This window comes from uncultured Pontibacter sp. (genome assembly GCF_947502515.1).
Taxonomy (GTDB): domain Bacteria; phylum Bacteroidota; class Bacteroidia; order Cytophagales; family Hymenobacteraceae; genus Pontibacter.
The window spans coordinates 459567-506926 of sequence record NZ_CANNAI010000003.1; the positions used below are offsets into that span (position 1 = coordinate 459567).

Annotated in this window: 31 protein-coding genes (1 of these 31 only partly in view); 24 read left to right on the forward strand and 7 right to left on the reverse strand. The window is 50.6% G+C overall.

Translation table 11 applies throughout. The features are described from left to right. A protein-coding gene (nusA, locus tag Q1A54_RS11125; RefSeq protein WP_076422926.1) for a transcription termination factor NusA crosses the window boundary here: on the forward strand, nt 1-292 show its final stretch. It extends 962 nt beyond the left edge of the window; only the last 292 of its 1254 coding nucleotides appear in the window; the start codon falls outside the window, past its left edge; the stop codon is at nt 290-292. Nucleotides 293-411: 119 nt separating this feature from the next. After that, a complete protein-coding gene (infB, locus tag Q1A54_RS11130) occupies nt 412-3489 on the forward strand; it encodes a translation initiation factor IF-2 (RefSeq protein ID WP_299987826.1) in 3078 nt (1025 codons plus the stop codon). 312 nt (nt 3490-3801) lie between these two features. Here the strand turns inward: infB and Q1A54_RS11135 are convergent, their stop codons facing one another. Continuing rightward, complete coding sequence (locus Q1A54_RS11135; RefSeq protein WP_299987828.1) at nt 3802-4086, reverse strand: hypothetical protein; 285 nt, start codon at nt 4084-4086, stop codon at nt 3802-3804. Between the two features lie 153 nt (nt 4087-4239). Beyond that, nucleotides 4240-5199 carry a DUF3078 domain-containing protein gene (locus Q1A54_RS11140; protein ID WP_299987831.1) on the reverse strand — a complete coding sequence of 320 codons (960 nt, stop codon included), beginning with the start codon at nt 5197-5199 and terminating at the stop codon, nt 4240-4242. 200 nt (nt 5200-5399) lie between these two features. Between Q1A54_RS11140 and Q1A54_RS11145 the strand changes: the two genes are divergently transcribed. The 17 genes from Q1A54_RS11145 (at nt 5400) to Q1A54_RS11225 (ending at nt 31377) form a co-directional block, all read left to right on the forward strand. Then, a complete protein-coding gene (locus Q1A54_RS11145; RefSeq protein ID WP_007656829.1) occupies nt 5400-6182 on the forward strand; it encodes an enoyl-CoA hydratase-related protein in 783 nt (260 codons plus the stop codon). Between the two features lie 102 nt (nt 6183-6284). Beyond that, nucleotides 6285-7778: an oligosaccharide flippase family protein gene (locus tag Q1A54_RS11150; RefSeq protein ID WP_299987837.1), complete on the forward strand. Its 1494-nt coding sequence runs from the start codon at nt 6285-6287 to the stop codon at nt 7776-7778. A 16-nt stretch (nt 7779-7794) separates the two neighbouring features. Beyond that, nucleotides 7795-8244, forward strand: coding sequence for a dUTP diphosphatase (gene dut, locus Q1A54_RS11155; RefSeq protein ID WP_299987840.1), 450 nt, complete (start codon nt 7795-7797; stop codon nt 8242-8244). A gap of 142 nt (nt 8245-8386) precedes the next feature. Beyond that, on the forward strand, nt 8387-9394 hold the full coding sequence (locus Q1A54_RS11160; protein WP_299987843.1) for a sugar phosphate nucleotidyltransferase: 1008 nt from the start codon (nt 8387-8389) through the stop codon (nt 9392-9394). 12 nt (nt 9395-9406) lie between these two features. Further along, nucleotides 9407-11176: a tetratricopeptide repeat protein gene (locus Q1A54_RS11165; RefSeq protein WP_299987846.1), complete on the forward strand. Its 1770-nt coding sequence runs from the start codon at nt 9407-9409 to the stop codon at nt 11174-11176. Continuing rightward, the gene (locus Q1A54_RS11170; protein ID WP_299987849.1) at nt 11169-11912 is read left to right on the forward strand and encodes a DUF4292 domain-containing protein; all 744 of its coding nucleotides are present in this window, start codon (nt 11169-11171) and stop codon (nt 11910-11912) included. Before Q1A54_RS11165 ends, Q1A54_RS11170 begins: the two co-directional genes overlap by 8 nt. Nucleotides 11913-11995: 83 nt before the next feature. Then, nucleotides 11996-13231 carry a peptidoglycan DD-metalloendopeptidase family protein gene (locus Q1A54_RS11175; protein ID WP_196117091.1) on the forward strand — a complete coding sequence of 412 codons (1236 nt, stop codon included), beginning with the start codon at nt 11996-11998 and terminating at the stop codon, nt 13229-13231. Between the two features lie 730 nt (nt 13232-13961). Then, complete coding sequence (locus Q1A54_RS11180) at nt 13962-14171, forward strand: twin-arginine translocase TatA/TatE family subunit (RefSeq protein WP_196117088.1); 210 nt, start codon at nt 13962-13964, stop codon at nt 14169-14171. An 18-nt stretch (nt 14172-14189) separates the two neighbouring features. Beyond that, nucleotides 14190-14402 (forward strand): twin-arginine translocase TatA/TatE family subunit, encoded by a 213-nt coding sequence (locus tag Q1A54_RS11185; RefSeq protein ID WP_007654420.1) that lies wholly within the window; start codon nt 14190-14192, stop codon nt 14400-14402. A 1-nt stretch (nt 14403) separates the two neighbouring features. Next, nucleotides 14404-15840: an Asp-tRNA(Asn)/Glu-tRNA(Gln) amidotransferase subunit GatA gene (gene gatA / locus Q1A54_RS11190; protein WP_299987856.1), complete on the forward strand. Its 1437-nt coding sequence runs from the start codon at nt 14404-14406 to the stop codon at nt 15838-15840. 6 nt (nt 15841-15846) lie between these two features. Beyond that, entirely contained in the window at nt 15847-17361 is a 1515-nt protein-coding gene (locus tag Q1A54_RS11195; protein WP_299987859.1) for a lytic transglycosylase domain-containing protein, read from the forward strand. Between the two features lie 295 nt (nt 17362-17656). Continuing rightward, nucleotides 17657-19930 carry an NADP-dependent malic enzyme gene (locus Q1A54_RS11200; RefSeq protein WP_299987861.1) on the forward strand — a complete coding sequence of 758 codons (2274 nt, stop codon included), beginning with the start codon at nt 17657-17659 and terminating at the stop codon, nt 19928-19930. Then, complete coding sequence (gene ruvA, locus Q1A54_RS11205) at nt 19931-20524, forward strand: Holliday junction branch migration protein RuvA (RefSeq protein ID WP_196117080.1); 594 nt, start codon at nt 19931-19933, stop codon at nt 20522-20524. Between the two features lie 72 nt (nt 20525-20596). After that, nucleotides 20597-27727, forward strand: a complete 7131-nt coding sequence (gene sprA / locus Q1A54_RS11210) for a cell surface protein SprA (RefSeq protein ID WP_299987866.1) — start codon at nt 20597-20599, stop codon at nt 27725-27727. A 58-nt stretch (nt 27728-27785) separates the two neighbouring features. Next, nucleotides 27786-28166 (forward strand): glycine cleavage system protein GcvH, encoded by a 381-nt coding sequence (gcvH, locus tag Q1A54_RS11215; RefSeq protein ID WP_299987868.1) that lies wholly within the window; start codon nt 27786-27788, stop codon nt 28164-28166. Between the two features lie 64 nt (nt 28167-28230). Further along, nucleotides 28231-28563, forward strand: a complete 333-nt coding sequence (locus tag Q1A54_RS11220) for a VanZ family protein (protein ID WP_366915803.1) — start codon at nt 28231-28233, stop codon at nt 28561-28563. A gap of 165 nt (nt 28564-28728) precedes the next feature. Next, a complete protein-coding gene (locus Q1A54_RS11225) occupies nt 28729-31377 on the forward strand; it encodes a S8 family serine peptidase (RefSeq protein ID WP_299987872.1) in 2649 nt (882 codons plus the stop codon). Between the two features lie 210 nt (nt 31378-31587). Here the strand turns inward: Q1A54_RS11225 and Q1A54_RS11230 are convergent, their stop codons facing one another. From Q1A54_RS11230 to Q1A54_RS11250, 5 genes are all read right to left on the reverse strand, one after another. Then, a complete protein-coding gene (locus tag Q1A54_RS11230) occupies nt 31588-32391 on the reverse strand; it encodes a M57 family metalloprotease (RefSeq protein WP_299987875.1) in 804 nt (267 codons plus the stop codon). A gap of 367 nt (nt 32392-32758) precedes the next feature. After that, nucleotides 32759-33640 carry a YicC/YloC family endoribonuclease gene (locus Q1A54_RS11235; protein WP_299987877.1) on the reverse strand — a complete coding sequence of 294 codons (882 nt, stop codon included), beginning with the start codon at nt 33638-33640 and terminating at the stop codon, nt 32759-32761. A gap of 156 nt (nt 33641-33796) precedes the next feature. Then, nucleotides 33797-34948, reverse strand: coding sequence for a serine hydrolase (locus Q1A54_RS11240; RefSeq protein ID WP_299987880.1), 1152 nt, complete (start codon nt 34946-34948; stop codon nt 33797-33799). Nucleotides 34949-34956: 8 nt separating this feature from the next. Then, nucleotides 34957-38163: a hypothetical protein gene (locus Q1A54_RS11245; protein WP_299987883.1), complete on the reverse strand. Its 3207-nt coding sequence runs from the start codon at nt 38161-38163 to the stop codon at nt 34957-34959. A gap of 4 nt (nt 38164-38167) precedes the next feature. Then, nucleotides 38168-39259, reverse strand: a complete 1092-nt coding sequence (locus tag Q1A54_RS11250; RefSeq protein ID WP_299987886.1) for an FAD-binding oxidoreductase — start codon at nt 39257-39259, stop codon at nt 38168-38170. 82 nt (nt 39260-39341) lie between these two features. Here Q1A54_RS11250 and Q1A54_RS11255 point away from each other — a divergent pair, with 82 nt between their 5' ends. The 5 genes from Q1A54_RS11255 (at nt 39342) to Q1A54_RS11275 (ending at nt 46953) form a co-directional block, all read left to right on the forward strand. Further along, complete coding sequence (locus Q1A54_RS11255) at nt 39342-39980, forward strand: MBL fold metallo-hydrolase (RefSeq protein ID WP_299987889.1); 639 nt, start codon at nt 39342-39344, stop codon at nt 39978-39980. A gap of 9 nt (nt 39981-39989) precedes the next feature. After that, nucleotides 39990-40694: a CDP-diacylglycerol--serine O-phosphatidyltransferase gene (gene pssA / locus Q1A54_RS11260; protein WP_299987892.1), complete on the forward strand. Its 705-nt coding sequence runs from the start codon at nt 39990-39992 to the stop codon at nt 40692-40694. Between the two features lie 234 nt (nt 40695-40928). Beyond that, nucleotides 40929-44483, forward strand: coding sequence for a type IX secretion system sortase PorU (gene porU / locus Q1A54_RS11265; protein WP_299987895.1), 3555 nt, complete (start codon nt 40929-40931; stop codon nt 44481-44483). Between the two features lie 49 nt (nt 44484-44532). Beyond that, complete coding sequence (gene porV, locus Q1A54_RS11270) at nt 44533-45657, forward strand: type IX secretion system outer membrane channel protein PorV (RefSeq protein ID WP_196117058.1); 1125 nt, start codon at nt 44533-44535, stop codon at nt 45655-45657. Between the two features lie 15 nt (nt 45658-45672). Continuing rightward, nucleotides 45673-46953: a pitrilysin family protein gene (locus Q1A54_RS11275; RefSeq protein ID WP_299987899.1), complete on the forward strand. Its 1281-nt coding sequence runs from the start codon at nt 45673-45675 to the stop codon at nt 46951-46953. Nucleotides 46954-47360 lie beyond the last annotated feature (407 nt).

Below are 47360 nucleotides of genomic sequence, written 5' to 3' on the forward strand. Positions count from 1 at the left end.
GATCGGTAAGGGCGGACAGAACATCAAACTGGCCAGCAAACTGGTAGACATGGAGATCGACGTATTCAGAGAGTCTGAGGTATACGAAGAAGACATCAGCCTGGAAGAGTTCACGGACGAGATCGAGGACTGGGTGATCGCAGAGTTGCGCCGCATCGGTCTGGACACTGCCAAGAGTGTACTGGCAGTTTCAAAAGAAGACCTGCTTCGCAGAACAGAACTGGAAGAGGAGACGATCGAAAGCGTACTCTCTATCCTGCGCGAAGAGTTGGAAGAAGAAGACAATCAATAGTTGTGAGTTGAGCTTCGTTCCTGTAATTTTGAAAGAAATTCGGAACGAAGCTCAGTTCTATACCTTGCAAGGCAGCTATAGCATATTAACAGAATAAATTAAAGACAGCATATCAGAACATGGCAGAAGACAAAATCAGGAGGCTCAAACAGGTTGCAACTACTTTAAACATTGGTACAGCTACCATTGTGGATTACCTCTCTGCTAAAGGCTTTGACGTGGAAAACAAACCCACTACCAAAATCACGGCAGAGCAGTTCAGTATGCTGGCTAAGGAGTTCGCTTCTTCAATGCAAGACAAGATTGAAGCGGAAGAACTCAACATCGGCAAGAAACCACAAAGCAACCAAGTAGTGGAATCGGAGCCGCACCATGAGCCTAAGAAAACGACAGAGCCTGAGCAGGAAATCCTGATCAAGAGCGTGCACCAGCCAAAAGCCGAAACCCCTGAGGCCAAGCCTAAAACAGAAGAGCCAAAAGCGCCTGAACAGCCAGCCGCGGCACCAGTTGAAGCAAAGCTGCCAGGTATAAAAGTGCTAGGCAAAATAGACCTGGACGCAAAAGGTCGCCCAGTGCCTAAGCCGGCTGCAAAACCGGAAGAGCCGAAGGCACCAGCTGCAGAGCAGCCAACTGCCCCTGCGCCGAAAGCGCCAGAGCAACCTGCCACACCAGCTCCAGCTCCAGCTCCTGCGCCGGTTGAGAAACCAGCTGCTGAGCAGAAGCCTGCAGCAGTCGAACAAACTCCTGCGACGCCAAAAGCAGAAGCTCCGAAACCGGAGACTCCTAAAACCGAAGAAAAACCACAGCAGCCGGCAACGCCTCCTGCCCCTGCTGCGGAACAAAAGACAATAGAAACAGAAAAAGCTCCTGCGCAAGCAGCGGCACCACAGGCTCCGGATCAACCGGCTGCAACGCCTGTCGAAAAAGGAACAGAACCAATAGAAACAATTACAGCAAAAGCCGACCAGTTGAAAGGCCTTACGGTACTGGGCAAGATTGAATTGCCAGACAGCACACGTAGAAAAGGTACTAAGCCGGTAGCGTCTTCCGATGACAGGAAGGCCGGTAAAAAGAAAAAGCGCAAGCGCATTATTGTGGCCGGTACAGAACAAGGCGGCACACAAGGACAACAACAAGGCACAGCCAACCCGCAGTCACGCCCGATCCAACATACTGGTGGATCAGGTAGTGGTTACCAGGGCAATCGTCCGGGACAGCGTCCTGGCGGCGGACCTGGAGGTCGTGGGCCACGCAATGCTCCGGCTCCTCGCGCTGAAAAAGCAGAGGTTACTGACAAGGAAATTCAGGAGCAGATCAAAGCTACGCTGGCGAAGCTAAGCGGCGGCAAAGGTGGTGGTGGTAACCGCGCCAAGTACCGTCGTGAGAAACGCTCCGCTATTGCCGATGCAACAGAAGAGCGCCGTCTGATGGAGCAGGCAGAGTCTAAGACACTGCGTGTGACAGAATTCGTGTCCGCCAATGACCTGGCAGCACTGATGAATGTGAGCGTGAACGAAGTCATCAAGGTTTGTATGCAGTTGGGTATGTTCGTATCCATCAACCAGCGCCTTGACGCCGAAGCGATCACTATCATTGCTGACGAATTTGGCTACTCAGTTGAGTTCATCACTTCCGAAGATGAGCAGGCACTGGAAGAGACCATTGAAGAAAACGAAGAGGACCTGGTAGATCGTGCTCCGATTGTGACCATCATGGGTCACGTTGACCACGGTAAAACTTCCCTCCTTGACTATATCCGAAACGCCAATGTAACAGCTGGCGAGGCCGGTGGTATCACGCAGCACATTGGTGCCTACAGCGTGAAAACTGAAGGCGGACGTACCGTTACCTTCCTCGATACTCCTGGTCACGAAGCCTTTACGGCCATGCGTGCCCGCGGTGCCAAGGTAACAGACGTTGTAATTATCGTGGTAGCAGCCGACGACTCGGTGATGCCACAGACAAAAGAAGCGATCAACCACGCACAAGCTGCTGGTTCGCCGATCATCATCGCTCTTAACAAAATTGACAAGCCAGGAGCTAATCCGGACAAGGTACGTGAGGAACTTGCCCAGATGAACATACTGGTAGAAGAGTGGGGTGGTAAGTATCAGTCACAGGAAGTGTCAGCCAAAACAGGAGTAGGTATACCTGATCTGTTGGAGAAAGTATTGCTTGAGGCTGAACTCCTTGAACTAAAGGCTAACCCAGACAGAAAAGCGGTAGGTACCGTAATCGAAGCCTCTCTTGACAAAGGCCGTGGTTATGTAGCCACTGTACTTGTTCAGACAGGTACGCTGAATATTGGAGATGTTGTGCTAGCCGGTTCTCACTACGGTAGAGTAAAGGCCATGACAGACCACCGCGGTCGCAAGATGAAAGAAGCAGGTCCTTCTACTCCGGTGCAGCTGCTCGGTCTTGACGGTGCACCACAGGCTGGTGACAAGTTCCAGGTAATGGAATCAGAGCGTGAAGCACGTGAGATCGCAAGCAACCGCGCTCAACTGCAGCGTGAGCAAAGCCTGCGCACACGCAAGCACATCACCCTGGATGAGATCGGACGTCGACTGGCGATCGGTACCTTCAAGGAGCTTAACGTGATCGTGAAAGGTGACGTGGACGGTTCCGTGGAAGCACTTTCTGACTCCCTGTTGAAGCTGTCAACTGCCGAAGTGCAGGTGAACATCATCAGCAAAGGCGTAGGCGCTATCTCCGAGTCTGACGTACTGCTTGCTTCGGCTTCTGATGCAATCATCATCGGTTTCCAGGTTCGCCCTTCTCAGAATGCACGCAGACTGGCAGAGCAGGAGCAGATCGACGTTCGTCTGTACTCTATCATCTACGATGCGATCAACGAAGTGAAAGATGCGATGGAAGGTATGCTTGCTCCTACCCTGAAGGAGGAGATTACAGGTAACGCTGAAGTGCGCGATGTATTCAAGATCACGAAGGTTGGTACGATTGCAGGCTGTATGATTACAGACGGCTCTATTCAGCGTAACTCTAAAGTACGCCTGGTACGTGATGGCATCGTGGTGCACGACGGCGAAATCCTGGCACTCAAGCGTTTCAAAGATGATGTGTCAGAAGTACGCCAGGGTTACGAGTGCGGTATCAGCCTCAGAGGATACAACGAGATCCAGGTTGGTGACGTGATCGAAGCTTACGTAGAAAAAGAAGTGAAGCGTACGTTGTAATACAGCTAACTTCATCTATCATAAGAAAGGCTCCTGCGAAAGTAGGAGCCTTTTGTTTTGCACCTAATATGTAGCGTGCATTTATACCTGTATGACAGGTGCTATACCTGATGTGGCATACCTCCAACTACCCATGTCGATTGATTGCGGAAGCTCCTATACCTTCTAAACTGAAAGCCTGTAAGATGTATAACCGTGCGACTATGTCAATAAATTCTTCATCACCTAAATAATTAGCTAGTTCAAGAGATACAAAAAAAGCCCTGCCTGGTTTATCCGGGCAGGGCTTTTTGTTGCTTTTTCAGCAACTGATTATAATGACATACGGGCTAAACGGCGCTTGTCGCGCTTATGCTTGCGATGCATTTCTTTCTCTTTTTTCAGAATGGCTTCCATTCGTTTGCTTCCTTTGATGCGGTCTTTAGTAAAGCGGGAACGGTTCGTGTTTTCATAGGCATTCCAGCGTGCATCCATGCCTGAAGCACGTGCTCCAACAGCATCAACAGTAGTGCCTTTTTCCTGTACTTTGGCAGTACCCCAAAACTCATCTTTACCCGAACTCAGGGAAGTACTCGACGAACTTGATGTCTGTGCCATCGCATCGGACACAAACAGGAAGAAAGCTAGAGAGAATAGTAACGATATGACTTTTTTCATAAATCCACTTTTGATAATGTATCTATACAACGTACATTATACGCTAAAGTATACATTTTTAGTGAATAACAAGAAGTGCAGCGCAAAAGTTTACTATTCAAATTTGTAAGAAAATCCTATTCCCATGGTTTCTTTGAGCTGTAATCGAGGACCTTTCCCATCCAATGTACCATCCCCACTTCGGTCTACATCGATCATGATATCATCGTCATAGATCATGTGCAGAAAGAGGCTGGCTGACAGGAACTTGTTCACCTTGAAGTTCACCAGGTTCTCCCAGTTCACATCAATATTCTTGGCATTGCGCAGATAATTGGAAAAAAAGTCAGCCTTTGACTGCAGCGTTACATTTTTAAATATTTCGTTGCGAAAGCGAACATTCACAAAACCACCGAACTCTTCGCGCAGACGCTCCCCTGTACCAGGTATAAGTCGCCCCTCCAAATCGCGCTGGGCAGGCTCTACGCCAAACGCGCCGTAGTCGGCCATGCGCTGGTTGAGCACCGCCGTGAACTTACCTGTAAAAGGTGAAATAAAAACTGAAAGCTTGGGATTAGGCTTGTAGTCCATACCTATGGAAGCCAGCACAAAAGCGGGTGCCATAAAGTTTGATATCACTGAGTCTCGCTCTGGGGTATACGTTGGGCTGATCTGTGTACGGGTATTGAGCTGAGCCGTGTAAAACCACTTGCTGGAGGCCTGCCGACCGTACTTCAGGTTAAGTTCGAGCCGATCATCACTTTTGCGGAGGCGCTGCTCCTGCAGCTTCACAGTGCCGTAAGTGAGGTCCAGTGTATTGTTCCAGGTATTCTTCCCATTCTTGTAGTTGCCGTAAAGGTTCAGGATACCCAGCGCCGACAGTGAGTTCTGTCCGCCGGCCGCCCAGTTGCTCAGGCTTACCTGACTGAAGTTGACTGTGCCGGTTCCTCCGAAGTCCCAGATATTACGAACAGCCACCGTATCGACGAGCGTATCCTGAGCAGTGGCGGGGATTATGGTGATGTAAAAAATGAAAAGCGGTAGTGATAGAGTGCGCAATAAAGCCTTAAGCATGAAAATAAGGTATAAAGTGAGCAGTAAGCTGATTAAACCGCACAAAGATAACAAAACGATGTTGGAGCACCGAAGTTAAAAGGAAAGTTTGCCGCAAGGAGAGTTGAACTGGGCCATTGCCAGATTGCATTTTAGGGATTTAAGCAAATCACTGCTATATTTGCTGCTGGTATCTATACATCTACTCAGAGATAAAAACTATGTCTATATACGAAAACCTGCTGCTCAATCTTGAGAACGGAATCCTGGTGATCACCATCAACCGTGCCGACAAGCTAAACGCGCTAAACATCGATACGATCAAGGAGATTAAGGCTGCCATCCAGCAAGTCTATGATGACCCGGCTGTGAAGGGAGCAATCTTTACAGGTGCTGGAGAGAAGGCTTTTGTAGCGGGTGCCGACATTTCGGAGATCTCTGAACTAAGCGAAGTGAACGCTCGTGGTTTTGCGGAGCGCGGTCAGGAAGTTTTCAGCATGATTGAGCGTTGCACAAAACCTGTTATAGCAGCCGTAAACGGCTTTGCGCTGGGCGGTGGCTGCGAACTGGCGATGGCCTGCCACATGCGTGTTGCCAGCGAAGGGGCCCGCTTTGGTCAGCCGGAAGTGAACCTGGGTCTTATACCTGGCTACGGTGGCACACAGCGCCTGACACAGCTGATCGGCAAAGGCAAAGCCATGGAACTGATGATGACCGCTGACATGATCGGTGCCGGAGAAGCCAAGGCGCTTGGTCTGGTAAACCATGTGGTGCCTGCCGTAGAGTTGATGCCAAAAGCAATGGAGATCATGAATAAGATCCTGTCGAAAGCACCACTTGCCATTGGCCTGGTAATCGACTGCGTGAACGCCGTGTACGATAAAGATGAAGACGGCTACCAAACGGAAGCAAACTCTTTTGCCCGCTGCTGCTCTTCACAGGACTTCATCGAAGGCACTAACGCATTCCTGGAGAAGCGCAAGCCTGTATTCAAAGGCGCATAAGCCTATACCTGCAGAACGCGCTATACCTATTATAAAAAGCAGGTATAGCGCGTTCTGTGTTTTTCAGCTGATACCCATACCTACCTGCCCCAAAACAAACACATGAGCATAGCCAAGAAACTGGTTGGGCAAACCGCTGCCTACGGACTGAGCAGTATTGTGGGCCGCGCACTGAACTACCTGCTCGTACCGGTCTATACCCGTGTGTTCCTGCCAGAAGAGTATGGGGTAGTATCGTACCTGTATGCTTTTGTGGCTTTCTTCAACATCGTGTATACTTACGGGATGGAGACGGCTTTTTTCCGCTTTGCCAATAAGCCTGAGCAAGACCCAAAGGCAGTATACAATAGGGTATTAAGTACTATTCTGGTCAGCAGCACGATCTTTACAGGTATACTGCTCCTCTTTTCGCAGCAAATCGCAAATTACATTGGCTACCCGGAGCAGCGTGAATACATCGTTTGGCTGGCGCTGGTACTGGCGATCGATGCGCTGGTAGCTATACCTTTCGCCTGGCTCCGACATCAGAACAAAGCCATTAAGTTTGCGTCCATCAAACTGGCCAACATCCTGCTCACGGTTGGCGCCAATCTGTTTTTTTTGGTTCTGCTGCGGCACATTTACGAAGGTCAGTACCTTACAAGTCTTCAGCCGCTGGCTATGTCCCTCTACAACCCTGACTTTGGAGTAGGCTATATCTTCCTGATCAACTTGGTGGCCAACGCATTGCTTATACCTATGCTGTGGAAAGAGCTACGCATATTCCGCTTCAAACTGGATGTGGAACAGCTCAAGCCAATGCTGCGCTATGCCTGGCCGCTCCTGTTCATGGGTCTGGCCGGTATGGTAAACGAAGTGATTGACCGTATTCTGCTAGAGCGCTACCTGCCCGAAGGCTTTTACCCGGGCACGAGCAACATGGCGGCCGTAGGTATATACAGTGCCTGCTATAAGCTCGCCATTTTCATGACACTTACCATACAGGCTTTCCGCTATGCCGCTGAGCCATTCTTCTTCTCACAGGCTAAAGAAAAAGAATCGCCACAAGCTTTCGCTTTGGTCATGAAGTGGTTTGTGATCGCCTGTGCCTTCATCTACTTGTTTATATCGACCAACCTGGAGGACTTTGCGCTGCTGATTGGTCCTGAATACCACGATGGCCTGATGGTCGTACCAGTGCTGCTGCTGGCCAACCTTTTCCTGGGCATTTATTACAACCTGACCGTTTGGTTTAAGCTAACAGACAAAACGTATTTCGGCACTTACATCAGCTTTGGTGGGGCGGCCATTACAATCGCTTTCAACCTGCTGCTTATACCTGTGCTGGGCTACATGGGCTCTGCTATTGCCACACTTATCTGCTATGTAGGTATGGCATGGGCCACTTACCTGCTCGGCAACGTGCACTACCCGATCCCCTACCCTGTCAAGACCATTCTAGGGTACATCCTATTTGCCACGGCACTTGTGCTAGCCGCCTTCTTGATACCTGTCGAAAATTTCTGGCTGCGCCACGCTTACCACCTGTCACTTTCGGGCGTATTCCTGGCGGTGGTTTGGCTGCGGGAGCGGGCCTACTTTCTATCTAAAAAATAATCTTTATCTTTAATAGATGAACACAACGAACTTACCGGTTAAAGTCATTAACCAATCCAAGCATGCACTCCCTTCTTACCAGACGGAGCACTCAGCAGGTATGGACCTGCGCGCTAACCTGGAAGCACCTGTTACGCTAAAGCCGCTGCAGCGTGCACTTATACCTACAGGCCTTTTTATTGAGCTGCCCGAAGGGCACGAGGCACAGATCAGACCCCGCAGCGGTCTGGCGTACAAACACGGCATTTCGATTGTAAACAGCCCGGGTACTATTGATGCGGACTATCGCGGCGAGATCAAGGTGCTGCTGGTCAACCTCTCGGATCAGGACTTTGTGGTAGAGGATGGTGAGCGTGTAGCGCAGATGATTGTAGCCCAATACGAACGTGTGGCATGGGCGGAGGCCGAGGTGCTGACAGACACCGAGCGTGGTGCCGGGGGTTATGGCAGCACAGGCACGAAGTAGCATTCCCACTACAGGTATAGCCTGCGTTTTTCTTCTTTTTAAAGCAGGCTAAAACCAAACATTCAAAATACAGTATTAATCAAAACCAATAGTGGCCAGGCAACACGTCTGGCTACATTTTTCAATCCATAAACTAATAGCTATGAGGATTATTGTACCTATGGCAGGTATGGGCAAGCGTATGCGCCCACACACACTTACTGTTCCTAAACCACTTATACCTATTGCAGGCAAACCGATTGTACATCGCCTGGTAGAAGACATCGCCAAAGTATGTCACGAGCCGATTGAGGAAGTGGCATTTATTATCGGTCGTTTCGGCGAAGAGGTAGAGCGCGACCTGAAAGCCATTGCGGAGTCAGTGGGTGCTAAGGGCAGTGTTTATTACCAGGATGAAGCACTGGGCACGGCACATGCCATCATGCGCGCGCAGGACTCGCTGGAGGGCAAGGTAGTAGTGGCTTTTGCCGACACCCTGTTCAAAGCTGACTTCCAACTTGACACGAATGCCGACGGCACCATCTGGGTGCAGCGCGTAGAGGACCCGCGTCCTTACGGTGTGATCAAACTAAACGAAAACAACGAGATCACCGACTTTGTAGAGAAGCCGCAGGAGTTTATTTCTGACATGGCCATCATCGGCATCTACTATTTCAAAGACGGTGCCTACCTGCGCAACGAGCTGCAGTACCTGCTTGATAACGACATCAAAGATAAGGGCGAGTACCAGCTGACCAATGCGCTGGAGAACATGAAAAACAAAGGCACGAAATTTATTCCTGCCGTTATCTCAGAATGGCTCGATTGTGGCAATAAAAATGCAACAGTTTTCACTAATCAACGCTATTTAGAATATATCAAGGATGAGAAGGGTTTGGTAGCCGCGTCGGCTGACATCCAAAATTCAGTGATCATCCCTCCCGTGTATATCGGAGAGAATGCCGTGATCCACAATTCAGTGGTAGGCCCGCACGTTTCTATTGGAAACAATACCAGCGTATTGGAGTCTATATTGAGCAATTCCATCGTTCAGAAGGAGTCAACCATCAAAAACGGGAACATAGCAAACTCAATGATAGGTAATTTTGTTTCCTATGAAGGACGCCAGTCAGACCTGAGCATTGGCGACTACAATACGCTTAAAGATTAGCATACCCATTTTATGACCCGATTCAGAAACATTGTGCTCGCTACTTGCTGCCTTGCACTGGTCGCGACCGGCGAAAGCCAGGCCCAGTCTAAGAAAAAAAAGAAGGGCAAGGAGAAGAGCGAAACAGCACAGGTAGCCATACCTGCGCCGCAGCCCGAACCCAGCGAGCAGGAAAAGCTGCTGAGCGAGGCATTGTTTCTGGAGGGCATGAAATATTTCATGCTGGAGGACTACAAGCAGGCACTTAGTCAGTTTCAGAAAGCATATGCCGTTACTCCCAGCAACGCTGCCTTAAACTATAAGCTGGCCGAAACCTATATGCTGATGGAAAATCCGAAAGCGGGCGTTTCATTTGCACAGGCTGCCATCGCCAGCGATAATCAAAACCCTTACTACTACCTGTTACTCGCTCAGCTGTATACCGAACAGAAGCAGTACACCGAGGCAGCTCAGGCTTACAACGACCTGCTTCGCAATGTGCCTGATCAGGAGCAGTATCTCTTCAGCTTGGCTGAGCTATACCTGGCCCAGTCTAAGTATGACGATGCGCTCAAGACCTATGACCGCATTGAGAAAAAGTACGGTGCGCTGGAGCAGCTTTCCATGAACCGGCAGCAGATATACCTGCGCCAGAAAAACATTGGAAAGGCCTTAGCCGAAGGTGAAAAACTGATTGCAGCCAACCCAACAGAAATACGCTACTTATTGGCTCAAGCTGAGCTCTACAATGCCAGCAAGAAACCCGATGTGGCAATAGAAACGCTCAACCGTGCCTTGCGCATCGAGCCGAACAACCCATTTGCGCACCTGATGCTCTCGGACCTGCACCGTCAGAAAGGAGATCTACAGGAGTCTGAGAACCAGGTGAAGATCGCATTCGCCAGCACTGACCTCGACATTGACACCAAAGTGCGCATCCTGGTGGACTTCATCAGGCAACTGCCCAATCCGGCTATTGAAGGTATAGCCCTGGAGTTGGCTGACCTTACCATAGAGTCGCACCCTGAGGAGGCGAAAGCTTACGCTGTGGCAGGTGACTTACAGACGATCATCGGCAAAAAAGAATCTGCCCGGGGCAATTACATCAAAGCTGTAAAGCTGGATGACTCCCACTTTAAGATTTGGCAACAGATCGTGCTGCTGGATGCTGAACTGGGTGAATCAGGAGAATTGGTGCAGCACTCCGAACAGGCACTGGAGTTGTTTCCGAACCAGGCTGTGTTCTGGTTCTATAACGGTACCGGTCACCTGATCGAGAAAAATTTTGACCGTGCTGCCAAATCCCTGGAGCATGGCAAGCGTCTTTCAGCAAGCGAACCCGAGTTGGTGGCGCAGTTCAATGCCCAGTTAGGGGATGCCTACAATTCGATGAAAGCTTATAAAAAGTCAGACGAGGCGTATGAGGCTGTTCTTACGCACGATCCTGACAACGAACATGTGCTCAATAACTACAGCTACTTTCTGTCGCTGCGCGGTGAGCAACTACCCAAAGCCAAAACCATGGCTGGCCGGCTGGTAGAGAAACATCCTGCCAACCCCACCTACCTGGATACCTATGCCTGGGTGCTGTACAAGATGGAAGACTATGAAGGCGCTCTGAAATACCTGGAGCAAGCCATCGCCTATTCCGAAGATGCTACAATTGTGGAGCACTACGGCGATGTGCTGTTTAAACTCGGCAAGCGTGACGAGGCTGTCAGGCAGTGGGAAAAAGCCAAGTTAAAGGGAGAAGCCTCCGCTTTCCTTGACAGAAAGATAAAAGAAAAGAAACTCTATGAATAAACAGCTCCTGCTGTGCCTGCTGAGCATAGTCCTGTTTTCCGCCTGCAAAAAAGCAACGATCCCTTCTGCCGCAACCGCCGCCACTGAAACAGTTGGCAACGTCACTGTCCAAAATCTGGAATTCACCTATCTGAATGCCCGTGGTCAGCTCAAATTTGATGACAAAGGCCAGAGCACTTCGTCAGGCTATGCCCTGCGTATGCAAAAAGACAGCGTAATTTGGATCTCGGTATTGCCAGGGCTAGGTATAGAAGCTGCCCGCATCAAGCTAACGCCAGACTCCGTGTACATGATGAACCGCATTCAGCGGGAGTACGCCGCCACCGACTATGCCTTCCTGAGCAAGCGCTTCAACGTAGCACTTGATTTTCAGGTAGTACAGGCTATCCTGCTGGGCAACTACCAAGCTAACGGCTCCGAAAAAGCCACCAATCAGGGACAGATGCAGCATGTGCAACAGCTGCGCCAGAACCTGCTCTTCGATTACTTCATCAGCTCCGAAAACCTGAAGCTGCAGCAGCTTAACGTCAAAGACCAGCTTTCCGGCAACAGCATTGTGGTGCAGTATGAGGGCTTTCAGCCTTTGGGTAAAGTCCCATTTGCGTACAACATGCTGGCCCAGATCCTGCAGTCAGGCCAGATATCTGATTTCAATTTAAATCACACAAAAGTCACCGTTTCGGAAGACGTACTGGAGTTCCCGTTCAGCGTTCCTTCTGGTTACAAGCGCCTTTAGCCGAATAAAATCTTCGGGGTTCTGGTTCGGGCCATTTAGTTTTGCCATATTTGTAAGCTAAGTGTAGTATACCCCTATTTCTGATGAAGGCCCTTTACAAATCAGCCTTTTTTCTGATCGTTTTGCTGTTGCCGCTGATTACCCAAGCCCAGAAACAAAAATCGAAGGCGCAGCTCGAGAAAGAGAAAAAGGAAAACCTAAACCGTATCAAAGAAGCAAACCGCATTCTGCAGCAAACCAAAGTGCAGAAAGAAGCTTCTATTGGCCAGCTCAATGCCATTCAGGAAAAAATTTCTGTTCAGAAAGGTGTTATCAGCACTATTTCACGCGAAATAAAGCTATTAGAGTCAGGCATGAAGGAAACCGAGGGCATTGTAGGTGAGCTGCAAGCCGACCTGGAAAGCCTGAAAGCTGAGTATGCCACCATGGTATACGCCGCCTCCAAAACCGCCAACAGCTACAATAAACTGATGTTCGTGTTCGCAGCCGATTCTTTTAATCAGATGGTGCGCCGTCTGCGTTATTTGCAGCAGTACTCTGAGGCCCGCAAGAAACAGGTAGAACAAATCAACAAGGTACAGGTTGCCCTGACAGGACAGTTGCGCACACTGGAATCACAGCGTGAAGAGAAACGCGGCCTGCTCGACAAGCAGATGGTAGAAAATAAGAATCTATTGTCGTTGCGAACGCAGCAGGATGGCATGATCCAAAAGCTGAGCAAGCAGGAAGAGCAGCTTAAGAGAGAGGTGGCCCAGCGCCAGCAGGCAGTTAAAAAGCTTGATAACCTGATCGCCGACATAGTAAAAGAGGAGATGGCCCGCGCCGCCCGTGCTGCCCGCGAAGAAGGCCGTGCCACCAGCGGAAGTGCCAGCAAGATCACCCTCACCCCAGAAGCGGCGCTTATCTCATCATCGTTCGCTGGCAACAAGGGACGTCTTGCATGGCCTGTCGACCGTGGCTTTATATCCCAGAAATTCGGTCGCCACAACCACCCTGTATTGAAAGGAGTGGTCACTCAAAACAATGGCATCGATATTCAGACCAGCCAGGGAGAACCTGCGCGCGCTATATTTGAAGGCAAGGTATTAACAGTAGCCAGCGTACCAGGCATGAACAACATTGTGATGGTGCAGCATGGAGAGTACTTTGTGGTATATGCCAAGCTGCGTACAGTCAGTGTTAAAGAGGGGCAGGATGTCAAGCCGAAAGATGTAATCGGCACGGTATACACGGATGCCAACGGCACTACTGAACTTCAATTCCAGCTTTGGAAAAACAACACCAATCTGAACCCCGAAAGCTGGATCAGACCAAAGTAGACCTCCTGTTATACCTGACATAAAAAAAGCGCAGCGGATTACCATTTAAGGTGCCCGCTGCGCTTTTTTGCTTCTAATTACTTTATAAGTTCACTTTCTATACCCCCTATAAAGAAAAAACACCCTACAAAGCAGGGTGCCTTTCCAAGCTATGAAAACAAACTTAAAATTATATTTAGACACTTTCTTCCAGTATGGAAGGACGGTGTTAAATTTCTAGGATTAATTTACAACCTTTAAATTACACTTGCAAACAGAAGATTAAAAAAACTTAATATTTGTTTTCTTCTTAGATTGCGGCTTCATTTCTACCCCGGTTGGGTGATTCAGTGCGATTCGGCTGCGTAAGGCATATTACAAGTAGCTTGCCAAAAATACCAAAAGGACCAACTAGTTGATTATCAGCCTTAAGATATGTATCGCACAACCTAATTTTTCCCTCCACAGGAAACCATTTTTCCATTTTGGGAAAAAGACATACCAAAATAGCTCAGGAACACTGCGCCTGCGGGAGAATCTGAAATTTATTTGCCAATCTATACGCCTCCTGCCGGCTGAAGTTGCAACCAACTTGCAAAGAGCCCGATAACATTATAATTGCCCCACGGGAATACACCTCCAGCGCGAATTTCAAGATATTGACATGCTGGTAAACTAATGTAGCCAAATGTGGGTTTAATTAAAATATAAGCTTTATTTTTGCAGCAATTCATCTTAAAATTTTAAGACTATGGTACTTACCAACACACTAGCATTTATCCAAAACATTGGGGGTGGTTCGTTAATCCTGATCCTTGTGGTGATTCTGCTTCTTTTTGGAGCAAAGCGCATTCCAGAGCTTGCAAGAGGTCTGGGCCGTGGTATCCGCGAGTTTAGAGATGCGACCAAAGAGATCAAAGACGATCTGGAAAACTCAACAAAGGATACTCCAACCAAGTAATTTCCGGCATAACGCTTTATGATACTTAGTGCAATTCTCCTCTTCCTGGCAGACCTGGGAGGAGGAGAAATTCTTGTTGTACTAACCGCAGTACTCCTGCTTTTTGGCGCCGATAAACTTCCAGGCATGGCACGTTCTGCCGGTCGCGGTCTCCGTAGCTTTAACGATGCCAAAAACGAAATCCAGAACGAGCTGGAACGCTCCATCAAGGACATAAAAAAGCCTGAATAGTTTGAAACCATACCATTCACTTCGTGACATTCGCAGCGATATTGCCAACGGGCAAATTTCGTGCAGACAACTGGTAGAGCACTACCTTCATAACATTAAGCAGAAACCTGAGCTAAACGCTTTCCTGGAGATATTCGAGGACGAAGCATTTGCCCAGGCTGACGCCGTAGACAAGAAAATCGCTTCAGGCAATGCCGGCAAACTGGCAGGTATGGTAATCGGCCTAAAGGACGTACTGGCTTACGAAGGTCACTCCCTGCAGGCATCCAGCCAGATTCTTGACGGCTTTAAGTCGCTTTACACAGCTACAGCCGTGCAGCGACTGCTTGCAGAAGACGCTATTATCATCGGTCGCCAGAACTGTGACGAGTTTGCAATGGGGGCTTCTAACGAGAACTCTTCATTCGGACCTGCCCTTAATGCCGACGACACGACCCGAGTACCGGGTGGCTCGTCTGGTGGTTCGGCCGTAGCCGTGCAGGCAGACCTTTGCCTCGCTTCTATCGGTTCTGACACTGGTGGCTCTGTTCGCCAGCCAGCTTCTTTCTGTGGTGTGGTGGGTCTTAAACCTACCTATTCGCGCATTTCCCGTTATGGCCTGATTGCTTACGCTTCTTCGTTCGACCAGATCGGCATCATTTCGAAGAGCGTAGAAGACGCAGCCCTATTACTGGAGGTAATGGCAGGTAGCGACGAGTATGACAGCACGGTAAGCCACCGCCCGGTGCCAGCTTACAGCCAGATGCTGGATTCAGATAAAAAGTACAAGATTGGTTATATCCGCGACTGCTTCGAGAGTGAAGGTCTGGACACTGAGGTGAAAGATAGCATTCTGGGTGTGAAAGACATGCTCCAAGCGGCGGGTCATCAGGTAGAGGCCGTGGAATTCCCATACCTGGACTACATGGTGCCGACTTATTATATTCTCACTACAGCAGAAGCCAGCTCTAACCTGGGCCGATTTGACGGGGTGAAGTATGGCTACCGCAGCGAGAACGCAACCGATCTTAACTCCCTTTACAAAAAAACGCGTGCCGAGGGCTTTGGTCCGGAGGTGCAGCGCCGCATCATGCTGGGCACCTTTGTGCTGAGCGCCGACTATTACGACGCCTACTATACCAAGGCACAGCGTGTGCGTCGTCTCATAAAAGAGAAGACGGACGAGTTGCTGCAAAATTATGATTTTCTTATATTGCCTACCGCTCCTACTACCGCCTTCAGGCTAGAGGAGAATACGGCGAATCCGTTGGCCATGTATTTGGCTGACATCTTTACGGTTCAGGCCTCGCTAGCTGGTGTTCCTGCCATTTCTATTCCGGTAAGTCGCGATGCCAATGGCCTTTCCATCGGGTTGCAGTTAATGACCCGCTCATTTGAGGAGCCGCAACTGCTGGCCTTCTCAAATTACATACTGGACAAGCTAACCGTTGAAGCATAAAATATAATGATGCAGTTTAGACTCTTTACAGTACTTGCAGCACTGGTTGGAAGTATATGGGCTTTCCATGCCCAGGCTTCTGGCTATACGATCAGGTTCGAAAGGCACACAGCAGAGGATTCTTTAAGAAAACTAAAAGCAGATACCACCTTCCTTTCTGATGAGGAAATGGCCCTGCTCGTGGAATACATCCCGTATGAGCCCGACGAAGTGATACAGGACAGGCTGAGCTGTATTGAGGCTGACATTCCGTTGGTGTTCAACAAATTTGTGCGCAACCACATCGACTACTTCACTGTCCGTAACAGAAAGTATACGCGCACCATGATTTCCCGCGAAAATGTGTATTTCCCGATCTACGAGAAGTACCTGAAGAAGTATAACATGCCGCAGGACATCAAGTACCTTTCCATTGTAGAGTCTGGCCTGAACCCGAAAGCGGCCTCCTGGGCGGGTGCGGTTGGTCCCTGGCAGTTTATCAAGTCAACTGGCAAAGAGTATGGCTTGGACCAGGATCAGTACATTGACGAGCGCATGGACATAGAGAAGTCCACGGATGCGGCGATGCGCTTTTTGAGTAGACTCTATCGTACGTATGGCGACTGGGAACTAGCTATGGCTGCTTACAACTGTGGCCAGGGTAATGTAAACAAAGCGATCAGAAGAGCAGGCGGTGGCAAAAAAACGTTTTGGGAGATTTTCCCATACCTGCCAAAGGAAACACGCAGCTACGTACCTTCCATGACAGCCGTGATCTACGCCATGAAGTATGCGCCAGAGCATAATATCTTCTCTGACTCCATTCTTTATGCATCTGAATATGCCTATCTGGAAGTGAATCAGGCGCTGGACCTGAAAAAGCTGGCTACTGAACTTCATGTAGACTCCATGGCTTTGGTAGCTCTAAACCCCGAGCTTAAGCAGACGACACTTCCCGCTACTATGCGCAATTACAAGCTGCGCATTCCGGCACAGGCTGCTAAGCTGCTGGCTGCTGAGCAAAGCTGTATTTTGCTAGCTTCGGCTCCAACGCCTCCACCTGCCAAACATACTGCACCGCCAGCCGAGTCACCAGTTATGCTAGCCTCTGCAACCACCCAGGAAGCGTCTAAAGATAGCCTGGTGCAGGCAACCTATGTTGTGCAGCGTGGTGACAACCTATATGCTATCGCCCGCAAATACGGTGTCACGATAGACGACCTGAAGGAGTGGAACCAACTGGATGGCACAGCAATCAGAGTGCAGGATAAGCTACTTGTATGGAAGCCTGCCCCAGCGGTAAGTACAAGCGCACTGGCTACGGTCACCGAAAAGCCCAAAGCAACTACTGCCAGCACAGCACAGAAGCATACATCTGCCAAGAGCCAGGCGCAGGACCGCTTCATTTACCATGTGCAGCCAGGCGATACACTCTGGACTATTTCCCAACGTCACGAAGGGGTGACAGTCGAAAAGATAAAGAAACTGAACAAACTCAAGAACAGCGCAATCAAACCTGGGCAACAGCTGATTCTAGGTTAAGCTGACAGGTATAAATCTAGCGAGACACTCTTCCAACTGAAGGGTGTTTCGTCGTTTATAGCCCGCTTGTATTATCAATTTATTGCAATACGCCACAGTTACCAGCATCAGATTCTCAGCTGTCTGATAAAAAACACAATATTCTGATAGATGAAGATTTTTCAGAACGTATCTTTGTCGATTACGGCTTTGATAAACCATAAAATCTTATCAAATTGGCTTTTAGCTTTCGCCTCATTGGGATAAGCTAAAAGTGCGAGGGAACATAACACGAGATAACACAACAACGCATACCATGATCAAAGTAAACAAAGAGGACGCACTTAACTACCACATGCAGGGCCAGCCCGGCAAAATAGAAGTAGTGCCGACTAAAATGCTGAGCACACAGCATGACCTGGCTCTGGCTTACTCTCCTGGAGTAGCTGAGCCCTGCAAAGAAATAGCCGCTGACAAAGAGAATGTTTATAAATATACCGCAAAAGGAAACCTGGTAGGGGTAATCTCAAACGGAACTGCAGTACTGGGCCTAGGTAACATTGGTCCTGACGCCTCTAAGCCAGTAATGGAAGGAAAAGGCGTATTGTTCAAAAAATTTGCAGGTATAGATGTATTCGACATCGAGATAGACTGCACCGACCCTGAGGAATTCATCCGCATCGTAAAGTCGCTGGAGCCAACCTTCGGCGGCATTAACCTGGAGGATATCAAAGCCCCTGAGAGCTTCAAAATAGAGAATGCCTTGAAGGAGCAGATGAATATTCCGCTCATGCACGACGACCAGCATGGTACGGCTATTATTTCTTCAGCGGCCCTGCTCAACGCACTGGAGCTGGCAGGCAAAAGAATTGAAGAAATCCAAATTGTAATTAATGGCGCTGGCGCTGCTGCCATTGCCTGCACGAAGCTCTATGTAGCATTGGGCGCCAAGCTTGATAACATCGTAATGTTCGACAAGGATGGCATTATTCGTCCAGAGCGAAACGACCTCGATATTTACCGCGCCCAGTTTGTGACGCTGCGTAAGATCAACACATTGGCTGAGGCCATGAAAGGGGCTGATGTGTTCATCGGTCTTTCAGCAGGTAACGTACTCGCACCTGAGCTCGTGAAGCTGATGGCGAGGGACCCAATCATATTCGCGTTGGCTAACCCGGATCCGGAGATTCCATACGCTGTGGCCATGGAAACCCGCGAGGATCTAATCATGGCAACTGGCCGTTCAGATCATCCGAACCAGGTAAACAACGTACTTGGCTTCCCATACATATTCAGAGGAGCTCTGGATGTACGTGCCACCGAGATCAACGAAGCTATGAAACTGGCTGCGGTGCGCGCCTTGGCGGACCTCGCGAAAGAACCTGTTCCGGAGATGGTGCACAAGGCCTATGGAGACAACACGATCTCTTTTGGTCGCACTTACCTTATACCGAAGCCGCTTGACCCACGCCTGATCACCACGGTATCGCCGGCGGTGGCAAAGGCCGCTATTGAAAGCGGTGTAGCCAAAAACCCGATCACCAATTGGGAGGCATACGAGACAGAACTACAGGAGCGCATCGGCATCGACCAGAAGCTGATGACCCGTATTACCAACCAGGCCAAGAAGAACCCGAAGACAGTGGTATTTGCCGAGGCAGACCATTACAAGATTCTGAAGGCGGCACAGATCGTAAAAGAGCAGCGCATTGCCAACCCAATCCTGCTGGGCAACAAAGCACGTATTGCCGCGATCATTGAAGAGACCAACCTGGACCTGCACGACTGCATGATCATTGACCCATACGAGGAAGAGCAAAAGCGCGAAGAGTTTGCCCAGCTCCTTTACACTAAGCGCCAGCGCAAAGGCCTTACGCTGTTTGACAGCCGCCGCCAGATGCGCGACCGCAATTACTTTGGTGCCATGATGCTCGAAACCGGCGAAGCAGATGCGCTTATCTCAGGTCTTACCCGTGACTATTCCAAAACCATTCTACCGTCCTTACAGATAATAGGGGTTGAAGAAGGTATAAACAAAGTAGCAGGTATGTATATCATCCTGAGCAAAAAAGAGCCTTATTTCTTTGCCGATACAACCGTAAACGTAAACCCGACTGCCGATGAACTGGTAGATATCATTGGCCTGACTGCCCGTGCTGTTCGTTTCTTCGACACAGAGCCGCGTATGGCCGTCCTGTCATACTCTAACTTCGGCTCGGTGCAGGGTGACATACCTAACAAAGGAGCTGAGGCAGTGCGCAAAGCAAAGCAGCGCTACCCGGACCTGATGATAGATGGCGAGATGCAGGCGAATACGGCCATGAACCGACACCTGCTGAAGGAGCACTATCCGTTCAGCGAGCTGGCCGAAAAAGGGGCAAATACACTTATTTTCCCGACGCTCACATCAGGTAACATTGCCTACAAACTACTACAGGAAATAGGTGGTGCTGAGGCAATTGGCCCTGTATTGATGGGTATGCGCAAGCCGGTGCACATTCTACAGCTGGGCAGCTCCATCCGTGAAATCGTTAACATGGTATCCATTGCTGTCGTAGATGCTCAAAACTATAATAATAAACATATATAAATGATTGCGTACATTGACGGTAAGCTTGCTGTGAAAGATCCGACCTATGTCATTGTAGATGTCAATGGCATAGGCTATCAGATCAAGATCTCCCTTAGCACGTACTCTTCACTGCCTGAAGGAGAACGTTGCAAGCTGCATACCTACCTGCACATCAAGGAGGATGCCCATACCTTGTATGGCTTCACGACGGCTGCCGAAAAGGATACTTTCCTGCACCTGATCTCGATTTCGGGTGTAGGGCCCAACACGGGATTGATGATACTGTCGTCGCTTTCGGTAGACGAAGTGCAGCAGGCTATTGTGCGGGAGGATGTGCGCACGATCCAGCATGTGAAGGGGATCGGAGCCAAAACTGCGCAGCGTATCATATTGGAATTAAAAGATAAAATAAAGAAAGAAACCATGCTGGCTGGTAGCTCAGCAGTTCCTGTTTCTGCACACAATACAGTACGTGCAGAAGCGTTATCAGCTTTAGTTACACTAGGCTTTGCCAAAAACGTGGCAGAGAAAACGCTCGATGCGATCATCAAGCGCGAAGACAGAAGCCTGAGCGTAGAGGAACTAATAAAATTTGCCTTAAAGTCTTCTTAATCGGTAGAGCCCAACTTGATCTGGAAAAGTAAAAAAAACAGCCTGCTGTTTGCTACGGTTGCTGCTATCACTATGCTGGCATGGTGGTCGCAGGCCGCAGCATTGCGCTCGAACAACAGGTATAGTACCTTAATTTTTTCAGATTTTTTCCTGCAGGATACCATTCCGCAAGACTCTGCCCGACTTCAACCTTACATCCCAAGCCGCCGCCCGACTTTTACCCCAAGCGACCGACTTGGTAGTCCTTTTGGCACCCGCCCCAGCTCTTCTCCCCTGCTACTGGGCCAGCCGTCCAATATTGAGCTCGAGATACAGCTCGACGACAGTCTGCAGCAGTATAACATAAATGAACGCATGGGTGAGTTGGACTACCGACTGCCCTCCACTATGTCATGGGAAGAGTACTCACGCTACCAGCGCCAGCAGGCCATACGCGATTATTGGCGTAGCAAATCGGCAGGTCTGGATGGGGAGAGCGTAGTTAGTGGCCGCCGTCTGGTACCCAAGATCTATATCAGCCCGGTATTTGACCGTGTGTTCGGAGGCAATTTTGTGGACATTCAGCCAAACGGTAACGTCAACCTTAAATTCGGCGCCCGCTTCAACCGCAACGAAAACCCTTCCATACCGCTCCGCCAGCAGCGTACCGGTGACTTCGATTTTGACCAAAACATCTCGCTTAACCTGGTGGGTAAGATCGGGGAGAAAATGCGTCTCAACTTCAACTGGGACAACAACGCCAACTTCGAGTTTGAGAACAACATGAAGCTGGACTACACCGGCTTTGAAGAGGAGATCATCCGCAAGATAGAGGCCGGTAACGTGAGTCTGCCACTCAATAACTCTCTGATCACCGGTGCTCAGAATCTCTTCGGATTAAAAACACAGCTGCAGTTCGGCAGATTGGGCGTAACCACCATCGCCGCCAACGTACGAGGGCGCAATGACGAAGTCGTAATCCAAAACGGAGCCCAGAATAAGCCGTTTGAGATCCGGGCCGACAACTATGACCGGGACCGGCACTTTTTCCTATCGCAGTTCTTCCGGGGCCGCTACGACCGTACGCTGCAGAACCTGCCATTGGTGAACTCCGGCATCGTGATCCGCCGCCTGGAGCTGTACGTGACCAACAACAACCGAGGCACCGAGAACCTGCGCAACATGGTCGCTTATATGGACTTGGGCGAGGCTGATCCCTTCCGAAATCAGTTTGAGCGCAACCCGCTGGCCCCTGCCGCAAACAACGCCAACGGACTTTATGGCCAGATCGCCAACAACCCCAGCGCCCGCAACAACGACCAGGTCGACTCGTACCTGAGAAGCCTGGGCCTGCAGAAAGCCATTGACTTTGAGCATGTGCGTGCCCGCAGACTGGACCCGCGTGAGTATAAGTTCAATCCGCAGCTAGGTTACATCTCACTTACCACCGCTCTATTGCCTGACCAGGTGCTGGGCGTAGCCTTTGAGTATACCTACAACGGCCAGACTTACAAGGTGGGTGAGTTAATGGAAGACTACCAGAACCTGCGCGATGACCAGGTAATCCACATGAAGTTGCTGAAGGCAACCAACCCGGCGCTGGAATATCCAACCTGGGACCTGATGATGAAAAACGTCTACAGTCTGGACGCGACACAGGTGAACCGCCAGAACTTCCAGCTGCAGATCGTTTACAAAGACGATGAAACAGGCGTTGACATCACTAGTCTGAAAGAGCCAAGCCCGATCCAGAACATTCCCCTGATCGAGGTGCTCAACCTGGACAATGTCAACACAAACAACGACAAACCGCGCGACGGCAACTTCGACTTTTTGGAAGGTATAACGATCGACCCCGAAACCGGGCGTATCATCTTCCCGGTAGTGGAGCCGTTTGGCTCATACCTTGCCAGTCAATTTGAAGGAAGGCAGGACCTGATCGAACGCTATGTATTCCAGGAACTCTATGAGCAAACCCAGACCGATGCGCAGCAAAACACGCTGAAGGCGAAGTTCTTCCTGAAGGGTCGTTTCCAGGCCAGCTCCACGGACGAGATTATGCTGCCTGGCTTCCGTATTGCCGAGGGTTCGGTAGCAGTATACTCGGGTGGAACACGTTTAGAGGAAGGCACCGACTACCAGGTTTTCTATGACCTGGGCCGCATCAAGATCCTGAACCCAAGTTACATCGCTTCGGCCAGTGACCTGCGTGTGACCTACGAAAAAGCCGAGCTGCTAAACATACAGCCCCGCACCCTGTTGGGTGCCCGCTTTGACTACCGCGTGAACAATGACCTGAACCTGGGTGGTACCGTGCTGCACCTGAATGAGCGACCGTATATCAACCGCGTGAGCATCGGCGACGAGCCAACCAACAACACGATCTATGGCCTGGACGTGAACTTCAACCGGGAGTCGCGCTTCCTCACGAAGATGACGGATATGATTCCGTTCATCCAAACCAAAGTGCCGTCGAGCGTGACCTTCAGCGGTGAGTTTGCGCACCTGGTGCCCTCTCCGTCCAAATCGCCGGTAAACGAGGACGGTACTTCATACCTGGATGACTTTGAGGGTGCCGAAACCCCTTTCAGCCTGGGCGGCTTTAACAACACCACCTGGCGGCTGGCGGCCACTCCTGCCCCACTGGCACAAGGTGATGGGCTGGAGCATGCCTACAACCGTGCCCGTGTCGCCTGGTATACCATCGACCAGATCTTCTACCGCGACAGCGAAGGCCTGCGCCCGAGTAACATCAACGACGAAGAACTCCGAAACCACTATGTGCGCCCTGTACCTCGCTATGAGGTGTTCCCCGGGCGTGACCGTGAGATTGCTAACGCCTACGAGTATACCTTCGACATGGCCTACTACCCACGTGAGCGTGGACAGTACAATTACAACCCGAACCTGGATAACCAAGGAAGGCTGCAGGGCGACCCCCGCAAGAACTGGGGCGGTATCAGCCGTGAGATCACCTTCGACACAGACTTCGACAACGCCAACGTGGAGTATGTGGAGTTCTGGCTCATGGATCCTTTCCTGACAGGACCGAACGGACGAAAAGATGCGAACGGCAATCCGATCGTAAGCAATGAAGGCGGTGAGCTGGTACTTAACCTGGGCAATGTGTCGGAGGATATCCTGAAAGACAACCGCTACTCGTTTGAGAACGGTCTGCCAACCTCTGCAACTGACAACCAGAACCTGCAAACCACCGAATGGGGCCGCGTGACCACACAGCAGTTCCTGACCGATGCCTTCTCGGCTGTGCCTGGCGCACGAGCATTTCAGGATATAGGCCTGGATGGCTTAGGCGATAATGCAGAACGTGAGTTTTTTCAGAATACTTTCCTGGGCCGTATACCTGGCGGTGCACCGCAAACCGTCCTCTCTGACCCTTCTGCCGATAACTTCCTGCACCATCTTGATGCAAGCTATGACCAGCAGAACGCCGGCATCCTGGAACGTTATAAGCGCTTCAATGGCATGGAAGGCAACTCTCCTGAGCAAAGCCGCTTCTCTAATTATGCTTTCCCGGATAAGGAGGACCTGAACCGCGACAACGTGATCAGTGACCTGGAGCAATACTACGAGTACAAGATCAGACTGCAGCCGGGTGATATGAGCGTAGGCCAGAACTACATCGTGGACAAGATCGTGGATACCAGAACTGGTGAGGATGTGACCTGGTACCAGTTCCGCGTGCCAGTGCGTCAACCAACGGGCAATGTGGGCAACATCAGCGGCTTCAAGTCGATCCGCTTCATGCGTATGTACATGACCGAATTTGCCGACCCGGTGGTGCTCCGCTTTGTGCAGTTCCAGTTTGTGGCGAACCAGTGGCGGACCTTCCTGCAGCCGATCACCGACGGTAACCCTTGCCTGAACTGTACGGACGATGCCCGCTCGTTTACTGTATCGACGGTGAACATTGAGGAGAACAGCGAGACAGGCAATGACGAGACAATCATTCCTTATGATATGCCGCCAGGTATAGAGCGTCTGCGCGACTATGCCGCCACCAACAACCGCCGCCAGAACGAACAGTCGCTCCAACTTTGCGTGGAGGACCTGAAAGACTCTTTCTCCAAGGCCGTGTACAAGAACCTGTCCATCGACATGCTGATTTACAAGCGCCTCAAGCTGTTCCTGCATGCCCAGACCCGCGACCCAAATACACGCGATGACGATGTGCAGGCTTTCATCCGAATCGGCACAGACTATACCCAGAACTACTATGAGTACGTGGTGCCACTCAAACTGACGCCACTTGGCACCAGAAGCCGTGAAGGTATCTGGCTTGCCGAGAACGAGATAGACATCGCTATCGAGGATTTTGTAAATGCCAAGGTAGGGCGTAACAGAGCTGTTGGTGGCTGGGATAACCGCCGTCCGTGGGAGGTAATGCTAGAGGGTGGTAAGATGATCCGTGTGGTAGGTAACCCGGATTTCAGTGAAGTGCAAAGTGTGATGATCGGTGTGCGCAACCCTACCGTGCCGGGCGAGGATGCGCGTCCGCAATCGGTCTGCATTTGGGTGAACGAGCTGCGTGTGACGGACTTCCGGAACAACTCAGGCTGGGCCGCTAATGCCCGCCTCAACACAAAACTAGCCGACTTCGCTAACATCACAGCAACTGGTAGCTACACCACCATCGGTTTCGGAGCCCTGCAGCAGAAGATCGCGCAGCGTGCCCGTGAGAACACGGCCGTATTTGATGTAAGCGCCAACATTGTTGCCGATAAATTCCTGCCTGAAAAGCTGGGTATCAAGGTGCCGGTTTCGGTGCAGTACGGCACCATGAACAGCGCCCCACAGTTTGACCCACTCGACAAAGATGTGCCTCTGGAGCAGTCGCTGACCAGGTATGAGACTACTGAGGCGCAACGGGAATACAGGCGTGAAGTGAGTACCCGGGAAACCCGGAAAAGTGTGAGCTTACTAAATGTCAGGAAAGAACGGACCAACCCGGAGGCCAAGGTGCGTCCATACGACGTGGAGAACCTGTCCTTCTCGTACTCATACGCCGAGCGCCTGTTTACCAATATTGAAACGGATCGCGACTTTACCCGCACCTACACCGGGGCAGTCGCCTATACCTACACCAACACACCGCGCAACTACGAGTTCTTCGCCAAAAGCGAACGACTTAAATCGCCGTACATGCGCCTGATCAAAGACCTGAACTTTACGCCACTGCCAAGCCGTTTTGCCTTCCGCGCCGACCTCGACCGCAGGTATAACGAGACCTTCCTGCAGCGCCGCGATCCGGGTTCAGGCCTGATCACCTCCAGAGGTATAGAGCCTGTGTTCCAGAAGTACTTCTTCTTTAACCGCATCTACGACCTCAAGTGGGACATCAGCAAGAGCCTGTCGCTGGACTACACGGCCACCAACCGTGCTGTGGTAGACGAGCCCGACTTCCGCATCAACCGCGATGTGGATTCGCTCAGGTATAAGAACAAAGTGATCTGGGACAACCTGCGCAACTTCGGCCGTAACACGAACTTCAACCAGCTGGTGGCTGCCAACTACAAAGTGCCTTTCGAGAAATTCCCGCTCACTGACTGGCTGGGCGCTGAAACCCGCTACGCCGTTACGTACATCTGGACGGCCGGCTCCACTGCCCTAAACCAGGACGCGCCTTTCCGACTGGGTAACACGGCTGAGAACAATACCGAATTCAGCGTAAATGGCCGCTTTGATATGGTGAAACTGTACAATAAGGTGAAGTTCCTGAAAGACGTAAACAGCCCAACGCAACCGCAAGGCAGACCACCTGTACCTGCGCCAGGCGATACGGCGGTGAAGAAACGATCTGAGATGAAGCTTGCCAAGGGACTGGCCCGCTTCCTGATGATGACCCGCTCCGTGAACTTCACATACCTGCAAAACCAGGGCACCATGATGCCGGGCTATCTGCCGCGTACCAAAATGTTAGGCTTTGACGATGGCTTCGATGCGCCGGGTCTGCCGTTCATACTTGGCCGTCAGTATGACCTGGACGAACTTTACAACCGTGCCTTCACTAACGGTTGGTATACCGATAGCAGCCAGTACCTGAACACGCCGTTCAGCGGCATTAAAACAGAAACGCTTACGGCCAGAGCTAACATGGAGCCGTTCCGCAACTTTAACCTACAGCTCGACGCACGTCGCAATATGTCCGAGATACAGGAGGTGTTTTACCGCAAGCAGTTTGATGATTTCGGCAACATTGGCACTGTGAACGAGCGCCAGAACCCGATCAACACCGGTTCTTTTAGTACCTCCTTCTTTGCGCTGGGCACTATATTCGAGTCTACTGCAGGAGGCACTTCGGCTGCTTTCGACAATTTTATCCGCAACCGCTACGAGATACGTGAGCGCCTCACCAATGCCAATGCGGCGGCCGGTGACTCAGGTTATACCCTGAACTCACAGGACGTGCTTCTGCAGTCGTTCCTGTATGCTTACCAGGGACGTGATGCCAGTGGTTTCCAGGCGAAAGGCGGCAACCCTGTCAAGCGGATGCCTATACCTAACTGGCGTATTGATTACAATGGCCTGTCGCAGCTTGCCTTCTTCAAACGCTGGTTCAGCCAGGTCAACCTGACGCACTCTTATAACTCCACTTACAACGTAACCAGCTTCACCACTTCCCTGGCTTACGAGAACAGTCCGGGTGACTACCCAACCCGCACCAATGAGTTTGGGCAGCTGATTCCGTACTACATCGTAAACCAGCTCACAGTGCAGGAGCGTCTGGAACTGCTAGGTGTTAACTTCCGCACCAACACCAACCTGACCGGCCGCATCGGGTACAGAATAGAGCGTAACCTGTCGCTTAACCTCACCAATGCCCAGGTAACCGAGACTAACGTGAAGGATTATACCTTCGGCTTTGGATATGCCACAAGCAACTTCCGTATACCTTTCCGGATAGGCGGGGAGCGCCGTACGCTGGAGAACGAGCTGACCATACGGATGGACATGTCGGTACGTGACAACCAGACGGTGCAGCGGGCCATTGCGCAAGATGATCAGGGCAACGAGATCAGCCAGAACCAGATCACGAACGGTACACGCCAGGTGCAACTGCGCCCAACCGTGGATTACGTCCTGAGCCAGCGCGTGAACATACAGTTCTACCTGCTGCGCACCGTGTCCGACCCTAAAATTTCTACCTCGTTCCGTAACAGTGTGTCGGAAGGTGGAGTACAGCTACGTGTTAGTCTGCAATAATTTTTGGCATTGAGAAAAAGACCGTATTTTTGGACATCATTAACCCAAAGCGATAAAAATGAATTTACCTGACAACCTAAAGTATACCAAAGACCACGAGTGGGTACGCATAGAAGGTGACGTAGCTTATGTAGGCATCACCGATTTCGCACAGAGCGAGCTGGGCGACATCGTGTATGTAGACATTGACACAGTGGACAAGGAAATCAACCAGAACGACGTGTTTGGTACAGTAGAGGCTGTAAAAACAGTTTCTGACCTGTTCAGCCCACTGAGCGGCACGGTGCTGGAATTCAACGACAAGCTGGACGGCAGCCCTGAGCTGGTAAACTCTGATCCTTATGGCGACGGCTGGATCATCAAAATGTCAATCGGGGACACCAGCGAAGTGGACGGCCTGTTGACGGCTGAAGGCTACCGTGAAGTAATCGGTCAGTAATTTTGACAGTATAGAAGCAGGTTTGATTCTAAGGTATAATTTCTTTACCATTATTTGGGCAGCAGTGATCATGGTTTTGACGCTGCTGCCCTCCTCTTCTATGCCCTCCCTTTCGATCTGGGAGATCTTTTCTTTTGATTCGTTTGCGCACGCTTTCATGTTTGCCGTGCTCACTTACCTGATGACAGTGGGCCTGAAAAAACAATTTACCTTTCCGCGGGTGCAGCACTATGCCATCCGCACAGCCTTCTTTGTGAGCTCCATGTTCGGCATCGCGATCGAGCTGCTGCAGCACTACTTTATACCTGGCCGCCAGGGCGACATCATCGATGTACTCAGCAATACCATCGGCTGTATACTTGGCATCCTGCTCTTCAAGTGGATCTACAAAATGTAACCCGGGCAGCGCATCCCTCCAATAAAACTTCCTGTTTAAACATGTTTATAAGCCTGATTTTCAACCGATCAAGCTGTATTAGCTATTGCCTATATGGTGGCTATTGATTAGCTTTAGTGCTATTCTACCAAGATAGAAACTGAGCTTAACTTTTACGTCTGCTCTATGCCACCACGCTACAAACTTAAACAAACGCTTTGGTTACCTGTGCTTTGCCTGCTGGCGCTGCTTCCGTTCCACCTCCAGGCACAGCAAGCAGCGTTACCACTCCCAAAGCAGGTAATCCGCAAACTCGCACCTCCCCTGCAAGGGCTCACCAGGAAACTTCCAGCTGCCTCTTATCGCATCAAAGTATCAGACAAACAAGATTTCTATACCTGGCTTCATCAGCAGCAACTGGATGTAAGGGTTTCAGACACGGGTAATCAGCCTAACACCCTGCTGGTGACTGGCATTAAACCGAGCCAGTTACTTCGGTTGGCTGATTCCCCTGAAGTCCTATACATTGACAAGTCTCACCGTCAGGCCGTGGAAGAGTTGGAGTTGCGTGATGCAGACTTTGTGGTGAACAATGTCTACGCTGCCCAAGCTGAATTTCCAGAGCTGACCGGTCAAGGTATGGCGGTATCCGTAAAGGAATACGCCTTTGACCCAGAGGATATCGATTTGCAGGGCCGTGTTATTGACCCAGAGTCAATGGAGGGCAACCGTAGTCCGCACGCTACGACCATGGCCACCCTGATAGCAGGCGCCGGCAATACCGGTCCGAATGGCAGAGGTGTCACGCAGCATACCTTTATCGCTCACTCCAGCTTCGAGGAGCTGTTCCCTGATGAGAGCGAGACACTGCTGGCTCAAGGTATAAGCGTGCAAAATCACTCCTATGGTGTGGGTGTGGAAAACTACTATGGCCTGGAGGCGCAGGCCTATGACCAGCAGAGCTATCAGCATCCTGAGTTGCTTCACGTGTTTTCATCGGGCAACAGTGGCGACAAATCCGAAACAAGCGGCACCTATGCCAACTTCCCAGGTATAGCCAACCTGACCGGGCAGTTCAAGACCTCCAAAAACACATTAAGCGTGGGAGCATTAGACCCGGATGGGCAGGTAGGCATGCTAAGTTCCAGAGGACCTGCTTATGATGGCCGCATCAAGCCCGAACTGGTAGCGCATGGAGCCGGGGGCACTTCGCAGGCCGCTGCAGTAGTTTCAGGTATAGCCTTGCTGGTGCAGCAGTCCTATCGGGCAAAGTATGGCAGTTTGCCACCGGCCTCACTGGTAAAAGCGGCCTTGATCAACAGTGCCGATGATGTAGGCAGCCCAGGACCTGATTTTGCGTCAGGATTTGGCAATGCCGATGCGCTCGGGGCTCTTCGAGCCATTCAAGCGCAGCATTTCAAATTGGATGCTGTTGCAACAGGTCAAACTCGAAGCATGCAGCTGAAAGTCCCTACAGGCGTACGCCGGTTGAAGGCAACCCTGGCATGGCACGACCCGGAAGCGGAGCCTAATGCCGAGCAGGCGCTCATCAACGACCTTGATCTGGTGCTGCGCCATTCCTCCTCAGGCAAGAGTTGGCGGCCCTGGGTACTGAGCACTTATCCACACCCCGACTCCCTGCACCGACCAGCACGACGGAGCATCGACCGCCTAAACAATGTAGAACAGATCACGCTGGAAGCACCAGCTGCCGGCACCTATACCTTGCAAGTGACCGGCTACAAAGTATCACAGAGACCGCAGGAGTTCAGCCTGGTGTATGAACTGGAGCAGGGCATGGAATGGCTATACCCTGTTGCCGCTTCTACCCTCACAGCCGGACAACCCAACCGCCTTGCCTGGCAGGCTGGCACCGCTACTGGCACAGCCACGCTGCAGTACCGCCTGCAGGCTTCTGACACTTGGCATACTATAGCCGAAGGTATAGATCTGAGACAGGGCAGCTATACCTGGCAAACGCCGGATACAGCAGCACTAGGACAGCTCCGCATGCTCAGCAAAGGCATGGACCTCCAAACTGAAACCTTCATCCTGGCTAAGCCGGCAGATCTACGAATTGGCTTTAATTGTGAGGAACAGGTGATGCTGCACTGGTCCAGACAGCCCAATGCCCAGGAGTATCAGCTATTCCAGTTAGGAGCTACCCATCTGGAGCCGCTTTTGAAGACAGTTGACACCCTTGCTATAGTAGACAGAAGCTTACTCCAGGGAAATTACCTGGCAGTGGCCCCCCTCATTGAGGGCACCCAGGCCGCCTACGGCCGAAGCATCACTGCCGAGGCTGAAACATCCCCCTGCTACATCAGTAACTTTCAGCCCCGCCAGTTAGTGACTCCCGATGTGGTCCGCTTCTCCCTAAGTCTCAGCACCACACATCAGTTGGGATACCTGCGCCTGGAGCGCTTAGAAAAAGATGGCTTTAAGACTATCCACGCCGGTACCCCGTCATCCAGCTTACGTTACCAATTCATAGACGAAAGCCCTATTCCTGGCCGCAATGTGTACCGGGCAAGTGTCACTACAACTGATGGCAAAATTATTTATAGCCAGGAGGAGACGGTAATTCATACTCCGAAGAACTTTTTACAGGTATACCCTAATCCGGTAGCGGTAGGCGAAACTGTGTTTGTAGCTGTGGAAAGCGAAACGGTGAAAGTTCAGGTCTTTGACCGCCTGGGCAGATTTGTACAGGAATCGCAGGAAACCGGTATGCTGAAGGAATTACAGACGAAAGGCCTTACCCCCGGGCTCTACATTATCCGCCTTACTAATGAAAAAGGAGATGTACTTTCAGGTAAAATGGTGCTGCAGTAAGTTTTGAAATTGCAGGGCTGATAGTCCCAATCAGGGAAGCCCGTGTGAAGTGACCGAAATCCCAACCGCCTTATTAAACCGCATACCTATACCTATACCTATACCTATACCTATACCTATACCTAGCTGTTGTGCTTGAAAATAGGCACAAAAAAAGCACAGCTCCCTGCCGGGAACTGTGCTTCTCAGACCATAGTTAAACGCTCCGGATTACTGATACAGGTATCTCAAAGCTGTTCTGTCGTTGGAGTTGAAGTAGCGGTTTACGCCTGTGCCAATGCAGGCCAGCATCCAGGAGTTAGGATCGGCGCCAGTCGGTGTGCCCGGGATGTGCACAGCTCCTACTGTAGAAGCACCCTCGTTGTAGTACGAACCACCGCAGCTGTAGGCTCTGTTCATGTAGTCGGTGTGACGGAAGCCGATCGTGTGACCGATCTCGTGTGCCAGGATCGTAGCCAGGTAGTTAGTGCCCGGGTTAGAGCCCAGGTAGTCTGAGTTCACTTTAACAGAGTTGTAAGGGTTGCCACCGGAAGGAAAACCGGCAGAGGCCAGGTAAGAAGAGCCACTTGGCGCCTTTGATACCAGGATGTTGTAGCCGGAGGACACACGACGGAACTTCAGGCGCAGGTTCTCGGCGTTGAAGCGACGGATGGCTTCGTCCAGGGCCGATACATAAGAGGCAGGCAGGCTGGTGGTGATGGCCACGTTGATCGTGCGGCTGGAGCCCACGCTTACCAGGTTGTTGGTGCGGTACTGCTCCTCCTCACCCACGCGCAGGGCCGTGGTTTCCGGAGAGGCCTGCAGGTCGCCTTCAGAGAAGAAAATGTCACCCTCCACAATGTAGCCACCCTCGGTGCGCTGCACATTGTCTGTATTGAAACCCATCTCTGAGATTTTAGCCATGGCGAGGGGTGAAATCTCGTTGGCTGTTACATCTGCCTCTTCTTTCTGGCAAGAAGAGAAACCAAACATGACCGCCAGGGCCAGGAGCGAAAGTAAGCGTGTTGTTTTCATTAAAATATATTTTATAGTTAAACATGACGAAATATAGATGAAAACAACCAGTCACACAATAACCTAAACAAACTGAAAATCAGCGTTTTAACAACATATTTATCGTTCTTAAAAAGTTTCGGAAATAATAAACATTAAATATAACTTATATAAGAATTTAAGGATGCTTATGAAACTGGGTTGCAATAACAAAGCGCTCCCACAACCGAAAAAAATTTAAAAAAATTTAAAAAAATTTCTTCAAGCCTATTTCTGCATGCAAGTGTTTAAACACTAATCCTCAGAGAGATGGCATCAGCTACTGATCACAAAAAAAAGCAGCTACCCGCATGGGCAGCTGCTTTAAGTTGGCTCTGTAGCAAGTTTGCTACAGGATGTTGTTGATTTGCTCTTTTATCTTTTCCAGCTCCTCTTTCATTTCCACGACATGGTGCTGTATAGTCGCGTCGTTGGCTTTGGAACCAATCGTATTGATCTCCCGGCCGATCTCCTGCGAAATGAAACCCAGCTTTTTGCCAGTAGGCTCCGGCAGGTATACCGTTTCCGTGAAGTAATGCAGGTGGTTGATCAGGCGAACTTTCTCTTCTGCTATATCAAGCTTTTCCATGTAATAGATCATCTCCTGCTCGTAGCGGTTCTGGTCGTAGTGGTCAGAATTTGATATTTCAGTAATATGATTTTTGATGCGGTTGCGGATATGCTCCATACGAACCGGATCTTGCTTTTCGACCTCAGCCAGTAGTATCCGGATACGGTCGATGTAGGACATGATCTCAGCAGTAAGGGCTTTTCCTTCGTCAGCCCGGAACGAGTTGATGCTCTCGAGCGCCTGCTGCACCAGTGGCTGAACTGTATCCCAGTCGGCTTCGCCTTCCTCGTCTTCGCCTTGGTCCTGCTGCAGTACATCCGGCATGTGCAGGGCCAACCGGAAAAGGTCATTTTTAGATCCGCCCACCATATCGGCAGCCGCGTTCAGTTCCTCGTAGTATGCTTTGAGCAGGTCTTTATTGATATTACTCTTGGCTTTCTGCGCTTTGTTTTTGGCATAGTCAACGCAGATGCTCACTTTACCGCGCACAAGCGCTTTTGTCAGCATGGTGCGTATCTCGTACTCACGCTCCGAAAGGAAGCGCGGCAGGCGCACGGACAGGTCCATACCTTTGGAGTTGAGCGATCTGATTTCGACATTAATAGAATACTGGTCAGTATCGAGGCGGGCACTGCCATAGCCTGTCATGGACTGCAACATAAGCACTATATAAGATGATGTTCCGGCAAATTAGCTATAATTCCTCACTTATACGCAGATGGAAAGCTAAAAGCTCAAATCCGGACAGGCAGCGGGGTCCTGACAAGACGATGGAATTCCGGTCTGAGTCCTGTCTTTTTGGAGGGGATCCTATACCTAGGGCACCATTTGATTTACCGCATCAATCATACCCGTGACCTCGGCAGGATGATGGTCGATACGCTCGCCCCTTTTTTTGCCAAGTCGCACAATCACAAGCTCTTTCTCAGGTATCACGATGATGTACTGCCCCAGAATGCCACGTGCGTAGAAGATGGATTGGCCTTTGTAGTCCGGCAGTAGCCACCACTGGTAGCCATAGTGCCTTGTAGGATCACCAGTGTTGGCATCTGTCAGGCCGCTTGGGGTAAGGGAAGCCTGTACGTACTGTAGCGATACAAGCGTATCACCTTGCCAGACTCCTTTTTGCAGGTATAGCTGCCCGATACGAGCAAAATCTCTGGCATTAGAAAAGAAGCAGCAATAGGCTTTCTCGTTTCCGAGGGGATGATCAATGCTCCATTCGGCCTTCTGCTCCGCTCCTAGGGAGCACCACAGCTTCTCTTCGGCATAGTCCGCCAGCCTTTGCCCGGTGGCCGCTTCCAGCACAAAAGCCAGTATTTGGGTATCGCCGCTTTTATAGGAGAAGGCCTGACCGGGCTCCTCCACCGCTTCCAGCCTTCGGATCACTTTCTTCAGGTCAGACCCATAGTAGGCCTCGGTTGTGACAGAGAACGGATTGCCATAGGATTCGTCCCAGTTGAGGCCGGAGCTCATCCAGAGCAGGTGCCGGAGCGTGATCTTTGCCTTAGCTCCCTCTCTGAAATCCGGTAAAAAGTCACCTACCGGCTGGTCTATACTTTGAATTGTTCCCTCCTTCAGGGCTATACCTACCAGGATGCTCACGATACTTTTGGCTACCGAAAACGAGTTGCTCAGCGACTCTTCTGAATAGCCATCCCAGTACTGCTCATACAGAAGTGAGTCGCGGTGCACAACCACGAAAGCAACTGATTCCAGCTCCTTGTGCAGCTGCTGCAGCTCCTGTGGCAGTGTAAGCCGATTGTAGTTTGTCGCAAGCGGCCAGGGTTGGGGCTCATCAGCCGCTTTGATCTTGCGCTGGTGAAAGATCAAATGATCGTCAATATCAGCGAAGTTATGGTACAAAGCTTTGTACACGTAGTTTTTGTCGGCCATGTGCAGCCAGGCGGCTGCCAGACCGATCACCAGAATAAAGCCAATACCAAATCGTTTGGTTTTCCGGTTCATGCCTCTGTTTAGAAGTCGTAGCCTAAGGTGATGTAAAACTTAGGCCCTCTGCGCGAATTGTCCTCCTGGCTCCAGGCCATGTCAACCTTGCCATATACCCCGAACAAGGTGGTGCGTGCACCCACGCCATAGCCCAACAGGAATGGGTTACGGTAGTTGATCACTGTGATCTCGAACGGACTCGTGTTGGTCTGGTCTATACGGCCGCCTATCACGCGGGTATTGATAGAGTTGTTGCCCGTGAACGGGTTGGTACCATTGTAAGCTGACCCGGCGTCACCGAAAGCAGTGAACTGCAGGTTGCGGAAGAAGCCCGAAGGTATAGGTCCGTCATAGAGATACTGCACAATAGGTACGCGCAACTCCAGATTGGCCAGTAGCACTTTGGAGCCCCGACGAGCATTGAAATTGAAGCCACGCAGCGGAGTTGTGTAATCGAGGTAAAACAGGTCGGCTGGCGTTCTCACCACAACAGCATCGCGCGGGTTACCGTCGTCTTCTGATGCGAATAGCCAGTTGTCCATACCCCCGATCAGGAAGTTTTTGGGCGCGTTACCGAAGAAAGTACCATAGTTGATACGACCTGCCAATGTGATCTGTCGGTGAATTTTCTGGTAATGACGCACATCCAGGTAAAACTTACTGAAGTTCTCAGAACTGTGCTCAAAGTTTTTTAGGCTCATGATACCTGCTTTCATGCGGGTGCCTTCCAGCATATTTACGCCCCGCACCACGGAGTTGTCAAAGACCAGCTCTACACTACCGCCACCGAAGTAGTCGGTCCTGTCTGGTGTCACAAAACTGTTGATGTAGGTAAAGCGCGTGTTCACAAACCTGGGCTGCATGCGGATGCTGGTGCTGTAGCTGAGCGGGTATACCAGGGTAGGCGAGAATTCGTGTTTACCGAAGCGCACCACAGAGCCCGGGAACTCCGGCGCCTGCCCCACGATCACATCACGTCGATACTGCAAGCCGATGTCGAACCGGTTTTTGAGATTCATGTATTCGGCAAACATGCGGCTGGTCTCGAGGTCGGTGCGCACAAAGGCGTTGCCCCTGATATGGTGATTTTCGAACAAGTCGCTCATGTTCACGCCAGCCACTATACCAAAGCCCAACTGCGGATCAGCGTATACCGACGTAATCACTTCCTGTACACTAAAGCGCAGGTCATAGTTTACAGGGCCTGCAATCGGTACGCCACCATCAGTTGTACGGGCACGCTGCGGTGCTGCGGCCTGTGTTTTGGCCTTTGCTTCAGCTTCCTGCTGCTCTTTGGCATCGCTCTCGAACTGGTAGTTTTCAATGTCTACCTCCCCCTGGCGTGGCGTCCTCTTGCGCGTAGTTGTGCCCTCCACTATTTTGCGTGTGGTAGCAGTTGTTGCTGCGGCGGCGCTTCGGGCGCGGGTTTCCAGTATAATCTGCCGTGAGGTCTTAGGGAGCGAGTCCTGGGTAGTAGGACTGAATGTCGGGAAAGCGTAAACAAAGCTGCGGGCATTGTCTCTGGCCGTCAGTACCAGGGCATTTGCACTTCCCCCTACGTCATAACTCTCGATATCCTGCAGAAAGTTGGTGATGGGACGACTGGTGCCAGCGGCAATATCGAAGCGATACAGGCTGCGCACACCGGTCTCTTCGCTCAGGTATACCAGATTGCCGTCATCTGTGGCACGTGGTCGCAGTTCGCTCGCTATGGAGAAAGTGATCTGTCGGGCATTGCCCCCGTCACGAGACATCAGGAAGATGTCGTAGTTGTTTACCACACCCGCAAAACTACCTGTGGCTGTCTGCCCGGTCGTATCAATGAAGCGGTTGGAGCTGAAGGCGATTTGGTTGCTTCCCCCTTTCAGGAAAACCGGCTGTATGTCGTCGTAAATGTCATTGGTGAGTTGCTGCTGCATACGCCCGCCGCTTGAGAGCAGGTATAGGTCAGTCTGTCCATCGCGCACAGCGCTGATCAGGAGCGTACTACCGTCTTCGGAGTAGCTCATGTCACGCACCTGCGAGAACTGGCTAAGCGTAACGGCAGGGGTACGGATATCGTCAAACACCGGGATGCGGGAGCGCCGGCGGGTCGAGTTGATCTGACGCAGCACCATCTGGCCTCTTCTTGCTTCCACAAAGCCAAGCTGTGTGTTGGTACGCCAGGCCAGCACAGGCAACTTATAGTCGATGCGCTGGTCAACGGTCTTATACCCGCTTTTCCATACCACACGACTGCGGTTGCTTCCTACCTCTTTCACAATGATCTGGTAGCTGCCGTTCTCGTTTTCGGCATAAGCCATCAGCGTTCCGGCCGGGTTCAGCACAGGTTGGGTATACTGATTGTCTTTTCTGTTTTTCTGGAAAATTTTATTCTCGGCAGGCAGGCTCACCAGCGGATTCTCGCCGCGGGTGTTGATCTGCATGTAGTAGTTATGGCAGTCCTGCAGGAAGCGTTTGTATGGAATGTTCAGGCTGCTGGTAATGCCCACCTCGGTGTCGCGGGTAATGCGGGTCAGGTTCAGGATGTTTTGAATGGAGGTATAGCCATAGCGTTCGGCAATGTAGTTCCAGACAGCCTGACCGCCTAACTCCTGATCACGGGCCAGCACGTCTTCCATGCGGGCTTTGCTGTTGACCATCAGCATGTCGCGCACATAGTTGTCCATGCGCAGGCTCCAGCCCTCAGCGGTGTAAGCCGCCACCCCACTAATAAACCAGTCAGGCAGGCGCAGCAGGTAGCTGCTCTGCAGCGCCTCTTTCAGGCTGCCGCCATACATCATGTCGTTTAGCAGGAGCTCTGTCAGCTGATAACTCAGGTCACGCTTAAAGTCAGTTTGAGTACCATCGTAGGCCAGTTCCAGCTTGTTTTTGATAAAGAGCGTTTCGCCCCCGGTCTGGAACTGGTCGCGCTGCATCCCAATGTTGCTTTGCTTCAGGTCCGTCATCGAGTTATACACGATGAGCGTGATCTTGGAGTAAGGGTAATAACCGATAAAACTGGTGATGCGCTTAAGTTCACGCTCAGCATACTCAGCCGCGTTGCGTGCTGACTGGTCGCCGCCGGCATAGAAGTATATGTTAAAGTTCTGGGTGCTGTAGAGCTTCCAGTCGAAGTTCTTATACTGAATTCGGCTCCGGCCAAAGGTCTGCACATTAGGCTGGGCCATAGCCACTTCGCCTGCAGCAACGCAGCACAGGAACAGTAACAATAACCTTATGGTGAAACGCATGCGCTTAGAGTTCTTGGTTATGGTGTTTTATGTAGTCGTAATATAACGAATAATATCTCGAAATGTGTACGTCTGACAGTATTTCTGCCCCTCCAATCAATGCCTTGGCAAACACATCAGCCAGATAAGGCGCCATCAGCACACCTTTGGAGCCCATCCCGTTGAACACGCTCAGTTGCGCATGTTCCGGGTGCCGGCCCATAAGCGGACGGCGGTCGCGCACGGCAGGCCTTATACCGGCCCAGTGCCTGCTTACCTGATAAGATTGTGTGGTAATCTGCTCAAAGCGCTCGCTCAGTTCTTCCCTGCCTTCCGGGGTTGGCAGTTCGTCGGGTTGACGCCAGTTGTAGGTGGCCCCTATCTTGAAGCGGCCCTCTCCTACCGGAACAACGTAAACGGCTTTATTATAGATGCATTCCGGGTTAAAATCCTGTGTTTGCACCTCCAGCACCTCGCCTTTGGTAGGCTGCAAAGGCAGCCATCGAAAGTACGGGTTGCTCACCACCTGCCAGCCTTCACAGAAAACCACATGCCTGGCTGTTATGTTTTTGTAAGCTACTCCCTGCTCTACCAGTTGCAGTTGGTCTATTTCAAATCGCTCCGGCAGCAATGCATTGTCCTGCTGCAGGTCTTGCAGCAGCAGATCGAGTGTATCGGCAATACGCAGGTAGCCGCCTTTCTTGATCATAATGCCGCCAAACTGGTCCTGAACAGAAGACTCCTGGCCGGTGCTTTGGGTATAGGTGGCGCCAATGTATTCGCTCCAGTTTCCTTCGGCGCTTTTGGCCATCCAGTTGTTCTGCTCCTCTATGGTCGAAAATACTTTGTAGATGGGTTTGTGTATGAAAAGCTCCTGATCAAATCGCGCTTCCAGTTCGTCATAAAAGTTATCGGCGTAGGGCAGCAGCGTGTCTACGAGCCAGGACTTGGCGAAGCGCTTGCCTGCCACCGGGTTTACGAGGCCAGCCGCTACACGGGAAGCAGAGTTGGCTTTGGGCTCGTCGATCACCAGCACCTGCTGGTCCTGTTTGCGTAATGTATAGGCAAGTGTGGCGCCGGCAATGCCATGCCCCACTACTATATAGTCATAATTCATACAGGCAATTTACGACTTACGCCTGAAGTTCGTAACTTAGAAGCCGAATTTGTGGGCTCCGCGCCCTCTGAACGAGAACAACATGAACATTACCTGTCTTACATTTAACCCCTTCCAGGAAAACACTTACCTGCTGCACGACGACACAAAGGAGTGCGTGGTAGTAGACCCTGGCTGCTATGAGCAAGCCGAACAGCAGGAACTGAAGCGCTACATTGAAGCAAACGACCTGAAAGTGGTGCGCCTGCTCAACACCCACTGCCACATCGACCATGTGCTAGGCAATAAGTTTGTGGCTGATACCTATGGTGTGGAGCTGGAGATAAACGAGAAAGAGCTGGAGATCCTGCGTGCTGTGCCGGTATATGCTCCGAACTACGGTTTTCAGATGTACAGCGGTATGGAAGCCTCGACCAATTACCTGAAGGAAGGCGACACGGTCAAATTTGGCAATACCGAGCTGCAGATTATTTTTGCGCCCGGCCACGCACCCGGCCATGTGGTGTTTTACAGTGAACCCGACAAGGTATGCATCGGAGGCGACGTATTGTTCAAAGGCAGCATTGGCCGCACCGACCTGCCTGGGGGTGACTTCGATACCTTGATCAACAGCATCAGAACCAAATTATTCACGCTGCCGGATGAAACGGTGGTATACCCGGGTCACGGACCAGAAACCACCATCGCGTACGAAAAAAAGTATAACCCATTCCTGCGCTAAGCCTTCCGGATGAAGAACTACATACCTAACGCCATCACCTGCCTTAACTTGTTTTGTGGATGCCTGGCGCTATACTTTGCTTTTAACTTTCGCTTGGAATACGCGGCCTACCTGATTGGTTTAGCCGCTATTTTCGACTTTATGGACGGCATGCTGGCCCGTGTGCTCGGAGCTTACTCTGAGATAGGTAAACAACTGGACTCGCTGGCTGACATGGTTTCGTTTGGAGTTGTGCCAGGTGCTATCATGTTCGGACTCCTGACGCAGGCCGAAGCATCGGTGTTAGGTATACCTGCCGACATCCTGCCTTTCTTCGGCTTCCTGATCACGATCTTCTCGGCACTGCGCCTGGCCAAGTTCAACATCGACACACGGCAAGCAGAGTCTTTTATTGGCGTACCCACACCGGCTTGTTCCATGTTTATCGGTTCGCTGCCGCTGATACTGGCCACCTCCGGCAACCTGTACGATAACGTTATCCTGAATCCTTACTTCCTGCTGGTGGTAACGGTGGTATTCTCATACCTGCTGGTGGCGGAGTTGCCACTGTTTGCGCTCAAATTCAAGAACCTGACCTGGAAAGACAATGCTATCCGATTCGTTTTCCTAGGTATCTCTGTCATCTTGCTGGCACTCGCCAAATTCGCAGCCATACCGCTGATCATCGTGCTGTATGTCGTGTTGTCCATCTTCAAGAAAGCCCTAACCTCCTGAAATTTGCACGCGGACTCACTGTAAAGCAGATTTCCGGACAGCAAGCTCCATAGGAATGGCACAAGGTATAGCAGCATGTTGTAATCCAGTTAGAAGCGCTGCAAACCCCCATCGATAGGTATGGCGCAGGGCTGCCGGCGCTGTCTTCACAATTATCGCTCAATTATTTAGCTGGAAGGATAAACTTCTGTAAATTTATACAGCCTCTTATTCATTAATTTACCTAAGTCTGCCATGCGGATTTCTTTGCTGCTGTATACCTGTCTGCTGTTCGGCTCCAGCCTGCTAGCGCCCCATGCAAGGGCACAGGAAATTGCAGCTGCTCCGCAACAAGGGCAAACATCCCGCAACACTACCCAAAGCACTGAGGGCACCCAAAGCCAATTCGCCACTTCATCGGTGCTCAGCACAGGTAACTGGTATAAAATTGGCGTAACCGAATCAGGTATACACCGCATCGACAGGGCACTACTGCAGTCACTTGGCGTCAATACCCAGCAGCTCGACCCACGCACATTCCAGCTATTTGGGAACGGCCGCGGTATGCTCCCGCAGCCCAATAATGCACCTCGCCCTGACGATCTTGTAGAGAATGCCATCTGGGTGGCAGGTGAAACCGATGGCCGCTTCGACGAGTCAGACTATGTACTGTTTTACGCACAAGGTCCTCATACCTGGCAAGCTACAGGCGGCAGCCCGGCCTTTCGTCACAGCCACAATATCTACTCCGATACTGCTTATTATTTTGTTCGGGTAGGAGCTGGCAAGGGTCTCCGAATAAGCGAACGCGGCCAGGCAAGTGGTTCCGGCCAAACTATCAGCAGCTATAACGAGCGCTTCTACCACGAGCGTGATCTGAAGAACATGGTGTACTCCGGCAGGGAATGGTACGGGGAAGACTTCAGCGCCTTCACAACCTCCCGCGAAATCAGCCTGCCTGTATCGGATCTGGTGCCGGGATCTGATGTAAGACTCACGGCTTTCCTGATGGCGAACTCATCGGCAGAGAGCTCCTATACCTTACGCCTCAATGGCCATACCCTGGGCACGCAGACGATCAGCGGCCGTGGTACGTTTCCTTACCATCCGGAAGGCGTGAATAGCATCAGCACCTATACCTTAAACCAGCAAGTACTCGGGCAACCGACGGAGCTAAAGGTAGGAATCAACTTTAGCACAGGTAGCAACTCTACTGCACTTGGTTTCCTGAATTACCTGACACTCAACTACGAGCGCCAGCTCAAGCTCTACGGTGACCAAACCAGTTTCCGTTCCACCGCAAGTCTGGCCAGCCCGGTGAGTACTTTCCGTATGGCAGGCGCACCCGGTGCCACACAGGTATGGGATGTGACGGATCCGCTGCGACCTGTCCTGCAGCAGACAAGTTCTTCAGGCACGGATCTGAGTTTTAGTGCTCCAACTGATGTGCTCAGGGAATTTATGGCATTCAGGAACAACACAGGGCTGAAACCAGCAGCTTTTGGGAGGGTGACGAACCAGGACCTACACAGCCACAACCTCGATGGCAACCTCGACCTGGTTATCCTGACTCATCCCCGCTTTTTGCAGGAGGCCAACCGCCTGGCAGCACACCGTCGGCAGCATAGTAACATGCAAGTTGCAGTGGTTACCACCACACAGGTATACAACGAGTTCTCGTCAGGAGCGCAGGATGTAACGGCCATCCGCGACTACATGCGCATGCTCTACAGCCGCAGCAGCAAGCAGGGCGACGATGTGATTTACCTGCTGCTATTTGGTGACACGTCTTACGATTACAAAAACCGACTGATCAACAACACTAACTTTGTGCCCGTGTACCAGTCAAGGCAATCGCTGCACCCGATCAGCAGCTACTCTTCCGAAGACTACTATGGTTTTCTGGATGAGGATGAGGGCGAATGGGCCGAGAACAGTACTGGTGACCACCTGCTTGATATAGGTATAGGCCGGCTACCTGTAAAGTCCACGACAGAGGCGGCGACAGTAGTTGACAAGATCATCGCTTACGACAGCCCGGGACATTTTGGGAAGTGGCGCAGTCAGGTAACTTTTGTGGCTGACGACGGTGACTACAACGAGCACCTGAACGATGCCGAGTTTCTGAGCACCTACCTTGAGCGTGAGCACATCAGTTACAATCCCAACAAGGTATATTTGGACCTATACCCACAGGAAGCCGTCGCCAATGGGCAGCGTGCACCTGAAGCAGCAGCAGCTATCGACAAAGCTGTAGAGCAGGGCTCCCTGATCGTGAACTATACCGGACATGGCAACGAAGTCAGCTGGGCATGGGAGCAGATCCTGACGGTGCCGCAGATAAACAACTGGCGAAACAAAGACCGATTGACTTTTCTGCTTACCGCTACCTGCGAATTCGGTCGCTACGACGACCCAAGGCGCTCCTCTGGTGCAGAACTCGCTCTGCTAAATTCACAAGGAGGTGCCATCGGCCTGCTTACCACAACGCGTCCCGTTTTCTCCAGCGATAACCGGGTACTCAATCGCAACTTCTATAGAGCGGCTTTCAGTCCTGTAAATGGTCGGATGCCCCGACTAGGTGATGTAATGCGCCTGACTAAAAACATCAGCCTGACAGAGACAGGAGGTTCCAGGGGTGTGAACAACCGTAACTTCACACTGCTGGCTGACCCTTCTCAGCAACTAGCCTATCCCCATTTACAGGCACAAATCACACAGATCAATGGAAGCCAAGCCGCTTCCGACACGCTTGGGGCATTAGGTAAGGTAAACATGAAAGGCGTCGTGACGGCTGCAGACGGCAGCATCGCCAGGAATTTTGATGGCTCTTTGCATATCACTGTTTTTGAGAAACCGATTACCCGCCGCACCCTGGGTGATAATACACCGGAGCGCACAGGCGAACCCGCTATACCTGGCGGTAACCAGCCTTTACCAGTTCAGCTGCGCGAGAACATTGTGTATGACGGACAAGCCACTGTCAAATCCGGTACCTTTGAGCTGAGCTTTGTTGTTCCCAAAGATATCGACTACCGCTATGGTGCTGGCAAAATCAGCCTCTATGCCAAAAGTACTGCACATGATGCTTTGGGAGCCGACACTGCAGTAGTCATTGGAGGCACTGCTTCAGGCATAGCCATAGACAATACACCTCCTGTCATTAAGCTGTTCATGGATGACGAGTCTTTCGTATTCGGAGGCACAACGGGTCAGAACCCGGTCCTGTTGGCAAAACTTTTTGACGAGAACGGCCTGAACACGGCAGGTATAGGATCGGGCCACGAGATGATCGCCATATTGGATGAAGGCACCGACCAGGCCATCGTACTTAATGACTACTATACTTCCGATCGCGACAGCTACCAGTCTGGCTCTATACGCTACCCTTTCAAGGACTTGAAAGAAGGCCCGCATACTTTGTCGCTCAAGGCCTGGGACACGCACAACAATTCAGCACAGGAACGGTTAGAATTTATCGTGTCGAACAACGAAAAGTTAACGATAACACAGTTACTGAATTACCCGAACCCATTCTCCACAAATACGACCTTTCATTTTGACCACAACAGGGCGGGCGAAAATATAGATATCCATATACAGATATTTACCGTATCAGGAAAACTGGTTAAAACACTGCAAGGCACTAGTTATGCCAGCCAGTCGCACCTAGCAGACATAAACTGGAACGGGAGAGACGAATTTAACGACACATTAGCACGCGGCGTATACGTTTACCGAATCATTGTACGTTCTCAATATGATGGAGCTACGGCCACTAGATTTGAGAAACTTGTGCTCTTGAATTAGTAAAATCCTATAATATTTCTATATTTGATTTTGCAACAATACCCTCTATATGTATAAGAAAAATTTACTTGTAAAAGCCACTGCATTTGTGGCTGCATTCTTTTCAGTGCACTTTGCATCAGCACAAACATCTACTATTGGCCAAGACTCACGCACGGTAACCACCGCCGTTCCGATTTTGACAGTAGCTCCGGATGCACGCTCTGCCGCTTTAGGCGATGCGGGTGTTGCCATCAGCCCTGATGCAAACACACCACACTGGAATCCTGCTAAGCTGGGCTTTGTGCAGAACGACATGAGTGTAAGTTTTTCTTATTCTCCGTGGCTGCGAAATATCGTGGACGACATGTCTCTCAGCTACCTCTCAGGTTATAAAAAGCTATCTGAAACATCTGCCATATCTGCTTCGCTTCTATACTTTGACCTGGGTGATATTCAGTTCATCGATGCCAACGGAAACGACATCACTGAATTCTCTCCTAAGGAGTATGCGCTGTCAGTTTCATACGGACAAGCTTTGAGCGAATACTTTAGCTTAGGTATAGGTGCCCGTTTCATTCGGTCTAACCTGGCCGGTAATGTAACCATTGGCGGTGGCGCTACACCTTTTGAATCAAAGCCAGGTAATACAGCCGCTGTAGACGTAGGTGTATACTATAACCGCGATCTTTCTCAGAACCTGAACCTGGGCCTGGGAGCTAACATCTCTAACATCGGTGGAAAAATTGCCTATACCAATGGTGACCAGAAAGATTTTCTGCCTACTAACCTGAAACTAGGAACGGCGATTACGTATAACCTTGACCAGTACAACTCATTAACTTTTGTGCTTGATGCCAACAAGCTGCTGGTACCATCGCCTGGTGCTGACAGCACACAGACAGTGATCAGCGGTATCTTTACTTCTTTCGGTGATGCCCCGGGTGGGTTCAGTGAGGAACTGAAAGAAATAAACTTCTCTGGAGGTGTAGAGTACTGGTATAATAACCTGTTTGCCGCTCGTCTTGGTTATTTTTATGAAAACCCGGAGAAAGGCAACAGAAAGTATATTTCAACAGGTGTAGGTTTGCGTTACCAGAAATTTGGCATTGACGCGGCATACCTGATCCCAAGCGAAAGAGGTAATCCTCTTGCTGAAACCATTCGCTTCAGTTTGTCGCTTAACTTAGATTAAAAAACTAATTACAGAATGCTTGATAGAACAAAAGCACCAGAAATACATGAAATAGAAGCAGTAACGCTACAGATAGCCGAGGTAAGTCATCTGAGCAACGGAGCGAGACTGCATTATATAAAAAGCGAAACCCAGCCTGTTATCAGGCTGGATTTTGTTTTTAAAGCGGGTAAGTGGTATGAAGACCAGGCAGGTTTAGCTGACTTGACGGGCAAAATGCTTTTTGAAGGCAGTAAGAATTACACAGCCAAGCAGATTGCTGAGAAAGTAGCCTATTACGGAGCCTCTTTTGAAAACAACCATGGTTACGACCGATCGGAGTTCACGCTTTACTGTCTGAGCAAATATGTACCAGAACTACTGCCGTTAATACTTGATGTTCTGCAAAACCCAGTCTTCCCGACAGAGGAGTTTGAACTACTTCGGAAACGCAACCAGCAAAACCTGAAAGTACAGCGTCAGAAGAATAATTACCTTGCAACACACAGCTTCACAAAACTGGTTTATGGTGAAAAGCACCCCTATGTGTTTGGCCTCGATGAAAATGCATTAGATACTATTGCCAAAGAAGAGCTAGCGAACTTCTATAAGAGCAGGTACAGCACAGACCATCTGGAAGTTTTTGCTTGTGGCGCTATCGATGAAGAACTGGAAAAACTTCTGGAAAAGGAGATATCAACTCTACAGTTAGTAGAAGCAACAAGTGACATAACTTCACCTAATCTTGAGACTAATAAGAACGAAGACTTTGTCTTGATGCCAGAAAGCTTACAATCCTCCATCCGTTTAGGCAAACAGTTTCCGATTATCGGGCACGAAGACTATCATAAGCTTGTTGTACTTAATGAAATACTAGGCGGATATTTTGGATCGAGGCTGATGCGCAATATTCGGGAGGACAAAGGCTATACCTACGGAATCTATTCAGCTATATCGCCGAAAGAGCATGATAGCTTATTTTTTATAGGGACCGATGTAAACTATCAGGTTACATACAAGACTATAGAAGAGATTCGTAAAGAAGTAAAGCTACTACAGGATGTGTTAGTGCCGGAGGAAGAGTTACAAACCGTAAAGAGCTACATGCTTGGCAAATTCTTAAACGATATCGCCACCATCTTTGAGCAGTGTGATAGGTATAAACGCATTGTACTGCACAAGCTTCCTTACGAGCATTATAATAATTATATCAGCACTATAAGAGGCGTAACAGCTGAGGAACTTAAAGATCTGGCAAACCATTACATTGCATTAGATGGCCTAAAGACTGCTATAGCCGGTAAAAAACCTGATTAGATCACTTCCCTCAATCCATATTTGAAGAAACATAGAAGGCTGCCTTGATGGGCAGCCTTCTATGTTTACACTAGATGCAACTTCATTTTAGATGTTAACACTCTACTTCTTCCCTTGGAGGTAGGGCTGTTGAGTACTAGCAGTCTCCCCTTGAGTACAAGCGGGACGCGCGTCGAAGCTTGCGAGCGAAACTCTCAGAGGGGCGTAGAGGCTGCGCATGCACCGCAAACAGGTCCGCTGCTGGCCATCCAGCGCCGCGTTCCCCCCTATGATCCCCCCGAGGGGATGCAGAACCTAGCAGCCTGCTCCCCCTTTCTTGTGAGGGGCTTCAAACGGGGACAGCCCCTGACTCCGGTTGGAATCAGGGGCTGTCTGTTGTTGGGGTTGGCGGCCACCTACTCTCCCGG

Bases quoted from the DNA above. Each gene is read 5' to 3' on its own strand.
- infB (WP_299987826.1), top strand. From the start codon at position 412: ATGGCAGAAGACAAAATCAGGAGGCTCAAACAGGTTGCAACTACTTTA.
- Q1A54_RS11135 (WP_299987828.1), bottom strand. From the start codon at position 4,086: ATGGCACAGACATCAAGTTCGTCGAGTACTTCCCTGAGTTCGGGTAAA.
- Q1A54_RS11140 (WP_299987831.1), bottom strand. From the start codon at position 5,199: ATGCTTAAGGCTTTATTGCGCACTCTATCACTACCGCTTTTCATTTTT.
- Q1A54_RS11145 (WP_007656829.1), top strand. From the start codon at position 5,400: ATGTCTATATACGAAAACCTGCTGCTCAATCTTGAGAACGGAATCCTG.
- Q1A54_RS11150 (WP_299987837.1), top strand. From the start codon at position 6,285: ATGAGCATAGCCAAGAAACTGGTTGGGCAAACCGCTGCCTACGGACTG.
- dut (WP_299987840.1), top strand. From the start codon at position 7,795: ATGAACACAACGAACTTACCGGTTAAAGTCATTAACCAATCCAAGCAT.
- Q1A54_RS11160 (WP_299987843.1), top strand. From the start codon at position 8,387: ATGAGGATTATTGTACCTATGGCAGGTATGGGCAAGCGTATGCGCCCA.
- Q1A54_RS11165 (WP_299987846.1), top strand. From the start codon at position 9,407: ATGACCCGATTCAGAAACATTGTGCTCGCTACTTGCTGCCTTGCACTG.
- Q1A54_RS11170 (WP_299987849.1), top strand. From the start codon at position 11,169: ATGAATAAACAGCTCCTGCTGTGCCTGCTGAGCATAGTCCTGTTTTCC.
- Q1A54_RS11175 (WP_196117091.1), top strand. From the start codon at position 11,996: ATGAAGGCCCTTTACAAATCAGCCTTTTTTCTGATCGTTTTGCTGTTG.
- Q1A54_RS11180 (WP_196117088.1), top strand. From the start codon at position 13,962: ATGGTACTTACCAACACACTAGCATTTATCCAAAACATTGGGGGTGGT.
- Q1A54_RS11185 (WP_007654420.1), top strand. From the start codon at position 14,190: ATGATACTTAGTGCAATTCTCCTCTTCCTGGCAGACCTGGGAGGAGGA.
- Q1A54_RS11195 (WP_299987859.1), top strand. From the start codon at position 15,847: ATGATGCAGTTTAGACTCTTTACAGTACTTGCAGCACTGGTTGGAAGT.
- Q1A54_RS11200 (WP_299987861.1), top strand. From the start codon at position 17,657: ATGATCAAAGTAAACAAAGAGGACGCACTTAACTACCACATGCAGGGC.
- ruvA (WP_196117080.1), top strand. From the start codon at position 19,931: ATGATTGCGTACATTGACGGTAAGCTTGCTGTGAAAGATCCGACCTAT.
- sprA (WP_299987866.1), top strand. From the start codon at position 20,597: ATGCTGGCATGGTGGTCGCAGGCCGCAGCATTGCGCTCGAACAACAGG.
- gcvH (WP_299987868.1), top strand. From the start codon at position 27,786: ATGAATTTACCTGACAACCTAAAGTATACCAAAGACCACGAGTGGGTA.
- Q1A54_RS11225 (WP_299987872.1), top strand. From the start codon at position 28,729: ATGCCACCACGCTACAAACTTAAACAAACGCTTTGGTTACCTGTGCTT.
- Q1A54_RS11230 (WP_299987875.1), bottom strand. From the start codon at position 32,391: ATGAAAACAACACGCTTACTTTCGCTCCTGGCCCTGGCGGTCATGTTT.
- Q1A54_RS11235 (WP_299987877.1), bottom strand. From the start codon at position 33,640: ATGTTGCAGTCCATGACAGGCTATGGCAGTGCCCGCCTCGATACTGAC.
- Q1A54_RS11240 (WP_299987880.1), bottom strand. From the start codon at position 34,948: ATGAACCGGAAAACCAAACGATTTGGTATTGGCTTTATTCTGGTGATC.
- Q1A54_RS11245 (WP_299987883.1), bottom strand. From the start codon at position 38,163: ATGCGTTTCACCATAAGGTTATTGTTACTGTTCCTGTGCTGCGTTGCT.
- Q1A54_RS11250 (WP_299987886.1), bottom strand. From the start codon at position 39,259: ATGAATTATGACTATATAGTAGTGGGGCATGGCATTGCCGGCGCCACA.
- Q1A54_RS11255 (WP_299987889.1), top strand. From the start codon at position 39,342: ATGAACATTACCTGTCTTACATTTAACCCCTTCCAGGAAAACACTTAC.
- pssA (WP_299987892.1), top strand. From the start codon at position 39,990: ATGAAGAACTACATACCTAACGCCATCACCTGCCTTAACTTGTTTTGT.
- porU (WP_299987895.1), top strand. From the start codon at position 40,929: ATGCGGATTTCTTTGCTGCTGTATACCTGTCTGCTGTTCGGCTCCAGC.
- porV (WP_196117058.1), top strand. From the start codon at position 44,533: ATGTATAAGAAAAATTTACTTGTAAAAGCCACTGCATTTGTGGCTGCA.
- Q1A54_RS11275 (WP_299987899.1), top strand. From the start codon at position 45,673: ATGCTTGATAGAACAAAAGCACCAGAAATACATGAAATAGAAGCAGTA.